Origin of the sequence: Nonomuraea terrae (assembly GCF_044465245.1) — a bacterium.
Lineage (GTDB): Bacteria > Actinomycetota > Actinomycetes > Streptosporangiales > Streptosporangiaceae > Nonomuraea > Nonomuraea terrae.
The window spans coordinates 994,452-1,051,156 of sequence record NZ_JBITLL010000004.1; the positions used below are offsets into that span (position 1 = coordinate 994,452).

50 protein-coding genes and 2 pseudogenes (2 of these 52 cut by a window edge) are annotated in these 56,705 nt (G+C 68.9%); 29 read left to right on the forward strand and 23 right to left on the reverse strand.

From position 1 onward, the window contains the following. Positions 1–471 carry the end of a gamma-glutamyltransferase family protein gene (locus tag ACIBP6_RS22860; RefSeq protein WP_397055385.1) on the forward strand. It extends 1,314 nt beyond the left edge of the window, so only the last 471 of its 1,785 coding nucleotides appear in the window; its start codon lies off the left edge, out of view; the stop codon is at positions 469–471. Positions 472–543: 72 nt separating this feature from the next. Here the strand turns inward: ACIBP6_RS22860 and ACIBP6_RS22865 are convergent, their stop codons facing one another. The 3 genes from ACIBP6_RS22865 to ACIBP6_RS22875 form a co-directional block, all read right to left on the reverse strand. Further along, entirely contained in the window at positions 544–1,629 is a 1,086-nt protein-coding gene (locus ACIBP6_RS22865; protein ID WP_132616297.1) for a carboxylate-amine ligase, read from the reverse strand. Positions 1,630–1,697: 68 nt separating this feature from the next. Then, positions 1,698–2,360: a M15 family metallopeptidase gene (locus tag ACIBP6_RS22870; protein WP_397055088.1), complete on the reverse strand. Its 663-nt coding sequence runs from the start codon at positions 2,358–2,360 to the stop codon at positions 1,698–1,700. A gap of 12 nt (positions 2,361–2,372) precedes the next feature. Continuing rightward, entirely contained in the window at positions 2,373–3,521 is a 1,149-nt protein-coding gene (locus ACIBP6_RS22875; RefSeq protein ID WP_397055090.1) for an ROK family transcriptional regulator, read from the reverse strand. Positions 3,522–3,657: 136 nt separating this feature from the next. Between ACIBP6_RS22875 and ACIBP6_RS22880 the strand changes: the two genes are divergently transcribed. The 4 genes from ACIBP6_RS22880 to ACIBP6_RS22895 are packed head-to-tail and all read left to right on the forward strand — an operon-like array spanning position 3,658 to position 8,311. After that, the gene (locus ACIBP6_RS22880; protein ID WP_132619191.1) at positions 3,658–4,974 is read left to right on the forward strand and encodes an extracellular solute-binding protein; all 1,317 of its coding nucleotides are present in this window, start codon (positions 3,658–3,660) and stop codon (positions 4,972–4,974) included. Positions 4,975–4,980: 6 nt separating this feature from the next. Continuing rightward, complete coding sequence (locus ACIBP6_RS22885; protein WP_397055092.1) at positions 4,981–5,985, forward strand: carbohydrate ABC transporter permease; 1,005 nt, start codon at positions 4,981–4,983, stop codon at positions 5,983–5,985. Beyond that, complete coding sequence (locus tag ACIBP6_RS22890) at positions 5,985–6,836, forward strand: carbohydrate ABC transporter permease (protein ID WP_397055094.1); 852 nt, start codon at positions 5,985–5,987, stop codon at positions 6,834–6,836. Before ACIBP6_RS22885 ends, ACIBP6_RS22890 begins: the two co-directional genes overlap by 1 nt. 35 nt (positions 6,837–6,871) lie before the next feature. Beyond that, positions 6,872–8,311: a glycoside hydrolase family 3 protein gene (locus ACIBP6_RS22895; protein WP_397055096.1), complete on the forward strand. Its 1,440-nt coding sequence runs from the start codon at positions 6,872–6,874 to the stop codon at positions 8,309–8,311. Positions 8,312–8,357: 46 nt separating this feature from the next. Here ACIBP6_RS22895 and ACIBP6_RS22900 read toward each other — a convergent pair whose 3' ends face one another. Then, a complete protein-coding gene (locus ACIBP6_RS22900; RefSeq protein ID WP_397055098.1) occupies positions 8,358–9,539 on the reverse strand; it encodes an ROK family transcriptional regulator in 1,182 nt (393 codons plus the stop codon). A 207-nt stretch (positions 9,540–9,746) separates the two neighbouring features. Between ACIBP6_RS22900 and ACIBP6_RS22905 the strand changes: the two genes are divergently transcribed. Next, on the forward strand, positions 9,747–10,196 hold the full coding sequence (locus ACIBP6_RS22905; RefSeq protein WP_111181941.1) for an RrF2 family transcriptional regulator: 450 nt from the start codon (positions 9,747–9,749) through the stop codon (positions 10,194–10,196). A 265-nt stretch (positions 10,197–10,461) separates the two neighbouring features. Here the strand turns inward: ACIBP6_RS22905 and ACIBP6_RS22910 are convergent, their stop codons facing one another. Beyond that, entirely contained in the window at positions 10,462–10,827 is a 366-nt protein-coding gene (locus ACIBP6_RS22910; protein WP_397055100.1) for a DoxX family protein, read from the reverse strand. 109 nt (positions 10,828–10,936) lie between these two features. Between ACIBP6_RS22910 and ACIBP6_RS22915 the strand changes: the two genes are divergently transcribed. Both ACIBP6_RS22915 and ACIBP6_RS22920 read left to right on the forward strand, forming a co-directional pair. Further along, positions 10,937–11,314, forward strand: coding sequence for a winged helix-turn-helix transcriptional regulator (locus ACIBP6_RS22915; RefSeq protein ID WP_397055102.1), 378 nt, complete (start codon positions 10,937–10,939; stop codon positions 11,312–11,314). An 84-nt stretch (positions 11,315–11,398) separates the two neighbouring features. Next, a complete protein-coding gene (locus ACIBP6_RS22920; protein WP_397055104.1) occupies positions 11,399–12,178 on the forward strand; it encodes a DNA-formamidopyrimidine glycosylase family protein in 780 nt (259 codons plus the stop codon). On the opposite strand, the gene ACIBP6_RS22925 is transcribed toward ACIBP6_RS22920, so the two are convergent. The 6 genes from ACIBP6_RS22925 to ACIBP6_RS22950 form a co-directional block, all read right to left on the reverse strand. Then, positions 12,175–12,528, reverse strand: coding sequence for a helix-turn-helix domain-containing protein (locus ACIBP6_RS22925; RefSeq protein ID WP_397055386.1), 354 nt, complete (start codon positions 12,526–12,528; stop codon positions 12,175–12,177). The two genes, ACIBP6_RS22920 and ACIBP6_RS22925, sit on opposite strands and share 4 nt — an antisense overlap. Positions 12,529–12,814: 286 nt before the next feature. Then, entirely contained in the window at positions 12,815–13,306 is a 492-nt protein-coding gene (locus ACIBP6_RS22930; RefSeq protein ID WP_132619207.1) for a CinA family protein, read from the reverse strand. A gap of 3 nt (positions 13,307–13,309) precedes the next feature. Further along, entirely contained in the window at positions 13,310–13,882 is a 573-nt protein-coding gene (gene pgsA, locus ACIBP6_RS22935) for a CDP-diacylglycerol--glycerol-3-phosphate 3-phosphatidyltransferase (protein ID WP_397055106.1), read from the reverse strand. Then, positions 13,879–15,288, reverse strand: a complete 1,410-nt coding sequence (gene rimO / locus ACIBP6_RS22940) for a 30S ribosomal protein S12 methylthiotransferase RimO (protein ID WP_397055108.1) — start codon at positions 15,286–15,288, stop codon at positions 13,879–13,881. Before rimO ends, pgsA begins: the two co-directional genes overlap by 4 nt. Positions 15,289–15,358: 70 nt before the next feature. Beyond that, the gene (locus ACIBP6_RS22945; protein WP_132619213.1) at positions 15,359–16,120 is read right to left on the reverse strand and encodes a helix-turn-helix domain-containing protein; all 762 of its coding nucleotides are present in this window, start codon (positions 16,118–16,120) and stop codon (positions 15,359–15,361) included. An 83-nt stretch (positions 16,121–16,203) separates the two neighbouring features. Further along, positions 16,204–18,711 carry a DNA translocase FtsK gene (locus tag ACIBP6_RS22950; protein ID WP_397055110.1) on the reverse strand — a complete coding sequence of 836 codons (2,508 nt, stop codon included), beginning with the start codon at positions 18,709–18,711 and terminating at the stop codon, positions 16,204–16,206. Between the two features lie 181 nt (positions 18,712–18,892). Here ACIBP6_RS22950 and ACIBP6_RS22955 point away from each other — a divergent pair, with 181 nt between their 5' ends. Then, the gene (locus ACIBP6_RS22955) at positions 18,893–21,337 is read left to right on the forward strand and encodes a SpoIIE family protein phosphatase (RefSeq protein ID WP_397055112.1); all 2,445 of its coding nucleotides are present in this window, start codon (positions 18,893–18,895) and stop codon (positions 21,335–21,337) included. Here the strand turns inward: ACIBP6_RS22955 and ACIBP6_RS22960 are convergent. The 3 genes from ACIBP6_RS22960 to ACIBP6_RS22970 form a co-directional block, all read right to left on the reverse strand. After that, the gene (locus ACIBP6_RS22960) at positions 21,330–22,262 is read right to left on the reverse strand and encodes an aldose epimerase family protein (RefSeq protein WP_397055114.1); all 933 of its coding nucleotides are present in this window, start codon (positions 22,260–22,262) and stop codon (positions 21,330–21,332) included. The genes ACIBP6_RS22955 and ACIBP6_RS22960 overlap by 8 nt on opposite strands. Beyond that, the gene (locus tag ACIBP6_RS22965; RefSeq protein WP_397055116.1) at positions 22,259–23,221 is read right to left on the reverse strand and encodes a LacI family DNA-binding transcriptional regulator; all 963 of its coding nucleotides are present in this window, start codon (positions 23,219–23,221) and stop codon (positions 22,259–22,261) included. Before ACIBP6_RS22965 ends, ACIBP6_RS22960 begins: the two co-directional genes overlap by 4 nt. 84 nt (positions 23,222–23,305) lie before the next feature. Beyond that, positions 23,306–24,100 carry an NAD-dependent epimerase/dehydratase family protein gene (locus tag ACIBP6_RS22970; protein ID WP_397055118.1) on the reverse strand — a complete coding sequence of 265 codons (795 nt, stop codon included), beginning with the start codon at positions 24,098–24,100 and terminating at the stop codon, positions 23,306–23,308. A 136-nt stretch (positions 24,101–24,236) separates the two neighbouring features. Here ACIBP6_RS22970 and ACIBP6_RS22975 point away from each other — a divergent pair, with 136 nt between their 5' ends. The 4 genes from ACIBP6_RS22975 (at position 24,237) to ACIBP6_RS22990 (ending at position 28,162) form a co-directional block, all read left to right on the forward strand. Further along, positions 24,237–25,550: a sugar ABC transporter substrate-binding protein gene (locus tag ACIBP6_RS22975; RefSeq protein ID WP_397055119.1), complete on the forward strand. Its 1,314-nt coding sequence runs from the start codon at positions 24,237–24,239 to the stop codon at positions 25,548–25,550. Continuing rightward, complete coding sequence (locus ACIBP6_RS22980) at positions 25,547–26,461, forward strand: carbohydrate ABC transporter permease (protein ID WP_397055121.1); 915 nt, start codon at positions 25,547–25,549, stop codon at positions 26,459–26,461. Before ACIBP6_RS22975 ends, ACIBP6_RS22980 begins: the two co-directional genes overlap by 4 nt. Next, positions 26,458–27,318, forward strand: coding sequence for a carbohydrate ABC transporter permease (locus tag ACIBP6_RS22985; RefSeq protein WP_397055123.1), 861 nt, complete (start codon positions 26,458–26,460; stop codon positions 27,316–27,318). The genes ACIBP6_RS22980 and ACIBP6_RS22985 overlap by 4 nt, the downstream gene beginning before the upstream one ends. Positions 27,319–27,394: 76 nt before the next feature. Further along, positions 27,395–28,162, forward strand: coding sequence for an IclR family transcriptional regulator (locus ACIBP6_RS22990; RefSeq protein WP_397055125.1), 768 nt, complete (start codon positions 27,395–27,397; stop codon positions 28,160–28,162). Between the two features lie 1,691 nt (positions 28,163–29,853). Here ACIBP6_RS22990 and ACIBP6_RS22995 read toward each other — a convergent pair. Then, on the reverse strand, positions 29,854–31,323 hold the full coding sequence (locus ACIBP6_RS22995) for an aldehyde dehydrogenase (NADP(+)) (protein WP_397055127.1): 1,470 nt from the start codon (positions 31,321–31,323) through the stop codon (positions 29,854–29,856). A gap of 105 nt (positions 31,324–31,428) precedes the next feature. Here ACIBP6_RS22995 and ACIBP6_RS23000 point away from each other — a divergent pair, with 105 nt between their 5' ends. The 3 genes from ACIBP6_RS23000 (at position 31,429) to ACIBP6_RS23010 (ending at position 35,033) form a co-directional block, all read left to right on the forward strand. Next, positions 31,429–32,667, forward strand: a complete 1,239-nt coding sequence (locus tag ACIBP6_RS23000; protein WP_397055129.1) for a glucarate dehydratase family protein — start codon at positions 31,429–31,431, stop codon at positions 32,665–32,667. After that, the gene (locus ACIBP6_RS23005) at positions 32,664–33,860 is read left to right on the forward strand and encodes a hypothetical protein (RefSeq protein ID WP_397055131.1); all 1,197 of its coding nucleotides are present in this window, start codon (positions 32,664–32,666) and stop codon (positions 33,858–33,860) included. The genes ACIBP6_RS23000 and ACIBP6_RS23005 overlap by 4 nt, the downstream gene beginning before the upstream one ends. 645 nt (positions 33,861–34,505) lie before the next feature. Then, a complete protein-coding gene (locus tag ACIBP6_RS23010) occupies positions 34,506–35,033 on the forward strand; it encodes a DUF402 domain-containing protein (protein ID WP_397055133.1) in 528 nt (175 codons plus the stop codon). A 24-nt stretch (positions 35,034–35,057) separates the two neighbouring features. Here the strand turns inward: ACIBP6_RS23010 and ACIBP6_RS23015 are convergent, their stop codons facing one another. Beyond that, positions 35,058–35,699 (reverse strand): response regulator, encoded by a 642-nt coding sequence (locus tag ACIBP6_RS23015; RefSeq protein WP_397055135.1) that lies wholly within the window; start codon positions 35,697–35,699, stop codon positions 35,058–35,060. Continuing rightward, entirely contained in the window at positions 35,696–36,892 is a 1,197-nt protein-coding gene (locus tag ACIBP6_RS23020) for a sensor histidine kinase (protein ID WP_397055136.1), read from the reverse strand. Before ACIBP6_RS23020 ends, ACIBP6_RS23015 begins: the two co-directional genes overlap by 4 nt. A gap of 112 nt (positions 36,893–37,004) precedes the next feature. On the opposite strand from ACIBP6_RS23020, the pseudogene ACIBP6_RS23025 reads away from it, so the two are divergent. Then, a pseudogene (locus tag ACIBP6_RS23025) lies at positions 37,005–37,646 on the forward strand (ABC transporter ATP-binding protein); the annotation flags it as partial. 359 nt (positions 37,647–38,005) lie between these two features. On the opposite strand, the gene ACIBP6_RS23030 reads toward ACIBP6_RS23025, so the two are convergent. Continuing rightward, complete coding sequence (locus ACIBP6_RS23030) at positions 38,006–38,245, reverse strand: hypothetical protein (protein ID WP_397055396.1); 240 nt, start codon at positions 38,243–38,245, stop codon at positions 38,006–38,008. Here ACIBP6_RS23030 and ACIBP6_RS23035 point away from each other — a divergent pair. Together ACIBP6_RS23035 and ACIBP6_RS23040 are read left to right on the forward strand one after the other, a co-directional pair. Further along, positions 38,145–38,477, forward strand: coding sequence for a hypothetical protein (locus ACIBP6_RS23035; RefSeq protein ID WP_397055138.1), 333 nt, complete (start codon positions 38,145–38,147; stop codon positions 38,475–38,477). The genes ACIBP6_RS23030 and ACIBP6_RS23035 overlap by 101 nt on opposite strands. A gap of 109 nt (positions 38,478–38,586) precedes the next feature. Beyond that, entirely contained in the window at positions 38,587–39,453 is an 867-nt protein-coding gene (locus ACIBP6_RS23040) for an ABC transporter permease (protein WP_397055140.1), read from the forward strand. A gap of 125 nt (positions 39,454–39,578) precedes the next feature. Here ACIBP6_RS23040 and ACIBP6_RS23045 read toward each other — a convergent pair whose 3' ends face one another. Then, the gene (locus ACIBP6_RS23045) at positions 39,579–41,264 is read right to left on the reverse strand and encodes a ribonuclease J (RefSeq protein WP_397055142.1); all 1,686 of its coding nucleotides are present in this window, start codon (positions 41,262–41,264) and stop codon (positions 39,579–39,581) included. A 54-nt stretch (positions 41,265–41,318) separates the two neighbouring features. After that, positions 41,319–42,236, reverse strand: a complete 918-nt coding sequence (gene dapA, locus ACIBP6_RS23050; protein ID WP_397055143.1) for a 4-hydroxy-tetrahydrodipicolinate synthase — start codon at positions 42,234–42,236, stop codon at positions 41,319–41,321. A 938-nt stretch (positions 42,237–43,174) separates the two neighbouring features. Between dapA and ACIBP6_RS23055 the strand changes: the two genes are divergently transcribed. The 7 genes and pseudogenes from ACIBP6_RS23055 (at position 43,175) to ACIBP6_RS23085 (ending at position 51,544) form a co-directional block, all read left to right on the forward strand. Further along, positions 43,175–43,891: a GntR family transcriptional regulator gene (locus ACIBP6_RS23055; protein ID WP_397055145.1), complete on the forward strand. Its 717-nt coding sequence runs from the start codon at positions 43,175–43,177 to the stop codon at positions 43,889–43,891. A gap of 481 nt (positions 43,892–44,372) precedes the next feature. Continuing rightward, entirely contained in the window at positions 44,373–45,146 is a 774-nt protein-coding gene (locus tag ACIBP6_RS23060; RefSeq protein ID WP_397055147.1) for an alpha/beta fold hydrolase, read from the forward strand. A 125-nt stretch (positions 45,147–45,271) separates the two neighbouring features. Further along, positions 45,272–46,093, forward strand: a pseudogene (locus ACIBP6_RS23065) (transposase family protein); the annotation flags it as partial. Between the two features lie 434 nt (positions 46,094–46,527). After that, the gene (locus ACIBP6_RS23070; protein WP_397055148.1) at positions 46,528–47,343 is read left to right on the forward strand and encodes a RadC family protein; all 816 of its coding nucleotides are present in this window, start codon (positions 46,528–46,530) and stop codon (positions 47,341–47,343) included. 1,069 nt (positions 47,344–48,412) lie between these two features. After that, entirely contained in the window at positions 48,413–48,835 is a 423-nt protein-coding gene (locus ACIBP6_RS23075) for an NUDIX hydrolase (protein ID WP_397055149.1), read from the forward strand. 1,666 nt (positions 48,836–50,501) lie between these two features. Then, positions 50,502–50,678, forward strand: a complete 177-nt coding sequence (locus ACIBP6_RS23080) for a VOC family protein (protein ID WP_397055150.1) — start codon at positions 50,502–50,504, stop codon at positions 50,676–50,678. A gap of 362 nt (positions 50,679–51,040) precedes the next feature. Next, positions 51,041–51,544, forward strand: coding sequence for a GntR family transcriptional regulator (locus tag ACIBP6_RS23085; protein WP_397055152.1), 504 nt, complete (start codon positions 51,041–51,043; stop codon positions 51,542–51,544). Positions 51,545–52,097: 553 nt separating this feature from the next. Here ACIBP6_RS23085 and ACIBP6_RS23090 read toward each other — a convergent pair. From ACIBP6_RS23090 to ACIBP6_RS23100, 3 genes are read right to left on the reverse strand one after another with little or no spacing between them, the layout of a single operon-like run. After that, positions 52,098–52,478, reverse strand: a complete 381-nt coding sequence (locus ACIBP6_RS23090) for an ASCH domain-containing protein (RefSeq protein ID WP_397055154.1) — start codon at positions 52,476–52,478, stop codon at positions 52,098–52,100. A gap of 23 nt (positions 52,479–52,501) precedes the next feature. Then, positions 52,502–53,524, reverse strand: a complete 1,023-nt coding sequence (locus ACIBP6_RS23095; RefSeq protein WP_397055156.1) for a hypothetical protein — start codon at positions 53,522–53,524, stop codon at positions 52,502–52,504. Positions 53,525–53,569: 45 nt separating this feature from the next. Then, positions 53,570–54,415, reverse strand: a complete 846-nt coding sequence (locus tag ACIBP6_RS23100) for a DMT family transporter (RefSeq protein WP_397055158.1) — start codon at positions 54,413–54,415, stop codon at positions 53,570–53,572. 67 nt (positions 54,416–54,482) lie between these two features. Between ACIBP6_RS23100 and ACIBP6_RS23105 the strand changes: the two genes are divergently transcribed. The 3 genes in view from ACIBP6_RS23105 to ACIBP6_RS23115 are tightly spaced (at most 44 nt apart) and all read left to right on the forward strand, a layout consistent with a single transcriptional unit that may run on beyond the window. Beyond that, complete coding sequence (locus ACIBP6_RS23105; RefSeq protein WP_397055160.1) at positions 54,483–55,889, forward strand: PLP-dependent aminotransferase family protein; 1,407 nt, start codon at positions 54,483–54,485, stop codon at positions 55,887–55,889. 28 nt (positions 55,890–55,917) lie between these two features. Then, a complete protein-coding gene (locus ACIBP6_RS23110; protein ID WP_397055162.1) occupies positions 55,918–56,433 on the forward strand; it encodes a CGNR zinc finger domain-containing protein in 516 nt (171 codons plus the stop codon). A 44-nt stretch (positions 56,434–56,477) separates the two neighbouring features. After that, positions 56,478–56,705, forward strand: the 5' portion of a protein-coding gene (locus ACIBP6_RS23115; protein ID WP_165969904.1) for a GNAT family N-acetyltransferase. It continues 381 nt past the right edge of the window; the window shows 228 of its 609 coding nt (coding positions 1–228); the start codon lies at positions 56,478–56,480; its stop codon lies beyond the right edge, outside the window.

Consider the following 56,705-nt stretch of genomic DNA (forward strand, 5'->3'; position numbering starts at 1 on the left):
TGCCTCGGCACGCGGGCGCAGATGTTCTGGCTGCAGGAGGGCCTGCCCGCCTCCCTGCGGCCCGGCGCGCGCCCGCGCACCACGCTGTCGCCGTCGTTCGCGCTCAGGGACGGCAGGCCGTGGCTGGCGTTCGGCACACCGGGCGGCGACCAGCAGGACCAGTGGAGCGTGAACTTCTTCCTCGCGGTCGTCCACGGCAAGACGAACCTGCAGGAGGCCATCGACGCCCCCATGTTCCACACCGAGCACTTCCCCAGCTCGTTCTACCCGCGCGGCTCCCGTCCCGGCGTGCTGCACGTCGAGGACCGCGTGGACGCGGGCGTCGTCGCGGAGCTGCGCCGGCGCGGGCACGAGGTCGAGATCCAGGACTCGTGGTCACTCGGCAGGCTCAGCGCGGTGGCCCGTGACGGCGACCTGCTCAAGGCCGCCGCCAACCCACGCGGCGCTCAGGGCTACGCCGTCGGCCGATGACGGCCGCTGCCCTCTCTGATGCCGAAGGTGCCGCGCGGCGCCGTCGCGTTCGCCCTCGCCCTGCGCTGAACGTCAGGCGACGGTGGCCTCGATGAGGTCGTCCACCACCTCGGCGAGGTCGTGGTCCCTGGCGTAGGCCCGGCGCTGGCGTACGGCACCCGACCCTTCGCGCAGCAGCCGCTCGAGCCCCTCCTGGATGTACGTCAGGTCGCCCGCCTCCGACAGCGCCGGCCGTACGTGCTCCAGGAGGCGGCCGGCCATCACCGCGGCCGGCACGAGCGTCCCGTCGCGCAGGTCCAGGCTGTCCCCCCGGAGGCCGTCGCGGGCGGCCCGCCAGTAGGCCGCGCGCACCACCTCCGTCGGGACGGGCAGCCCCCGGTCACCGCGCGCGACGGCCCGCAGCGCCGTCATCACCAGAGCCCGGGTGAGCCCGATCAGGGTGAGGCTGTCGGCCACGTCGAGCGGCACGTCGGCCACCCTGACCTCCACCGTCGGCAGGCTGGACGACGGGCGGGAGTCCCAGTAGACGCTCTTGGGGTCGAGCAGCACGCCCGACTCCGCCAGCGACCGTAACGCCAGCTCGTAGGTCTCGTACGACGGGAAGTACGGAGGCGCGCCGGAGACGGGCCAGCGCCCCCAGCTCATCACCCGCCAGGACGCGTAGCCGGTGTCGCGGCCGGCGAAGAACGGCGAGTTGGCGGCGAGGGCGATCAGCGTCGGCAACCACGGCCGCAGATGGTTGCCGACGTAGACGGCCTGCTCGGGGTCGGGCACGTCGACGTGCACGTGCAGCGCGCAGATCGTGAGCTCGTCCTGCAGCCCGCGGTAGAGCACCCGGCCCCGCAGGTAGCGGTCGTCGTCGGTGAGCGGCGGCGGCATGACGTCGCCCAGGACGGGCATGCCGCAGGCGACGACGGCCAGCCCGCACGACCGGGCCGCGCCCGACACCTCCTTGCGCACGTCACGCAGCTGCGAGCCCAGCTCGCTGAGGTCGGCGGAGGGCAGTGTACGGGCCTCCACCTGGAATCTGGTGATCTCGTGGACCACGTCCAACATGCCCGTCGCCGCCGCCAGCACGTCGGCCGCCCGTGGTGTCACGTGGCGAGTGCGGGGATCGACGACGAGGTATTCCTCCTCGATCCCGATGAGCGGAACCATGCCCACCTCGCAGGGGAGTCCTCTTCGTACGGAGGTTTGTGCCCGTGCGGCGCGGCGGGGGAACCTGGTCAGGTGGTGAGGTCCACGGGCCCGTAGACGGCGTGCGCGGTCCGCGTGACCATGGCCCAGTAGCGGTCGCCGTAGGACCAGTGCCACCACTCGGTCGGGTAGTTGACCAGGCCGGCCGGCTCCAGGGCGGCGGCGAGGAGCTTGCGGTGGGCGCGGGCGTCGTCGGAGATGTCGGGGGCGGCGGTGTAGCAGGCGCCGCCGCTCTGCTCCGGGTTGTCGTTGACCTGGGTGCCCATGTCGTACTCGACGCCGTCGGGCGAGCAGAGCGTCAGGTCGACCGCGGCGCCCGCGGTGTGCGGGGCGACCTCGACCGGGGAGACGTAGCGGCTGGCCGCGATGTGCGACTCCTCCTCCGACATCTCGGCGAAGGTCGCGCGCAGCTCGGCGCGGTACCCCTCGAAGATGCGCCGCTGGGTGGCGACCGGGCGGTAGCCCTCGACGATCAGCAGGTGGTAGCCGCTCGGCAGCAGGCTCTCGGCGTGCTCCAGCCGGCGCAGCAGACCGGCCCGCAGGTGCGCGTACGCCCCGGCGTCGTCGGCCATCCGCGTGTCCACGCGCAGCCGGCCGCGCACGTCCTCCAGGGGTTCGCCGCACTCCTGCACCGGGATCGAGGTCACACGGGGGTCGGAGATGAGCACGACATCGTTCGGGGACTGCCACATGGGCAAGAATTCTCACACAGTGTCGGAGAAGACCTGCTCCCGGGCCTGCTCCAACGCCGCCACCAGGGCCCCGCGCAGCACCGGGTCGCCGTCGACCCTGGTCGTGACCACGGCAGGGCTGCTCGGGCAGACCCGCGCCACGGCCTGTTGCACCTTCGCGGCGAGCCGCTCGCCGCCGGCCCGGCCGACGTCGCCGCTGAGCACGATGAGCCCGGGGTCGAGCACGACGGTCACCGCCGCCGCACCCACGGCCAGCCGGGCCGCCACCTCGTCCAGGTACGCCTCGTCGCCGTCCCGCACCAGGTCGGGCACGTGGTCGCCGCTCATGCTGTGCCGCTCGGCCAGCCCCCGCAGCGCGGCGGGCCCCACCAGGCGCTGGAACGAGCCCGACTGCGGCTCCGACACGTCGGTCGGCAGCGGCTCCCCGGGGACGGGCAGCCAGCCGATCTCGCCCGCGCCGCCGGAGATGCCGCGGTGCAGCCTGCCGCCCAGCATGACGCCGAGGCCCTGGCCGACGCCCGCCCACAACACCGCGAAGTCGTCGTAGCCGACGGCGGCGCCGTACGCGTGCTCGGCGAGGGCCACCAGGTTGACGTCGTTCTCGATCGTCACGGGGACGCCGAGGGTCTCACGCAGGCTGGCCAGCACGCCGACGTGCCAGGAGGGCAGGTCGTACGACCAGCGCACGTCGCCGGTCGCCGGATCGACCACGCCCCGGGTGCCGATGACGAAGGCGCGCAGGCGTGACAGGCTGACGTTCGCCGTGTCGCAGGCCCGCCGTACCGCGTCGTGCACGGCGCCCACGGGGTCGCTCACGTCGGAGGGGTTGACGGTGATCTCGACCACGGTCCTGCCGGTGATGTCGGCCACGCCGACGCGTAGGCTGTCGGGCAGCACCTCAAGCCCGGCGACGTACGCGCTGGAGGGGACGACCGCGTAGAGCGCGGCGTGGGGGCCCCGGCCACCCGCCCGCTCCCCGGCCACCTCGACCAGCCCCCGCTCCTCCAGGCGGGCGAGCAGCTGACCTGCGGTCACCTTCGACAGCCCGGTCCGTTCGCCGAGCTCGGCCCGGGTGAGGGGGCCGTCCCCGAGGAGCAGCTCCAGCGCCGCGCGATCGTTCAGCCGGCGGAGCAGCCGGGGGGTTCCCGGGTCTCGACTCATCAGCGCACCTTCTCGTCACGATCGGCTAACGGACGTTTCTTTTAAGAAAGTTTCTTGTTAGTTTAGCAGGCATCGTTCGGCATTGACGATCAGCCTGGTGCGGACCGTAGGCCAGCACCCGGGAAGGGAGAACCCTGTGAGGATCGCGAAGATCACAGCCACTGCGGTCGCCACGGCCACGCTGGCCTTGGGCCTGGCCGCCTGTGGGTCGAGTGACACACCCCCCACGTCCTCACCCGCTGCCGCCGGCGGCCCCAAGTTCGCCGGCAAGACCCTGACGATGTGGCGCCTGGGAGACAGCAACCCCGACGCCAAGAAGTACAACGAAGAGCTGATCGCCGAGTTCCAGAAGCAGACCGGCGCCAAGGTGAACGTCGAGTGGATCCCGTGGGCGCAGGTGAACGACAAGTTCGCCGCCGCCGCGGCGGGCGGCGCGGGCCCCGACGTGACGGAGATCGGCAACGACCAGGTGCCGCTCTGGCACAGCCAGGAGGCCCTGGAGCCGGTCACCGACATCGTCTCCTCGGGCGACCAGGCCCAGATCCCGAAGAACCTCATGGGGCTGGAGACCATCGACGGCGAGACGTACGCCATCCCGTGGGGCGGCGGCAGCCGGGCGGTGCTCTACCGCGCCGACTGGTTCAAGGAACTCGGCATCGAGGTCCCCAAGACGTGGGACGAGCTCGTGGCCGCGGCCAAGAAGATCCAGGAGGAGAAGGGCTCCGACGTCGACGGCTTCGCCTTCAACGGCGGCTCCGACGCCAACCACCTCCTCGGCGCCCTCGCCTGGACCGCCGGCGGCGAGTACGCCGTCAAGGAAGGCGACCGGTGGGTCGGCAAGCTCACCGAGCCGAGCTTCAAGGAGGGCTTCGCCCAGTACACCGGTCTGGTCACCGACGGCCTGTCCAGCAAGTCGCGGCTCAGCCAGAACACCACCGAGATCCGTACGCGCTTCTCCAACGGCAAGGTCGGCATGTACCTCACCGCCGCGTGGGACCTGGCCACCATCGAGGAGGAGAGCAACGGCGAGCTGAAGGGCGACAAGCTGGCCTTCTTCCCGCTCCCGGCCAAGGATGGCGGCGAGGCTCAGTCGTTCCTCGGCGGCAACGACATCGCCGTCTGGGCCCTGGCCAAGGAGATCGACGCGGCCAAGGAGTTCGTGAAGCTGGCCACCAACAAGCAGTGGGGCGTCCGGTACGCCACCGAGGGCGGCCTCCTGCCGGTCTACTCCGACGCCCTGTCGGCGCTGGCCAGTGACCCGGTGCAGGCGCCGTTCGCGGCCGCGTTCGCCAAGGCCAAGGCCTTCCCCGCCGACCCGCAGTGGACCGAGGCCAACGAGACCAAGGCGGTGCTGCAGAACGCCGCGCGCCAGGTCATCGAGGGCGACGCGACCGCGGACGAGGCGTTGGCCGCGGCCAACAAGGAACTCGAAGACATCCTCAACGCGTCCTGAAGCCCCATGACGAAGACCTCAACGCTCCCCCGGGGTGAACGGAACTCCGCCACCCCGGGGCGGCGCCGCGCGCATCCCCCTCGGAAGGCCAGCGGACTGCCCGTCTGGTCGATCCCCTACGTCCTGCTGATCCCGGGCCTGGTGGTCATCGCCGCCCTGCTGCTGTACCCGCTGGTCCAGATGGTGACCATCTCGTTCCAGAAGGTGGGCCTGGTCCAGATCTCCGGCCGCCGGCCCGCCGAATGGCTCGGCTGGGAGAACTACACCGGCATCTTCGACAACGACATCTTCTGGTCCTCGCTCCGCAACACGGTGCTCTTCGCCGTGGTCGCGGTACCGCTGACGCTGATTCTCGGCACCGCCGTCGGCGTGCTGCTGCACCGGCTCGGCAGCAAGATGTCGCTGTTCGTGATCATCGGCATCATGTTCGCCTGGGCCGTCCCGCCGGTGGCGCAGGGCGTCATCTGGCGCTGGTTGTTCGACGCCGAGGCCGGCATCATCAACTGGGCGCTCAACCTGTTGCCCGACTGGCTCTCCAGCGCCCTGTTCGGCCGGGCCGACTGGACCGGCGAGCCCTGGCTCAACGACACCTGGTCCATCTACATGGTGCTGACCATCTGCGTCGTCTGGGCGGGCTTCCCGTTCATCGCGGTCTCCGTGCTGGCCGGCCTCAAGGGCATCCCCGCCGAGCTGTACGAGGCCGCCCGGGTCGACGGATCGACCCCGTGGCGGACGTTCAGGAAGATCACCTTCCCGCTGCTCAAGCCGGTGTTCGCGGTGCTGACCGTGCTGTCCATCATCTGGGACTTCAAGGTCTTCTCCCAGCTGTACGTGCTGGCCGGCACCAACAACCGGGAAGCGTTCAACCTGTCGATGTACGCGGTGACCGAGGCGTTCAGGGCCCCGCCGAAGATGGGCTCGGGCGCGGCCATCGCCGTCGTGCTGACCATCATCCTGCTCATCGTCACCGCCGCCTACATCCGCCAGATGTTCAAGCAGGAGGAGCTGTGATGAGCCCGCTGGCCCGCAGGCGGCTGACCAAGGCCGCGCTCAACACGACGGGTGTGCTGGTCTTCCTGATCGCGACCTTCCCCGTCTACTGGATGGTCTCCACGGCCTTCAAGACGAACGACCAGATCTTCACCACCGACTTCATCCCGTTCCCCACCCAGTTCACCTTCGAGCACATCTCGCGCGTGCTGACCGACGGTGTGGCCGGGCACTCGATCTGGGTCTACCTGCGCAACAGCGCCGTCGTCGCGCTGGGCACGGTGCTGATCGGCGCGGTGTTCGCGCTGCTGTCGGCCACGGCGGTGGCGCGGTTCCGGTTCAAGGGCCGGGTGCCCTTCCTGGCGCTGCTGCTGGTCGTGCAGATGATCCCGGCCGAGGCGCTGGTCATCCCGCTGTTCCTGAGCGTGCGCCGGCTCGGCCTCTACGACCAGCTGCTCGGCCTGATCGTCACGCAGGTGGCGTTGACGCTGCCGTTCGGCATCTGGATGTTGCGCACGTTCGTCGCGGCCGTGCCGAAGTCGCTGGAGGAGGCGGCCTGGATCGACGGCGCCAGCCGCTTCACCACCTTCTGGAAGGTGCTCTTCCCGCTCGTCGCGCCAGGGCTGGTGGCCACCAGCATCTTCTCGTTCATCACCGCGTGGAACGAGCTGATCATGGCCCTCTACCTGATCAGCGATCCCACGAAGTACACGATGCCCGTCGCCCTGCAGTACTTCTTCGGGCAGAAGGGCACCGACTGGGGCGCCATCATGGCCAGCTCCACGATGATGACCCTCCCGGTCGTCATCTTCTTCCTGTTCGTCCAACGCCGCATGGTCTCCGGCCTGGTCGCCGGCGCCGTGAAGGGCTGACATATCCGGTTATGCCGGACAACCGATGAGGAGCCATGAGTCAGAGTGATCGGGGGCTGCGCCGCCTGGCGGCCGGCACACTGCTCGTTTCCTTCCAGGGCACCACGGCGCCCGCATGGGTGCTGCGCGAGCTGGAGCAGGGCCTGGGAGGTGTCACGCTCTTCGGCTGGAACGTGGCAGACCCCGGCCAGGTGCTGGAGCTGACCACCGCGCTGCGGGGAGCCGGTGAGCCCGTCATCTCGCTCGACGAGGAGGGCGGCGACGTGACCCGGCTGGCCTACCACGCCGGGAGCCCGTACCCGGGGAACGCGGCGCTGGGGGCCGTGGACGACGTCGCCCTCACCCGCCGGATCTACCGGGCGATCGCCTCGGAGCTGGTCGCCTGCGGCGTCAACCTCGACATGGCGCCGAGCGCCGACGTCAACACCGAGGCCGACAACCCGGTGATCGGCACCCGGTCGTTCGGCGCCGACGCCGAGCTGGTGGCCCGCCACACGGTCGCGGCCGTCGAGGGCCTGCAGTCGCTGAACGTGGCCGCCTGCGTCAAGCACTTCCCCGGCCACGGCGCCACCCGCGTCGACTCCCACCTCGCCATCCCCGTCGTGGACGTCGGCCTGGACGTGCTGCGCGAGCGCGAGCTGGCGCCGTTCCGCGCGGCGATCGGGGCGGGAGCCAGGTCCGTGATGACCGCGCACGTGGCGGTGCCGGCGCTGACGGGCGAGACGCCCGCCACCTTGTCCGGCGCCGCGCTGGCCGGCCTCCTGCGCGGCGAGCTCGGTTACGACGGCGTGGTCGTCACCGACGCGCTCGACATGCACGCGATCACCAAGAGCGTGGGCCTGGCCGGCGGGGCGGTACGGACCCTCGCGGCCGGGTCCGACCTGCTGTGCCTGGGCCCGGTGCCGGGCTACGACGACGTCCTGGCGATCATCGCCGAGATCGTCGCTGCGGTGGGCGACGGGCGGCTGCCCGCGCAGCGGCTGGAGGAGGCCGCCGCGCGGGTCGCGGCGCTGCGGGAGTGGTTCGCCGCACCGCGGCCCGCCGCCGACGAGCCCGGCGCCGTGGGCCTGGACGCCGCCCGCCGCGCCGTACGGCTCACGGGGACCGCCGAGCCCCTCGTCGAACCGCTGGTGATCGAGGTGGACACCCCGCCGACGATCGCCGTGGGCGAGGTGCCCTGGGGCGTGGGGCCGTGGCTGCCCGAGGCCGAGATCCTCCGGATCGCGCCCGCGGCCGCGGACGTGCCCGGACTGCTCGCCAAGGCCGTGAACCGGTCGCTGGTCGTGGTCGTCAAGGACGCGCACCGCCATCCGGCCGGCCGCGAGATGGTCTCGGCGCTGCTCGCCGAACGCCCCGACACGACGGTGATCGAGATGGGCCTGCCCGTCTGGCGGCCCGCCGGCGCCGCCTACATCGCCACGTACGGCGCCGCCCGCCCCAACGCCCAAGCCGCCATCGAACTCCTCACCGCCTGAGCCACTCGCGCCGCGAGCTGCCCACCGCCTGGACTTCCCCACCGCTCTAGGAGACGAGCAGTTCCTCGCGGGCCTGTTCGAGAGCGGCCAGCACGGCGCCGCGCAGCACCGGGTTGCGGTCGGTCACCGTCGTGGTGACCACCTGGGGGCGGACCGGGCAGATGCGGGCCACCGCCTCCTCCACCCGGGACGTCAGCGCGGCGCCGCCCGCATGCCCGACCTCGCCGGCCAGCACCACCAGCCCAGGGTCGAGGATCACGCACACCGCCGCCACCCCGAGGGCCAGCCGCTGGGCGATCTCGTCGAGCAGCGGCTCACCCTCGGCCCCGGCGGCCACGGCCACCTCGACGCACTCGCCGGCGCTGCCCGCCGCGAACCCGTACCCCCGGGCCAGCTCGGTCACCGCCTCGGCGCTGACCAGCGACTGCAGACCGCCCGCCAGCGACGGCAGCCGCCCGGGCGAGGTGCGGATGTCCTCCGGCAACGGCACGCCGGGCACCGGCAGGTAGCCGATCTCGCCCGCGCTGCCCGACCTCCCGCGGTGGAGCCTGCCGCCGAGCATGACCGCCAGGCCCAGCCCGCGGCTGGCCCACAACAGCACGAAGTCGCCGACCCCCTTGGCGGCCCCGTCGGCGTGCTCGGCGATGGCGGCGAGGTTGACGTCGTTCTCGATCGTCACCTCGCGCCGCAGATGGCCCGCCAACGCCTCGTGGACGCCTTCGTGCCAGCCGGGCAGGTCGAAGGAGAAGCGGATGTCGCCGCTGCGCGGATCGACCACGCCAGGGGTGCCGATCACCACGCCCCGGAGCTTGGAAACGCTGACCCGGGCGCCGCGGCAGGCCTTGACGATGGCGCCGTGCACGACCGAGACCGGGTCGTCGTCGCCGTCGGGCTCGACCGACACCTCGCCGATCGTGTGGCCGTGGATGTCGGCGACCACCGCCGAGACCAGGTCGGGCCCGACCTCCAGGCCCGCGACGTACGCGCTGGAGGGGATGACGGAGTAGAGGGCCGCGTTCGGCCCGCGCCCGCCGGCCTGGGCGCCGACCACCTCGACCAGGCCGCGCTCCTCCAGCCGGGCGAGCGTCTGCGAGGCCGTGACCTTGGACAGGCCCGTCAGGTCGCCGATCTGCCCCCGCGTCATCGGCCCGGTGGCCAGCAGCAGCTCCAGCGCGGCCCGGTCGTTGATCTCCCTGAGCAATCTGGGCACACCAGGGCGTCGCTCCACGCTGTATCCCACCGTCACATCGAAAAGGTTGTTGGAAGTTTAGCGCTCCGGCACTTGCGCGCCGCTGCGAGCGGACAAGAGGATGCCTGACGCGGACGGTTGATCCTGCAGGAGGGTGCCGTCACGGCGCGTACGGAATGTGAATCTCCTGCATGTTCTGGCGGCCTTGCGGCTAACCAGTGATGACCAGGAGGGATAATCAAGAACATGCGCCTATCCGCTCGTGTCGACTACGCCCTCCGCGCCGCCGCCGAACTCGCCGCGGCCGGCGCCGGCCCGACCACCGTGGGCGAGCTCGCCAAGGAGCAGGACATGCCCCCCAAATACCTGGAGAACATCCTGCTCCAGATGCGCCGCGCCGGCCTCGTCCGCGGCCAGCGCGGCCCCGAGGGCGGTTATGTGCTGGCCAGGCCGGCGTCCGACATCTCGCTGGCCGACGTGATCAGGGCCGTCGACGGCCCGCTGGCCAACGTCCGGGGCGAGCGGCCCGAGCACGTCGGCTACCGCGGCCCGGCGGAGTCGCTGCAGCAGGTGTGGATCGCGCTGCGCGCCACCGAGCGCTCGATCCTCGAAGAGGTCACGCTGGAGCACGTCTCGTCGGGCTCCCTGCCCGACCGCATCCGCCAGCTCGCCGCCGACCCCGCCGCCTGGGACTGACGAGACCACCACCCTCATCCCGGCCACCGGTCCATCGGCGAGCCCGCGAGCGTCCCGCCGTCCATCGTCACCGAGCTCGCGGTCCTCACCGCCGCACCACTTGGCCGGTCAACGGCACGCGCGTCACGGCGGGCACCCCGTGCGGGTCAGCGGCCGTATTCCTGGAGGCCCTCAGCCCCGGTCGGCGGGTGGCGGCCTGCTTGGCCCCGCCGTAACAGAGACACTGTTTCCGCAACGGAGCCGACCGCGAACATCGCCGGCCGGTTCAGATCCAGGTGGTGCCCAGCCAGGCGGTCGCGGCCGCGGCGGCCAGGAGGGCGATGTTGAGTCCGATCAGCCGGGCCTCGCCACGGGAGAGGTGGACCGCGATACCGCCGACCTGGATCACGACGAGGCCGATCGCCGCGGCGATGGCGAGCCAGGGCGCGATTCCGGTCAGCGGCGGCAGGACGAGGCCGACGGCGCCGAGAATCTCCAGCACGCCGATGAGCCGGACGAGCGGCATGGGAACGCGGTCGACCCAGCCCATCATCGGCAGGAGCCGTTCCTGGCTCTGGATGGCCTTCTTACCTCCGGCGTAGAGGTAGAACACGGCCAGCAGCGCGGCGACAATCCAGTAAGTGACGCTCATGTGGGGGCTCCGAGACTGATGGTTACTGTTCGTAAGTTGCCCCATCATGCGTCACTATTGAGACCCTTACAAAAGGCACAGGCGTGTGCCTTAGGCACAAGGGGCTGTCATGTCGCAGTACGAGCACACCTGCATGATCCGCGGAGACGGCGGCCGGACGATCCGCACGATCCTCGACCGGATCTGCGACAAATGGACCCTCCTGGTCGTGGCAACCCTTGATCAGGAACGGCTGCGCTTCACCGACCTGCATCGCCAGATCCCGGGCATCTCCCAGCGCATGCTGACCCTGACCCTCCGGAACCTGGAACGCGACGGCCTCGTCTCCCGGACGGTGTACGCCGAGGTGCCCCCGAGAGTCGAATACGCGCTGACCCCGACCGGGCGCAGTCTCATCTCGCCCGCGCTGGCGCTGGCAAGCTGGGCCATCGACCACATCGCCGACATCGAGGCCAGCAGAACCGCCTACGAGACCCGAAACGCCTGATCCTGCCCCCCGACGCCCGAATCCGGGACCAGAGCATCCGCAGCGCCGCGAACCACCGAGGGGCGCGGTTCCTAGACTGGAGGGATGCCGGAAGGGGACGCCGTCTATCGGGCCGCCGCGCGCCTGAGGGGTGCGCTGGACGGCCGCGTACTCACGCGATCGGATTTCCGCGTCCCCCGGCACGCCACCGCCGATCTCACCGGCCGCGCGGTCGTCACCACGATCTCCCGCGGCAAACACCTGCTGACCCGCGTCGAGGGCGCTCTCACCGTCCACACCCACCTGCGCATGGACGGAAGCTGGCGCATCACCCCCGCAGGCCGGCGCACCGCCCCCGGCGACCAGGTACGCCTGATCCTGGCCAACGACGAATGGCAGGCGATCGGCGTCAAGCTGGGAATGGTCGATCTCGTCAGAACGGACGACGAGGCACGCCTGGTGGGCCACCTGGGGCCCGATCTGCTGGGCCCTGACTGGGACCCGGAGGAGGCCACGCGCAGGCTGCGAGCGGCGCCCGGCAGGACCATCGGGGAGGCGCTGCTCGATCAGCGCAACTTGGCGGGGATCGGCACGATCTATCGCGCCGAGACCCTCTTCCTGCGGGGGGTCTGGCCGTGGCGGAAGGTCGGGGAGATCGACGATCTCGAAGGGCTCGTGTCGCTGGCCCAGCGGCTGCTGGCGGCCAACAAGGGGCACGCGGGCACGGTGACCACAGGTGATCGCCGACCGGCGAACCAGACCTGGGTCTATGGCAGGGCGGGGAGGCCCTGTCGCCGATGCGGCACCCGCATCAGCCGTGCGGAGATGGGGGCGCAGCCACAGGAACGGCTGATCCTGTGGTGTGCGGGCTGCCAGCCGCGTTAGGCAGCCACCATGTCCTTGACCTCAGGGAACACCGAATCGGACATCGGCCCAGGGACCGTCTCCGAAAGCAGGCGCTCGTGCTCGGGCACCTCGGCCAACACAGGGGCAGCCTGGAGCTCCGCCAGCGCGAACTGGTCGGACACCTCACGCAACACCTGCGACAGCGGCACTCCAAGCGCGCCGCAAATGGACGCGAGCAGCTCCGACGAGGCCTCCTTCTGGCCGCGTTCGACCTCGGACAGGTAGCCGAGCGAAACACGCGCCAGCGTGGACACCTCTCTCAGCGTCCGCCCCTGCCGCACCCGCAACCGCCTCAGCACGTCGCCGAGCAGCTGACGCAGCAGAATCATCTGTCGCTCCCTCCCCGGCGCGGATGTCTTCACCACGCCCCGCGCGATCGGATCGTGCCGCACATTGGTCTTCTTCGCTTCGTACATACTCCTCGCCGTCATCGTGGGGCGACGCGGCCCCTGGACCGCCACTCGTGGCTCGTTGCGCGACTCATCAGGCCCGCCTGCCGGGCGCTCGGTGCTTGCAGTTGGCTCACGGACCTCACTCACAGCTCCACCGTACCCGTATCCACCGACACCGCGTCAGACCGCGCATCGCATGTTCGCTCGGGACGTAACACGGTAATCATCCGGAATGTTCCCCTACGTTAGCCTTCAGCACACTTGAAAGGAGATCGACTACCTCGTCCACCGTCCCTACCCTGATACGTTCGCGCGACCCGTCCAGTTTCAACTCCCGGGACCAGATCTTCCCTCCGGGCCCCGCAACGGCCGCGTACACGGTGCCGACGGGCTTGCCGTCCTGCGGCTCCGGGCCGGCCACCCCGGTCACCGCCACCCCGTACGTCGCCTCGCACAGCCGCGCCGCCCCCGCGGCCATCGCCGCCGCCACCTCGGGGTGCACCGCCCCTTCACGGCGCAGCAGCTCCCCCGGCACGCCCAGCACGTCACGCTTGACCTCGGTCGCGTACGAGATCACCCCGCCCCGGAACGCCTTCGACGCCCCCGCGACCGAGGTGATCGTCGCCCCGATGAGCCCTCCGGTCAGCGACTCGGCCACCGCCACCGTGGCCCCCTGGCCGACCAGCAGCGCCAGCATGCCCGCCACATCCGCCATCGTTCACTCCCCTCGTGCCCGCCTGGCCACGCTACGCAGTTTCACCGCCCTGACGATGTAGTCGACGCCGGTGCCCACGGTGATCAGCACCGCCGCCCCCATCACCACCCACCGGACGGGGTCGGGCACGAAAGGCAGCAGATAGAGCACGATGGCCGTGATCTGCAGCACGGTCTTGACCTTGCCGCCGTAGCTGGCCGGGATGACCGCGTGCCGCAGCAGCAAGAAGCGCAGCGCCGTGATGCCCAGCTCTCTGACGAGGATCACGATCGTGACCCACCACGGCAGCTCGCCGAGGATCGACAGGCACACCAGGGCCGCCCCAGTCAGCGCCTTGTCGGCGATCGGGTCGGCGATCTTGCCGAAATCGGTGATCAGGCCGTATCGCCTGGCCAGCTCGCCATCGAGGTGGTCGGTGAGGGAGGCCACCGCGAAAAGCGCGAGCGCGGCCACCCGCCACCCGGTGCCCGGCAGGAAAAGACAGAAGACGAAGAAGGGGACGAGCGCCAACCGGAGGACCGTGAGGACGTTGGCGATGTTCCACGGGCTTACCACGCGGCGCTCGTCCCTCGTCATGGACCGGCCTTGATGCGCGCGATCAGGTCGACCCCCTCGGCGTCGACCACCACCGCGCGCACGATCTGCCCCTGGACCAGGCCGATGCCCTGGACCGTCACCGAGCCGTCGACCTCGGGCCCCTGGTGGGCGGCCCTGCCCTCGTAGCCGCCGTCGCCCAGGTCGTCGTCGATCAGCACGTCGACCTCCGTCCCGATGCGCTCCTCCGCGCGCTGGGCGGTCAGCTCCTCGGCCAGCTCGGTGAGCACGCGGACGCGCTCGTCGACGACCTCCTGCTCCAGCTTGCCCGGCAACCGCGCGGCCTCCGTGCCGTCCTCGTCGGAGTAGCCGAACACGCCGATCACGTCGAGCCTGGCCCGCTCCAGGAACCCGACCAGCTCGCCGAACTCCTCCTCGGTCTCGCCGGGGAAGCCCACGATGAAGTTGGACCGCACGCCCGCCTCGGGGGCGCGCTCACGAATGGTGTCGAGCAGCCCGAGGAACCGCTCGGGGTCGCCGAAGCGGCGCATCCGCCGCAGCACGCCGTTGCTGGCGTGCTGGAAGGACAGGTCGAAATAGGGCGCCACACCCTCGGTGCCGGTGATCACGTCGATCAGCCCCGGGCGCAGCTCGGCCGGCTGCAGGTAGCTGACCCGCACCCGCTCGATGCCTTCGACGGCGGCGAGCTGGGGCAGCAGCTGCTCCAGCGCCCGCAGGTCGCCCAGGTCCTTGCCGTAGGAGGTGGAGTTCTCGCTGACCAGGACGAGCTCGCGCACGCCCCGGTGGGCCAGCCAGTCGGCCTCGGCCAGCAGCTCCTCGGGCCTGCGGGAGACGTAGGAGCCGCGGAAGGCCGGGATGGCGCAGAACGTGCAGCGCCGGTCGCAGCCGGAGGCCAGCTTGAGCGAGGCCACCGGGCTCTCGTCGAGCCGTCTGCGCAGCACGCGCGGCCCGCTGGCCGGCGCCACGCCTTCCGGCAGGTCGCCGTGGCCCGGGATGTGGGACTTGGCGGCGCTCGCGCGGTCGACCGGGGAGATGGGCAGCAGGGTGCGCCGGTCGCGCGGCGTGTGGGGCGTCAGCGGCCGGCCGGCGAGCACGTCGTCGAGGCGCCCGCCGATGTCGGCGTAGTCGTCGAACGAGATGACCGCGCTCGCCTCGGGCAGGGCCTCGGCGAGCTCCTTGCCGTAGCGCTCGGCCATGCAGCCCGCGGCCACCACCTTCGCGCCCGAGTCGGCGGCGGCGAGGAGCGTGTCGATGGAGTCTTTCTTGGCCGAGTCGATGAAGCCACACGTGTTGACGACGACGACGTCGGGGGCGTCCTCGCCCAGCTGCCAACCGGCAGCCTCGAGTCGCGCGGCCAGCTCCTCGGAGTCGACCTCGTTACGTGCGCAGCCCAGAGTGATCAGCGATGCGGTTCGGCGGGATGACATGGTGAACACTACGGTATCGGGAGTTGGCCACCACCCGATGCACGGGTTCCCCAGCTGATCTCCAGGTGATCTACCTCGACTGCGGTTTCGGCGGCAGGAACGATCTCCGCACGACCTCTCCCGTACCGCCCAGCTCCCTGACCCGCTTGCCGTTGACGTGCACCGTCACGGCTCCGGCGTCGGCGATCAGCACGTCGACCCGGTCGGCCGCGCGCCAAGTGGACGTCTTTCCCGCCTTGAGCCTCCCGGCGAACAACTTGCGTCCCTTGGCGTCGTGCACATTCACGTACGACGACCGCTTGGCCTTCATCCGCACGGTCACCATGTTCTTGCCGGCCGTCTTCGACGGCTTGGGCCGCGGCGTCTCGGTGATCGGGGTGTTCGGCGGGACGCTCGGCCGCGCCGAGGCCGCCTGCATGTCCCCCGTACGCACGTGGTCGCTGGCGCCGCCCAGCACCCGCAGCGTCCCGAAGATCACCGCGACGGCCAGCGCCACCCCGAGCGCCATCGTCCAGTTGGGCCCGCGCCGCTCCGGCAGATGGATCTTGCGGTCGGCCTGGAACACGGCCGACGCCGGCATCGGCTTGGGCGCCCCGCCGTGCTGCTGGTCGAACAGGTGGACCGTGGCGTCGGGGTCGAGCCCCACGGCCTTGGCCACCGCTCTGACGTGGCCCCTCGCGTAGAAGGCGCCTCCGCCCTGCTCGACGTCGTCCTGTTCCAGAGCCTGAATGATCGACTCACGAACTCTCGTGGCCGCGCTGACCTGCGCGACCGTAAGCCCAGCCGCCTGCCTGGCCGCCGCCAGCATGGCCCCGATGCTCTGCTCCTGCACAGCGAACCGCCCCCCACCACAGGTACTACTCTTCGTGGTGAGACATATTCAATCAGTTATCGCCGTGCAAGCACGCATTGGGGTCATTCGCCACGCAGATCGGCCAGCAAACCCGGCAGATCGTCGGGCTTCACGAGCACCTCACGCGCCTTGGAGCCCTCGCTCGGACCGACCACGTTCCGGCTTTCGAGCAGGTCCATCAGGCGTCCCGCCTTGGCGAAGCCGACCCGGAGCTTGCGCTGCAGCATCGATGTCGAGCCGAACTGTGTGGTCACGATCAGCTCGGCCGCCTGGATCAGCAGGTCGAGGTCGTCGCCGATGTCGCCGTCGATCTCCCGCTTGACCGGCGCGGCGGCCACGTCGTCGCGGTATTCGGCCTGCATCTGCGTCTTGCAGTGCGTGACGATCTCGGCGATCTCCTTCTCCGAGACGAACGCGTTCTGGATGCGGATCGGCTTGCTCGCGCCCATCGGCAGGAACAGCGCGTCACCCTGGCCGACCAGCTTGTCGGCGCCCGGCTGGTCGAGGATGACCCGCGAGTCGGTGAGCGACGACACCGCGAACGCCAGCCTGGACGGCACGTTGGCCTTGATCAGGCCGGTGACCACGTCGACCGAAGGCCGCTGGGTGGCGATCACGAGGTGGATGCCGGCCGCGCGGGCGAGCTGGGTGATGCGCACGATCGAGTCCTCGACGTCGCGCGGCGCCACCATCATGAGGTCGGCCAGCTCGTCCACGATCACCAGCAGGTACGGGTACGGCTGGTAGACGCGCTCGCTGCCGGGCGGCGGCTGCAGCTTGCCCGCGCGTACGGCCTTGTTGAACTCGTCGACGTGCCGGAACCCGGAGGCGGCCAGGTCGTCGTAGCGCCGGTCCATCTCGCCCACGACCCATTCGAGGGCTTCGGCGGCCTTCTTCGGGTTCGTGATGATGGGAGTGATGAGGTGAGGGATGCCCTCGTACACGCTGAGCTCGACACGCTTGGGGTCGACCAGCACCATGCGCACCTCGTCGGGCGTGGCGCGCATGAGGATGCTGGTGATCAGCCCGTTGACGCAGACGGACTTACCGGCGCCGGTCGCGCCCGCGATGAGCAGGTGAGGCATCTTGGCGAGGTTCGCCACGATCGTCCGGCCCTCGACGTCTTTGCCCAGTCCGACGATCATCGGGTGGTGGTCGGCCTGCGCCACCTGGGAGCGCAGCACGTCGCCGAGCGCCACGAGATCCTTGTCGGCGTTCGGGATCTCGACCCCGATGGCCGACTTCCCCGGAATCGGCGACAAAATCCGGACATCGGCTGACTTGACGGCATACGCGATGTTCTTGGTGAGGGCGGTGACCTTCTCCACCTTGACCGCGGGCCCCAGCTCGATCTCGTAGCGGGTCACCGTCGGGCCCCGGGTGAACCCGATCACCTGCGCGTCGATGGCGAACTGCTCCAGCACGCTGGTCAGCGCGTTCACCACGGTCGTGTTGGCCTTGGTCTGCGGCTTGGGCGCCGTGCCGGGCTTGAGGAACTGCAGGTCGGGCACCGCGTACGGCCCCGCCTGCGGCGACAGCACGAGCTGCTCCACCTTGCGCGGCGCGGGCGTCGGCAGCGGCGGCTCCTGCCTGCGCTCGGTCTCGGGCGCGGGGGTCTCCTCCTCCTCGGTGAGCCCGGGCACGATCTCGGGCGAGTGGTCGCGCCGCTCCTTCTCGGACAACACCGGGGTGTCGTACGGCTTGACGATCTCGACGCCGTCGCCGTCGACGGGCTTCTTCGCCTTGGCCCGCCTCTTGGCCGGCGTCTTCTGCTGGCCGGTCTCCGACTGCCGCTCGAACAGCATGTGGCGCAGCTCGGCCAGCCGCTCAGGGATGCGATGGACCGGCGTCGCCGTGATGACCAGCACGCCGAACCCGGACAGGAGCAGCAACAGCGGAATCGTCACCCACGACGGCAGGATGCTCATGGGGGGCGCCGACACGAGGAAACCGATCATGCCGCCGGCCGCCGACACCTTGTCCATGCCCTGGCCCTGGCCCGCCGGGTAAGGGGTGCCGTTCGTCACGTGGATGACGCCGAGCACGCCGACGACCAGCGCCGCCCAGCCGATCACCATGCGGCCGGTGTCGGCGTTCTGGTCGGGGTGGCGCAGGTAGCGCCAGGCCAGCAGCCCGAGCAGCAGCGGCAGCGCCCACGCCAGCGACCCGAACACGCCCCGCACGGTCACGTTGACCACTCCGGCCACCGCGCCGTCGGAGTTGCGCCAGGTCATGGCCGCGAGCACGATCGCCGCGGCGAGCACCGTCAGCCCCACCCCGTCGCGCCGGAGCGCCGGATCGAGCTCGCGGGCGTTCTTGCCGAGCGCCCGCGTGGCGCTGCCGATGCCGTTGGCGAGCAACATCCACAGCCCGACGATCAGCTTGCCGATCATGGTGAAGACCCAGCTGATCGGGTCCTGGTGGGTCGTCGAGGGCTTGCGACCGGAGGCGGCTCCCTTCGCCCGAGGACGTCCCGCCGACGTGGACCCGCGCTTGGCGGGGGTCGAGCGTGACGAGGTCGACCGCTTCGCCGGCCCCTTCGATGCGCTTTTCGGCGTACGGGTGGCCATGATGCCAAAGGTACGTCGGAGACACCGTCGTACGCGCGTAGGCTCGCCGGTGTCCTGACATGTGAGCAACCGAAACCTGATCACGTGGCGGCCTTCTTGACAACTGGACATGCCGACGGCCCCCGGTCTGTCACCCTGGAGTGACCGAACTGCCACATCGAGTGATGTTCTAGGACGCAGAGTGGACACGACCCGGGTGTCGAGCACGGCCTTCGAGGGCACTCCCCATGCCCCGGCGCACGCGCGCAAGTTCGTCCGCCAGGTGCTCGGCGAATGGCGCCTGAGCCACCTGGCCGAGGACGCCGTGCTGCTGACCAGCGAGCTCGTCACGAACGCCGTCGTGCACGCGGGCACCGGCGTCGAGCTGACCTGCCGCCTCGACGTCGACGCCGTACCGGCCAGGCTGGAGATCCAGGTCGACGACCACCACCCCGCGCGGACGGTCCCGGAGAATCCCGGTGAGTCCCCCGGCGGGCTGCCCACGTCGGGGCGCGGGCTCGCGCTCGCCACGCTGCTGGCCGACGCCTGGGGCGTCACCTACACCAAGACGGCCAAACGGGTCTGGGTGCGCATGGAGCTCGGCGAGGGGGGCGATCCCCGCGAGGCCGCGCTCGCCGCCGTGCCGGCCGGCCCGCTGGAGGCGCTGCACGTCGGGGTGGTGGTCGCCGACCGCGACGGCGTGGTGGAGTCGTGGAACCCGGAGGCGGAAAGGCTTCTCGGCTGGTCGGCGGAGCAGGCCGTCGGCCGGTCGCTGAAGGAGCTGGTGGCCTGGCGCGGCCACGGCCCGTACGCGCTGTCGCTGGCCGACACGCTCGGGCTGGGCCGCTGGCGGGGCGAGGTGCGCATGCGCCACCTCGACGGCCGGCTGATCCCCGTGTACGTCTCCCACCTGCTCAGCCAGGGCCATGCCGGCGAGCGCCGGGCCATCTGGATGGTGGTGGCCCGCGAGCACCGCTACGTCCTGACGCCGCCGCCCGCGCCGATGCGCAGGGAGGCGGGCCGGCGCATCAAGGAGCTGCTCGACCGCGACATGCCGTTCACCGAGCTGCTGGACACGATCGCCCAGGTCGTACAGGTGTCGAGCGGCGGCGACGCGGCGTACGTGCTGCTGGCCGCCGAGGACGGCGGCCGGTTCGGCGTGGCCGCGGGCGCGGGCGCGACGGCGGGGCTGGTGGGGGTGCTGGCCACCGGCGTGCTCGGCGCCGACCGCAGGACGCCCGCGCTGGTCGCCGACCTGCTGGCGGGCGACGTCGAGCTGGCCGAGCAGCTGCGTGCGCGCTCTCTGGCGTGCGCGCCGCTGCTGGTGACCGGCGAGGTGATCGGGTTCCTCGTGGTGACCGCCGCCCAGCCGGGCCGCTTCGACGAGGAGCTGACGGTCAGCCTGCAGCACATCGCCGACCAGGTGGCCGTTCCGCTGCAGCGTGAGCGGCTGGCCGAGCAGGACCGCGCGCACCGGGGGCGGCTGTCGTTCCTGGCCGAGGCGGGCGAGCTGCTGGCGGGCGTGCACGACGAGGAGCTGATCGCGGCGCTCACCGCGCAGCTCGTGGTGCCCAAGATCGCCAGGTGGGCGGCGGTCTATCTGACCGACCTGACCGGGATGACCAGGCTCGCCCATGTCTGGCACAGCGAGGAGGGCCACAACGCCGAGCTGCGCACGTCGCTGCCCGCCATCCCGCGCAGCGCCCTCAGCGACGTGAGCTGGCCGGTCGGCCCGGAGACCGTGCTGGCCTTCCCGCTGTTCTCCCAGGGCAGGTCGCACGGCGCGCTGGTGATCGGCCGCGCCGAGCCGACGCTGCCGCTGGAGGTCGCCGACCTGCTGGCCGACCTGTGCCGCCTGGTGGCGCTCAACCTGCACACGGCCATGCTGTACGCGCGCCAGGCCACCCGCTCGCGCGTGCTGCAGCGCAGCCTCCTGCCGATGCGTGTGGCGCCCATGCCCGGCCTGGAGTCGGCGGTCGTGTACGAGCCGGCCGAGGAGGGCGCCGACGTCGGCGGCGACTTCTACGACCTGTTCACCGTCGGCGACCACTGGTGCTTCGCGCTGGGCGACGTGTGCGGCAGCGGCCCCGAGGCGGCCGGCGTGACGGGTCTGGCCCGCCACGCCGTGCGCCTGCTGGCCAAGGAGAACTACACGGTGGCCGACATCCTCGACCGGCTCAACCAGGCGCTGCTGGAGGAGGGCGACGACGACCGGTTCCTCAGCCTGCTGTGCGGGGAGCTGACGCCGCTGCCCCAGGGCGGCGCGCTGTGCACGGTGGCCTCGGCCGGGCATCCGCCGCCCCTGCTGCTGCGGGCCGACGGCCGGATCGAGACCGTGGCGACGCCGCAGCTGCTGCTCGGCATCGAAACCGGCGCCCGGTTCTACGTCGAGAGGTTCGAGATGGCGCCGGAGGACGTGCTGCTGTGCGTCACCGACGGGGTGACCGAGCGGCGCGACGGCGACCGGCTGCTCGACGACGGCGACGGGCTGGCGCGGCTGCTGTCCGGCTGCGGGGGGCTGAGCGCCCACGCGGTGGCCGAACGGGTGCGGCTCGCGGTCGAGACGTTCGCCACCGAGCCGTCGCAGGACGACGTGGCCCTGCTGGTGATCAAGGCCTCCGCCGTCCTGCGCCAGCCGGTCAGATGAACCGGTACGACGTCGTGGAGGTGCGCCGCTCGCCCGGCCGCAGCACGGTCGAGGGGAAGCGCGGCTGGTTGGGCGAGTCGGGGAAGTGCTGGGTCTCCAGGCACAGCCCGGCGAACGGCCCGTACGGCGTGGCGGTGCCGTCGAGCATGGCGCCGGTGTAGAACTGCACGCCCGGCTCGGTGGTGGTGACCTCCATGGTCAGGCCGCCGCCCGTCACCGTGATGCCGCCGTCGAGCACGAAGCAGTGGTCGTAGGCGCCGTCGTTGCGCTCCCCCACCGCGTGCGGTTCGGTGAAGTCGAACGGCGTGCCCTTGACCGGCGCGAGCTCGCCCGTGGGGATCTTGTCGTCGTCCACCGGCAGGTAGTGCGCCGCCTCCATGCGGACGACGTGGTCGAGCACGTCGCCGCCGCCCTTGAGGTTGAAGTAGGAGTGGTTGGTCAGGTTGACCACGGTGGGCGCGTCCGTCTCGGCGGCGTAGTCGATGCGCAGCGCGTCGTCGGCGAGCGTGTACGTCACCGAGACGGTCAGCGTGCCCGGGTAGCCCTGGTCGCCGTCGGGGCTGGTGAGCGTCAGGGTGACCGAGTCGTCGGTCCTGGCGGCGATGGTCCACACCTTGCTGTCGAAGCCTTCGGTGCCGCCGTGCAGGCTGCTGGGGCCGTTGTTGACGGGCAGGCGGTGTTCGACGCCGTCGAGGGTGAAGCGGGCGCCGGCGATGCGGTTGCCGTAGCGGCCGACCACGGCGCCGAAGTAGCGGCTGCGGGTGAGGTAGTCCTCCAGCGTGTCGAGTCCGAGTACGACGTTGACCCCGGACACCTCCAGCCTGCGGACGACGGCGCCGTAGGTGAGCACCTCGGCGCGCAGCCGTCCCGACGACAGCTCCACGCACTCGACCTGCCGGCCGGACGGCAGCGTTCCGAAGATCATGTTCTGGCCCTTCCCGTGGACTCGCGGACGATGAGGGCGGTGTCGAGGGTCACCGTGGCGCCCTCGCCCCCCGACTGCAGCAGCAGGTCGACGGCCATCCTCCCCGCGGCGGCCGCCGGCATGGCCACGGTGGTCAGCTTGGGCCGGTTGAGGCGTCCGGGCAGGATGTCGTCGAACCCGATCACACTAATCTGCTCTGGAACCTTGATCCCCATCGCCGCCAGCCCTTCGACGAGGCCGAGGGCGAGCAGGTCGTTGTAGGCCAGCACCGCGGTCGCGCCGCAGGCGGCCACCTCCGCCGCCATGGCCAGGCCGCCGCCCTCCGTGGGCTGGTTGGGGCCGAAGGAGACCAGGTCGAGCCCCTGCGAGCGGGCGGCCACGGCCTGCATCTCGTTGCTGGTCCACGAGCCGGATGGGCCGCAGACGAGCGCGATCCTGCGGTGGCCGAGGCCGGCCAGGTGGTCGAGGGCGAGAGCGGCGCCCCGGGCGACGTTCATGAGCACCGACGGCATGCCGCCGATCCGGCGGTTGACCACGACGAACGGCACGTCCTCGGCCAGGCGCTCGATCACCTTGTTCGACAGGCGGGGGCTGCACAGCAGGACGCCGTCCACCTGCTTGGTGAGCGTCCTGATCAGCTCCTCCTCCACCCGCGGGTCCTCGTCGGTGTCGGCCACGAACACGTGGTGGTCACGGCCGCGGGCCTGCGCCTGGGCGGCCTTGATGAGCGGCGGGAAGAACGGGTTGGAGATGTCGGCGACGATCAGGCCCAGGTTGAACGTGCGCCCCGTGGTCAGCGCCCGGGCGGCCCGGTTGGGCCGGTAGCCGAGGTCGTCGGCGGCGGCGAGCACACGGCTCCTGGTGGCGGGGTTGACCAGATGGGGCGCGGAGAAGGCGCGCGACACCGTGGACACGTGCACGCCGCTGACGCGGGCCACGTCCTTGATCGTCGCCGCCATCGCCGCCCTCCCTTGCAAACGGTTGCCAGAGCAAGCCTCGACCTATGCCGGTGGCGGCGTCAAGCTCACTGCAACCGATTGCCATCACCAGGAGCCGCCCAGCTCCTTCAGCGTGAACACGCCGCCGGCGCGGTGGTGGACCGGGTCCGCGAGATCGGGCTCACCGTGCTCGGCGATGAGCGCGGCCGCCTGAGACTCGGAGGAGTCGTGGGAGACGTACCCGATGGATGTCGCCTCCTCCAGCGACCACCAGCGGCGGGCGTTGTCGGAGACGCCCCAGACGACGTGGTAGCCGGGCGCGGTCAGCGCGGCCTCGACGAGGCGGGCGAGGTCGTCGGGCGAGATCCAGGTGGCCAGGCCGCGCGTGTCGGGCGAGCGATCGTTGCAGGTGCCGAGCCTGATGACGGTCACGTTCATGCCGAACCGGTCGTGGAAGAGGCTGCCGAGGGCCTCCATGACGACCTTGCTCACGCCGTAGTACGTGTCGGGGCGCGGAAAGGCGTAGTCGGGCAGGTCCTCGCCGGACTCCGGCCGGGTGTGGAAGCCCGCCGCGTGGTGGCTGCCCATGAGGACGACGTGCTGGACCCCCTCGTTGTACGCCGCCTCCATCAACACCTGCGTGCCCTCGATGTTGGCCCGCACGATGTCGGCCCAGGGACGCTCGCGACTCTGACCCCCGAGGTGCAGCACGGCGTCGACACCCTTCATGGCCTCGGCCATGTCGGCGGGATCGGCCAGGTCGGCCGTCACCCACTCCTCCCCCGGGTCCGGCTCGACCGGCTGGACGTCGGAAAGCCGCAGCGTACGGCCCGCACGGGCGAGCCGCGGCCGAAGCAGCGTCGCGACTTTCCCCGCGGCCCCTGTCATGAGAATGCGCATGCATCCATGGTGTACACGATTCTGACCCGAATTCACATCCTTGAATATTGACCGTGCGCCATGTCACTAGTTACGTTCACAGGCACACATCCAAGTGCGCGACTCATGTCCACATATGTGAACAGGAGGCGGTCTTATGTCACGTCGTCTGCTGGGAGTCGCTCTAGCAGCGGCCTTAGCCACAGGGCTGACAGGCTGCGGTTCCGACGGATCGACAGCGTCGGACAACAACACATTAGAGATCTGGATCAGGCAGGCGCCCGATTCGGAATCCGCCAAGACGGCGAAGAGGCTCGCCGACGCATTTACCAAGGCCAGTGGGGTTCAGACGAATGTCGTCGCCATTTTCGACGATTTCGAAACCAAACTGAACCAGCAGGCCGCGCAGCGCCAACTCCCCGACATCGTCATCAACGACACCGCCCAGCTCGGCGCCATGCAGTCGCAGGGCTGGCTCCAAGAAGTCGACAAGGCGGCGCTGGCCGGCGGCGACCAGCTGTCCGACCTGGCATGGACGGCCGCGACCGGCAGCGACGGCAAGACCTACGGCGCCCCCTTCTCCGCCCAGTCGTTCGCGCTGATCGTGCGCAAGGACTGGCGTGAGAAGGTCGGCATGGAGGCGCCCGAGAGCTGGGAGGATCTGACCGCGCTGGCCAAGGCCTTCACCGAGCGGGACCCCGACGGCAACGGCACCGCCGACACCGCCGGCTTCGTCATCCCCGCCGGCACCAAGCGCGGCTACGCCTCCTGGTACGCCTCCTCACTCATCTACGCCAACGGCGGCGACTTCCTCAAGACCAACGGCCCCGGCAAGTACGTCGCCACGGCCAACGATCCCAAGGCCGTCGAAGCCGTCCAGTACCTGCAGGACCAGTTCTGCGACAACAAGACGGTCAACCCCGGCGCGGTCAGCAACGACACGACCGTCACGCACGAGGTCTTCGAGAAGGGCCAGGGCGGCATCTACCTGGTGGGGCCGTACGTGCTGGCCCGGTTCGTGGAGAGCATCGGCACCGACAAGATCGAGGTGCTGCCCGTGCCCAAGGGCCCGTCCGGCGGCCCCGGCACCCTCGGCGAGGGCGAGAACGTCTACATGATGGCCGGCTCACAGATGCAGGACGCGCAGAAGAAGTTCGCCGAGTTCGCGATCTCCCCCGAGGGCCAGCGGATCGGCATGAACAAGGACGCCAACGGCGCGATCGTCCGTCTGCCCGTCAACACACAGGTCGACATGGCCGCCGAACGCCAGGACCCGCGCTGGCAGGTGTTCCAGGAGTCGTACGCGAACGCGGTCTACGCGCCACCCGTGCCCAACTGGGCGCCGATCCGCCAGGACTCCGCCGACACCATCAACGCCGTCTGGGCCGACTGCTCCGCCGACGTCAAGACCGCGATGGACGAGCTCAACACCAAGCTCACCCAGGAACTGCAGAGCCAGAACGCGTCATGACGTCCATCCCCACCCCGGCGCACCCCCGCCGCCGCCCCGATCCGGTGCGGTGGCGGGGCACGCTGATCGCCTGGCTGTTCCTCGCGCCCGCGCTGCTGCTCTTCCTGTACTTCAAGTTCATCCCGATGTTCGTCGGCCTGTGGAAGAGCTTCTTCAAGGTGCAGACCTTTCTCGGCGACGAGTGGGTCGGCCTGGAGAACTACCGGACGATCCTCACCGACGACGAGTTCGCCGCGGCCATCTGGCACAGCGTCGTGCTGGCGCTCGGCACCACGATCGGGTCCATCGTGCTCGGCCTGGGGTTCGCGTTGCTCATCGAGGGCCCCGCGCGCTACCTGTGGTTCGTCAGGACCGCGGCCTTCCTCCCCGTCGTCACGACGATGGCGGCGGTGGCCGAAGTCTGGCGGATCATGTTCCACCCGGCCGACAGCGGCATGCTCAACGTCGTCCTCGGCTGGGGCGGCATCGACCCGCAGCCGTGGCTGGCCAGCGAGGACACCTCGCTGTGGTCGATCATGCTGATGAGCATCTGGCGCGGGACGCCGTACGACATGATGATCTTCCTGGCCGGGCTGGTCGGCGTGGATCGCACCCTGTACGAGGCGGCGGCCGTGGACGGCGCCTCCACCTGGCGGCGGCTGGTGCACATCACGCTGCCGGCGCTGCGGCCGGTGTTCTGGATCCTGTTCACGCTGGCGGCCATCCGCGGGCTGCGGGTCTTCGTCGAGGTGTACGTCCTGACGAACGGCGGGCCGAACGGGTCCTCCGAGGTGCTGATGACCTTGATCTACAAGCTCGGGTTCCAGTCGAACGAGCTGGGGGTCGCCTCGGCGGGCGGGATCGTGCTGTTCCTGGCCACGCTGGTGCTCACCCTGGTCGTGCAGATGTTGCGCAGGAGGCAGGCGGCATGAGGTTCGACAGCGCGCTGGGGCTGGAGTCGCGTCGGGGCCCGCTGGCAGTCTTCGGAAAGATCCTGATTTATGGCCTTATGGTGGTCATTTTCACCGGGCCGCTGGTGGGGCTGCTGATGAGCGCGTTCAGCAAGACCCTCGACCCCACCTCGTTCTCCCTCTGGCCGGACGAATTCACCCTCGAGAACTTCCTCCAGGCCGGAGAGAAGAATGTCTACCTGTACTTGTTCAACTCGTTCGTGGTGGTGGGCTTCGGGCTGCTGCTGCAGATGCTGGTGAGCGTCTTCGCCGCGTATTCGCTGGCCCGCAAGAAGTTTCGCGGCATGACATTCGTGATGCTGCTCATGCTCGCCACGATGATGTTGCCCGAGGAGATCATCGCGATCCCGCTGTCACTCGTCCTGTCCGACCTGCCCATCCTGAACGTCAACCTCATCGGCACGTACGCCGGCATGATCCTGCCGGTCGGCGCCTGGGGCTTCTCCATCCTGGTCATGACGGAGTTCATGAAGGAGGTGCCGGTCGAGCTGGAGGAGGCCGCGCGCATCGACGGCGCCGGCGAGCTGCGGATCTTCGCCACGATCATCGTGCCGTTGTGCCGTCCCGCGCTCGGCGTGATCGGCGTCTTCGGCTTCACGATGATCTGGGACCAGTACCTGCTGCCGCTGATCGTCGCGCCCGCGTCGGACATGTGGACGCTGCCCATCGCCCTGCGCTCGCTCCGCTCGGACGAGGAGGTCGGCATCGGCGTGCTGCTGGCGGCCTCGCTGCTGGCGCTGCTGCCGTCGATCATCGCGTTCCTGGCGTTCCAGCGGCAGTTCATGCGCGGCCTGACCAGTGGAGCCGTCAAGGGTTAGCCGTCACCCGCTTGGCGTCCACGTATCTGGACGCCATCCAATATCCTGGATCACGCGGCAGAGGATACGAGATGGGATGAGCATGCAGCCCCAGCTGGTCAAGTCAGCGGAACGGACCGTACGCATCCTTGAAGCGCTCGCCGAGTCGCACGACCATCTCACGCTGTCGGAGCTCCAGCAGCGCACCGGGTTCCCGCGCAGCAGCCTGCACGCCCTCATGCGAACGCTGGTCGAGCTCAACTGGGTGGAGACCGACACCTCGCGGTCGGCGTTCGGCATCGGGCCCCACGCGCTGCTGACCGGCACGGCGTACCTCGACAAGGACCCGGCGCTGCCGTTCGCCCAGGAGACCCTGGAGGACCTGCGCGACGAGATCGGCCAGACGGTACATTTCGCCCGCCGCGACGGCGCGCACGTCCTCTACCTGGCGACCCGGGAGGCGCGAGACGCCGCCCACGTGATCCCCCGGGTGGGACGACGGCTGCCCGCCCACCTCACGGCGCTCGGGCAGGTGCTGCTCGCCCAGCTCACCGACGACGAGGTCGTGGCGCTGCTACCCGAACCGCTGACGGGGCTGACCGACCACACCATCACCGACCTGGCCAAACTGACCGGGGAACTCGACCAGGTACGCACCCGCGGCTGGTCGTACGAATGCGAACAGGGCACCCCCGGGGTGGCCTGCGTGGCCGTGGCGGTCGACTACCGCATCCCGGCCACGGACGCGATCAGCTGCTCGATGCCCGCCACCCTCACCCCTGCCGAGGTGGAACCCATCACCGAAGCCATGATCCGCCACACCCGCAAACTGGCCGCCACCCTCCGCCGAGAAGGCATCCGCTGAACCGCGGAAACCCCCACCCCACCTGACCTGCACCGCCACGGCCGCACGACCCCGACCGCACCGCCGCGCCGCACGACCCGGTTGCGTCCACCGAAGTGGTGTACGAGTTCGGCCTGGGCACAAGCGTGGCGTCATGAAATGAAGACGGCCACCGAGTGATCCTTCGAGCAGCGAGATCGAGATCGAAGGAGAACCAGACGATGGCCGCAGACAACAGTGTGACGCCCGCGCAGTGGCTGGCGAAGCAGATCGAGACCGACGACCCGGATCTGTTGCGATCCATGGTGACCATGAGCGGCACCGCACAGGCTGTTGGCCTCGGCCGACATCAACGTCTCGGCCATGGTCTTCAGCGCAGCGACGAGCGGACCAACTCCGGCAACGGCTACTGCCGGCGCGAGTGGGACACCCGCGCCGGCCTGCCTCGCCGCAAAACCAAACTTCCGCCGCCGCAGCCGCTGAGCCCAATGCCACCACACCGCCGCAAGACCGACCTTGCATCCCTACCGCCCGCACCACCCCACCAGCGCCCCCGCAACCGGGCACCCATCGCACCAGACCGCCGCACAGCCCAACTGGCGCCCCCACCGGCCGCACAAGCGATTCGCGCCGCCGCAGCCGCGCAACCGAACCGCACCCCACCGCATGACCCAATTTGCGTCCGCCGGCACCACCCCAACCGGCGCCGTCCAAACGCACCGCCGCAGAACCCGCCCCATCGGCCACAACCCAACTAGGACCGCCCCAGCCGCTGAGCCCAATGCCACCACACCGCCGCAAGACCGACCTTGCATCCCTACCGCCCGCACCACCCCACCAGCGCCCCCGCAACCGGGCACCCATCGCACCAGACCGCCGCACAGCCCAACTGGCGCCCCCACCGGCCGCACAACCGATTCGCGCCGCCGCAGCCGCAGCCGCGCAACCGAACCGCACCCCACCGCATAACCCAATTTGCGTCCGCCGGCACCACCCCAACCGGCGCCGTCCAAACGCGCCGCCGCAGGACCCGCCCCATCGGCCACAACCCAACTAGGACCGCCGCAGCCGCTGAGCCCAATGCCACCGCATCGCCGCAAGGCCGAACTGCGTCCCTACCGCCCGCACCACCCAACTAGCGCCGCCGCAGCCGCTGGGCCCAATGACACCGCACCGCCGCAAGGCCGAACTTGCGTCCCTACCGGCCGCACCACCCGACCGGCGCCGCCGCAACCGCGCAGCCCAAAACACCCACAGCGCGACATGACCGAACTTGCGTCCCTAACGGCCGCACCACCCAACCAGCGCCGCCACAACCGCTCACCCCACCGGACCACACCGCCGCACGACCCAACCAGCGCCGCCACAACCGCGCACCCCACCGGACCAAACGCCGCACGACCCAAATGGCGCCGCCCCAGCCGCGCACCCCGACCGGCCTCCAACGGCCGCGCCGTTGCCCGGCCAGACATGCGTGCCTGTGCCGCCCACAAGCCGACGCACGCGCAGCTCAGACCGGGCGCACCGGAGCCACACCATCCCGCCACGGCAACCACCGGGATCAAGGACCACCGGAACCGCAAGGGTTTCCGGTGGCCCACGACCCCGGTGACCGGGGTCACTGCCAGGCCGGTCCTCATGTCACCGACCGCCCTTATGGATCAGGCTTCAGACGACCCCGCTTAGACGACCTGACTCCAGACGACCTGGATTCAGAGGACCAGGCGACCGTCGACCCTGCGCGGGATCGACAGCGGGTTGCCTTCCTTCAGCTCGTCCGGCAGCAGTGCGTCCGGCCAGTCCTGGTAGGCCGTGGGCGCGAGCCAGCGGTCGATGGCCGTGGCTCCGACGGAGGTGAAGGTCGTGGTCGAGGACGGCCAGGGACCACCGTGGTGCATGGCCCAGCACACGGCGACACCGGTCGGCCAGCCGTTCCAGATGACCCGCCCGGCCTTCTTGGTCAGCACCTCCGCGACGCCGGCGGCCTCGTCCGGCTGGGTGCTGTGGACGGTCGCGGTCAGCGAACCCTCCAGCCGTTCCAGCACAGAAGGCAGCTCCGAGACGTCGCGATAGGTCACCACGATCGACGCCGGCCCGAAGCACTCATCGGCGATGTGCGGCAGCTTCTCCGCGAACGTACCGAGATCGGCGGTGAAGACCTTGGGCGTGACCGCCCAGTGCCCCTCGCCCGGCTTGCCCTCGGCCAGCAACTGCAGCTCGCCCAGCCGCTCCACACCGCCGACATAGCCGTCCCGGATCCGCTCGGCGAGCATGGGACCGCCGGTCGTGCCCTCGACGGCCTCCACGATCGCCTTGCGCAGTTCGTCGTCCTCGGGCACGAACATGAGCCCGGGATTCGTGCAGAACTGTCCCACTCCAAGCGTCAGCGATCCGGCGAACCCCGAGGCGATCTCCTTGACCGGCGCCGACGGAAGCACGACCACCGGGTTGACGCTTCCGAGCTCACCGAAGAACGGGATCGGCACTTCGCGGTCGTCGATCAGCTTCTGGATCGCCTTGCCCCCGGCCACGGACCCGGTGAAACCGGCCGCGACCACCGCGGGGTGCTGCACCAGATCAGCACCGGCCTGCATGCCCTGTACGAGGCCCAGAAGTTCCGGGTACGGCAGCGCCTCCTGCACGATCTTGGCCACCCGCTCGGACGTGTTCGGGTGTCCAGGATGCGCCTTCACGACCACCGGGCACCCCGCGGCGAGTGCGGAGGCGGTGTCGCCCCCGGCCACCGAGAACGCGAACGGGAAGTTGCTCGCCGCGAAGACGGCCACGACACCCTGCAGCGGACGCTTCATCCGCCGTACGTCGGGCCGGGGCGGCGCCAGGGAAGCGTCCGCGTGATCGATGATCGCCTCGAGATAGCCGCCGTCTCTGATCACCTCGGCGAAGAGCCGGAACTGTCCAGCCGCACGCGCCACCTCACCGCGCAGCCGCCCTTCCCCGAGGGCGGTCTCCTGATCGGCGAGCTGCCACAGTTCGTCCACGTGCGCGGTCAGCGCGTCGGCGACGGCCTCGAGCGCGACGGCCCGCTCGGCCGCCGGCATCGCGCGCCAGGCCGTCCCGGCGGTGGCTGCGGCGGAAACGATCGAGTCGACCCCGGCACTGTCGGTCTCGGGCTGGCCTGCGCCCACGGTCGCGCCGGTCCTGGGGTCGTGTCCGTAGATCATCGAATGGCCCTTCGGAGTCTTGACACTTCTTCAACCTGATTCTTACAGTTGCGGCAACTTGTCCACAAATCTGGCCACTGTTCACATATATGGACGGCGATCGCGTTGATCATTCAGCAGGTCCACGTCACGCCAGTAGCTTTCCGGGATCCGCCCCTTTTGAACGCCTCCGGCGTCCACGAACCCTGGGCCCTCCGGACCATTGTCGAGATCGTCACGGACGATGGATTGACCGGATTGGGCGAGACCTACGGCGATCTCCACCATCTGAACCGAGTCAGGGAATGCGCGAAGGCGCTGATCGGCCTCGACGTCCACGCTCTCCATACGATGTACGCCCGGATCGACGCCATCGTGGGCACCGGTCGGCAGAGCGGCGCCACCAAGGAGAAGAGCGTCGACCGAGTCTTCTCCCCTTTCGAGGTGGCCTGCCTGGACATCCGCGGCAAGGCGACCGGCGTGCCGGTCTTTGAGCTGTTGGGCGGCAAGGTTCGCGACACCGTCCCCTACAGCGCGTATCTCTTCTACAAGTGGGCCGGCCACCCCGGCGACGAGCCTGACCGATTCGGCGCCGCCCTGGACGAAGCGGGCATCGTCGCACAGGCCCGGCTCCTCATCGAGGAGTACGGATTCACCTCCATCAAGCTCAAGGGCGGCGTCTTTCCGCCTGACGTGGAGATCGCCGCCATTCGCGCCTTTCACGAGGCGTTCCCCGAGGTGCCGCTGCGCCTCGATCCCAACGCGGCCTGGACCGTGGAGACCTCGATCAGGGTGGGTCGCGAACTCGACGGCGTCCTGCAGTATCTGGAGGACCCGACCGCCGGCATCGCGGGCATGGCCGAGGTGGCCGCGGCCGTCCCGATGCCCCTGGCCACGAACATGTGCGTGGTCGCGCCCGAGCACTTCCCACCGGCGATGACGTCCCATGCGATCGGCGTGCTCCTCCTGGACCACCATTACTGGGGCGGACTCGTCCGCTCTTCGCACATCGCCGCCATGTGCGACGCCTTCGGCCTGGCCATGTCGATGCACTCCAACTCGCATCTGGGGATCAGCCTGGCCGCAATGACGCATCTGGCCGCGGCCACGCCGAACCTCACGTTCGCCTGTGACACCCACACGCCGTGGCAGGACGGCCAGGACGTGGTCCTGCCGGGTGCCCTCCGGTTCGTGGACGGCGCCGTGCCGGTGCCCGCCGGCCCCGGTCTCGGCGTGGAGCTCGACCGGGATGCGCTGGCCGTCATGAACGAGCAGTACGAGAAGTGCGGAATCACGGCCCGCGACGACACGTCCTACATGCAACGCTTCGATCCCTCCTTCACGGCTAGGAGACCCCGCTGGTGAACATCGCCTACCTCTATCCCTGGGACGTGGTCGGCGACCCCACTGCCCCGGCCCGCCTGGCCGATCTGGGTGTGCGAGCGGTCGCGCTGGCGGCGAGCTACCACTCGACCCGGACGGCGACTCCGTACCACCCTGCCCACCGCGTGCTGGACGTCCCATATCCGGCCTTCTACCTTCCGATTCGCCCATCTTCGTGGGGGCGGCTGGTGCCCGTCGCGCCGACGTGGACACCCGCCGACGCCTACCTTCAGGCCCGCGACGCCCTGAAGGCCGTGGGCCTCGAGGTGCGCGCCTGGACCGTCCTCACCCACAACTCGCACCTCGGCGCCGCCAATCCCGACCTCGTCGTGCGCAACGCCTTCGGCGACCCGTACCCGTACGCCCTGTGCCCGGCGCACGAGGACGTCATCGAGTACTGCGAACGCCTGGTAACGGAAGTCCTGGAACTGGCCGAGCCCGACGGCCTGATCCTGGAGGCCTGCGGCCCCATGGGCTTCGCCCACCAGAGCGTCCACGAGAAGACCTCTGGAGCTGACTGGACTCCGACGGACGCCGACCTCCTCTCCCTGTGCTTCTGCGACGCCTGCGCTCCCCGCTATCCGGATGCGACAAGAGCCCAGGTCAAAGCCGCCATAGACCGCACCCCACCTCCCGCGACGGCACCCGCCACGCATACGACCGCCACCCCGACGAACGACGCCGCCTCGTCCGCCGGCACCCTCGAAGAGGCCCTGGGCTTCTTGACGGACGAGGTACGCGCCATCCGTGTCGGCCTGTCGGACACACTCCGCCAACGCCTCATCGCCGCCGCCAGAAGCACGGCCCCGAACGTCCCTATCACCCTGCACGCCAATCCCGACCCCTGGGCCGCCGGCGCCTTCGCCCCGCTGCCCGCGGGCGAGCCCGGAGCCGACGTGCTGGTGGCCAACTGCTGGGGCGACCCCGCCGTGGACGCCACTCGCCTGGCCGGGCTCAAGGACCTGGCGACTCCGGAGCAGCGGATAGGCGCCTACGTTCTGGCCCTGCCGCCTCGTCCCGCCGACGCCGTCACCCTCGCCGACCACCTCGGGACGTACGCCAAAGCAGGCGCAACCGAGTTCCACCTCTACCACGCCGGCCTGGCCTCCCCCCAACGCCTGGCAGCCGTCTCCGAAGCTCTCCACCTCCACGCCAGAAGAACCATGGCGCCCTGATCAGAATCAAACAGTCCTGACCGGCGGAAATACCGGCCTCTGCGCGAGGTATCCGATCACACTGTCGAGAACGTTCCAGCCACGAGTTCTCCCGCCACCTTCGCGCAAGATTTCAAACTCCGCCACCACGTCATCCTCATCTCCACCACGTCCCGCAAACTACTACTACTATTTTCCAACCCACTCTGCGACCACTGCCATATTCAACGCACCCTACGAACCACTGCTACTCCCACACGCCCCTGAGACTGTTGCTATTCCAACAAAAACTCAGACCATCGCTATATCGGGGACAGCCTGCAAACCACCGCACCCCGGACCACCGCGCCCCGGACCACCGCACCCCGGACCACGGCACCCCCGACCACCGGCACCCCGCACCCATCACCCAGCAACAATCGCCGCGAACCCACAGGCCGAATTTACTGACTTGCACAAAACCAGCGCCGCGATGAGCTGCCGTCAACTCTGGACTTCAACACCCACCCACATCGCATAAAGCTTCCACGCCTGACAAAGCGCCTCAAAAACCAGGTCCTAGTCACACATGTGCGCCCCTGCCATCCCGCGGATCTTTCGCACACCGGGCCATCAACGCTCAACCGGCACCTTCTGCGTACAGGCCGGATATGAAAGATTCTCCTTATGACTGATGTGCGAATCGTCTTCCGTAAGTACGGCGGCGCATTGCACTGGCATCATCCGGGCCGCCTGCTCGGGGAGGACGCGCACGGCGTCTGGGTGGAAGTGCCGGGCGGAACGGTAGCCCGCAAAGGCAACGACGGCCCGCCCACCACCTGGGAGACAACAACGATCACGCTGTTTCCTCGCAACGCCTGGTGGACTGCTTCGTTCAACACACCGCCCGACAGGAGCGAGATCTACGTCGACGTCACCACCATTCCGGAGTGGAGGGACGACGAGGTGACCATGCTCGACCTCGACCTGGACGTGATCCGCATGAGAGACGGACGACTGATACTCGACGACGAAGACGAATTCGCGCTCCATCAAGTGCTGCTGAATTATCCACCCGATTTGATCATGCAAGCTCAGAGAGCCGCGCACTGGCTGATGAATGCAGTGGGACACGGGAAAAGCCCATTCGGCGGCGCGCACTTGGCATGGCTGTCGAAAGCAACAGGAAAAGTTCAACACGGGAACGGAGAGTGACGGAGCTCCGCCGAAAACCTTACCTCACCCAGCAGCCGAGACCAATCCACTCTCATAAGCCGCAATAACGAGCTGCGCCCGGTCCCGGGCCTCCAACTTGGCCAGCAAGCGAGTGATGTGCGTCTTCACCGTGGCAAGGCTCAGCTGCAGCTCCGCCGCTATCTCCCCGTTCGACAAGCCACGAGCGATGAGCACCAGCACTTCCCGCTCCCGTTCGGTAACCCCGTCCAAGCCTTTCAGTCGGGGTTGCGCGGGAGTGCGGGCGAACTCCTCAATTAGCCGGCGCGTCACCGTAGGAGCCAGCAATGCCTCTCCACTCGCGACCACCCGAATGGCGGCGAGCAGCTCAGCAGGCGGCGTATCTTTCAGCAAGAACCCACTGGCGCCGGCCCGAAGTGCATCGTAAACGTACGCATCGAGGTCGAACATCGTCACCACAAGGACCCGCGCGACATCCTTGATACGACGAGTAGCCTCAATACCATCCATTTCCGGCATTCGTACGTCCATAAGCACCACGTCCGGCCGCTGCTCCAACACCACCGCAACGGCCTCGACGCCAGTCGCCGCCTCACCCACCACCTCCAGGTCGGGCTCGGAGTCGACCAGCACTGTGAAGCTCCCCCTCAGCAACGCCTGATCGTCGGCCACCACCACCCGAATCACGACACCTCCTGATAGGGCAACGTCGCGAAGACCCGGAATCCCCGCCCGCGAAGACTCCCGGCTTCGAACACGCCGCCGTACATCATGACTCGCTCCCGCATCCCGATCAGACCATGCCCGGCACCTTCAGCGGCCGGCGAACACCTCCCCCGCCCGTCATCGACGACCTCGATCCGGACCTGTTTCCCGTCGGCCACCACCGACACCCGGCAGTGCGCCGGCAGGGCGTGCTTGACCACGTTGGTGAGCGCCTCCTGCACGATGCGATAGACCGACAGCCCCAAGCCGTCGGGCAGCCCGTCCCACTCCCCGCTCTCGCACTGGCCCGCACGGTGACGGGCTTCGACGTGGAGCTCGAGCTCCACCTCGACCCCCGCCTGCCTGGCCCGCTCCACCAATTGCTGAATCCCCGCCGGGCCGGGCGCGGGCACAAGGTCAGGAGCCGCCGTGGATCTGAGCACGCCGAGCAGATGACGCATCTCGACCAGGGCACTCCGGCTTGCGGTCTCGATGACGCGCAGGGCGTCGTGGGCCTCCTCTGGTTTGGTGGCCATGACGTGATTGGCGACCCCGGCCTTGACGGCGATCAGCCCCACGCTGTGCGTGACCACGTCGTGCAACTCGCGGGCGATGCGTAGCCGCTCGTCGGTCACCGCCTGCGCCGCCATCCGTTCGGCCTCACGGGCGGCGTAGAACCTGCGTTCCCGCACGGCCCGACCGATCGTCCAGGCTCCGCCCAGCGCCGCGATGCCGAGAAGCGGCTGGTCGATGTGGAGCAGCCAGTCGGGAGCGGTGTCTCGGGGCGTGCCCGCCACCGTCAGGGCCAGGACGGTGCTCAGGCTCACCACACCGATGGCGGACGTCGGGACCGCGGGGCCGAGCCTGTCGGACAGCGCGACGATGTAAAGGGCGTACGCGGGCGCGATGTAGGCGAAACCCACGGCGCCGATCACCGCGGCGAAGACGGCGAACACGAGCGTCAAGCAGAAGACAGGCAGCGGCCACAGGCGGCGCGCGGCCAGGGGCAGGCCCAGCCCGAGCGGAAGGGCGAGCCGCGCCCACGGCGGCAGTGCGGTGGCGTGGACGGTCACGGTGAGGAACACGAACGCCAAGCACATCCCGGCCACCGTGTCCAGCGTGACGAGCTGGCGACGGCTCAGGGGCCTGGCGAAGAAGGGATACGTGTCGGCCACGCGTTGAACCGTAGCGCCGAAGCGGAGCTCGCACGTCAACCCAGGGTTTGACCTTGAAGTTCCAACCGTGGTCCGACGCTCCGGCGGCCCGCCACCCGGCATCCTCTACGGCGTGATCGAACTCCACCACCTCACGAAGCGCTATGGCAGCACCCTCGCGGTGGACGACCTGTCCTTCACGGTCCAGCCCGGCCACGTGACCGGCTTCCTCGGGCCCAACGGCGCGGGCAAGTCCACGACGTTGCGACTGATCCTCGGCCTCGATGCGCCGACCTCCGGCCAGGCGCTCGTCAGCGGGCGCCGATACGCCTCGCTCCGCAGGCCGATGCGTGAGGTGGGCGCGCTCCTCGACGCGAGCGCCGTTCACGGCGGGCGCAATGCCTACGACCATCTGCTCTGCCTGGCCCGCACCAACGACATCGGGTCGAGACGCGTGACCGAGGTGCTCGACCAGGTGGGGCTGGGCGGCGTGGCGCGCAAGCGCGTGAGTGGGTTCTCCCTCGGCATGAAACAGCGGCTCGGCATCGCCGCCGCGTTGCTGGGCGATCCCGGTGTGCTGATGTTCGATGAGCCGGTCAACGGCCTCGATCCCGACGGTGTGCGGTGGATCCGTGAGCTGATGCGCTCACTCGCCGCGCAGGGCCGGACGATCCTGCTCTCCAGCCATCTCATGAGCGAGATGGCTCTCACCGCCGACCGCATCGTCATCGTCGGCCGCGGCAGGCTCGTCGCAGAGGCCACGGTGACGGAGCTGACGGCCCGCCATCGCTCGCTCGAAGACGCCTACCTGGCGCTGACCGCCGGCAGCGTCCAGTACGGAGGCGCCCGATGACGGCGGTCTTCTCCTCCGAATGGCTCAAGTTGCGCTCGGTGGCGTCCACCTATCACGCGATGGCGACCGCTGCTCTGCCCATAGTCCTCGGCATCGTGTGGACGCTTTACGCGACCGGCCTCGCCGACGAGCGCGGCAGCGTGCGCGCCGGCGCTCCGGAGCAGGGATTCCTCCCTCTCCTCCAGATGAGCCTCGCCGTGCTCGGAGTGCTCACCATCACGTCCGAGTACGCCACGGGCGCCATCCGCACGAGCCTGGTCGCCGTGCCGAAACGCGGGGCCTTACTCCTGGCCAAGAGCGGCGACGTCGGTCTGACCACGTTCCTGGCGGCCCACGTGCTCCTCTTCGTCACCCATGCGACCAGCCGTCCGATGGCGGGCGATCGCTCCCTGGGCTTCAACGAGCGTCGACGAGTTGCCGATGTTGCTCGCCTCGGGTCTGTCAGCGGCCGCGCTGGCGTTGGTGGGGCTCGGCCTCGGCGCTGTGATCAGGTCGACGGCAGGAGCGATCGTGTCGGTCATCGCGCTGCTCTTCGTGTTGCCCGGCATCGCCGTCTACCTGCCGCCGCCCTGGAACACACGCGTCTCGACGCTTCTCCTGCCCAACCTCGTGCCGCAGATCGCGGACGAATGGCTCTTGTCCCGTCTGGGCGACGGGTCCCTGCCGCCATGGGCCGCACTGGCAGTGCTGTTCGCCTACCCCGTCGTCACCCTCGCCATCGGCTCTTACGCCCTCAAGCGGAGAGACGCATGACCTCGCCCGCCGACACCCACGCCAAGCTGCCCGAAAACCCTCTCACCTTCGCCCCGGCGCATCGACAGGGAGTGCAGGCGTCAGTGAGTCGGAGCAGAAGCTCCACGCCGTGGCGCCCGGCGATGAGCGCAGATGTTGTTCTTCTCACGCCTCGGGCCAATGCATGGGCGATGTCCCTCTACGCCGAACGGATATCCGCATGAGCGTTCTCACCTCCGAATGGCTGAAAATCCGCTCGGTCCGCTCGACCGTGCTGATCCTCGGCCTCGGTCTTGGCACCGTCCTGCTGGGCTTCGCACTCGCGGTGATGGCCGCCGGCATGTACGACGCCGCTCCCTCCGAGAAGCAGCCGGGCGCCCGGATCGCGGATCTGGAGGAAGTGCTCGTCATCGTGCCCCAGCTCTGCCTGGGCATCCTCGGCACGCTGGCGATCACGTCGGAATACGCGACCGGACTGATCAGGACGAGCGCCACGATGGTCCCCCGTCGCTGGCCGATCGTGGCAGCCAAAGCGGCGATCGTGGGCGCGCTGGGCCTGGCCGTCGGCCTGCTGACGACGTTCGGCACCTACGTCGTGAGCCGAGGGGTGCTCGGCGACCGCTTCTCCGGCGCGTACGCCGGCGCTTTCTCCGACCGGCTACCGCTCCTGATCGCGCTCAGCCTCACCGTGCCGGCGTTCGCGCTGCTCGGCCTGGGGCTCGGCACACTGCTGCGCTCCACCGCCGGGGCGATCGCCATCATCGTCGGTCTCGTCTACGTAATCCCCATGGTCATCGGCAACATTCCGGAGCCCTGGAGCGAACGTCTCGGCTCCGTGATGATCGGCGCGCTCCCCCGCCAGCTCATCGGCGGCAGCAACGCTTCTTCGGTGTACGGCTCGCTCCTGCCACCGGCGCTGGCGGCCGTGTGCCTGGTCGCCTACGCAGCCGTCCCCCTGCTTGCCGCCATGTGGCTGATCCGCCGAAAGGACATGTGACCGACGTGCGCACACGACAGCCCAGCAGGGAAGGACAGGCCGGCCCCACGGGCAACGGGGGCCGTTGGATGTCCGGCCTTCCTCGGGTACGGCAGGCCGAGCCGCCTGCCGTACCCGTCGGGAGGTCAGACCTCGAGTATCACCGGGATGATCATGGGTCGGCGGCGGTAGGTGTCGCTGACCCAGCGGCCCACCGTACGGCGCACCACCCGGCGGATCTCCTGCATGTCCACCACGCCGTCCGCGGCCTTCTCTTCAAGGGCTCGCTGGATCTGCGGGATGAACTCATCGAACTGCTGGGGGTCGATGCCCGATCCACGCGCGTGGATCTCGGGTCCGGCGGTGAGCTTGCCGGTGCTGGAGTCGACGACGACGACCACGGAGATGAACCCCTCGTCGCCGAGGATCCTGCGGTCCTTCAGCGAGGTGTCGGTGATCTCGCCCACCGACGAGCCGTCCACGTAGACGTATCCGGCGTGCACGGCACCGACGATCTTCGCCCTGCCGTCGACCAGGTCCACCACGACGCCGTCTTCAGCGATCACGATGTGGTCGTCGGGCACGCCGGTGAGCGCTGCGAGCTTGGCGTGCGCGCGCAGGTGGCGCCACTCGCCGTGCACCGGCATGAAGTTCGAGGGCCGGGTCAGGTTCAGGACGTACAGGAGCTCACCCGCGGCCGCGTGACCGGAGACGTGCACCTTGGCGTTGCCCTTGTGCACGACCCGGGCGCCCCACCTGGTGAGCCCGTTGATGACCTTGTTGACCGCGGTCTCGTTCCCGGGCACCAGCGACGATGCCATCAGCACGGTGTCGCCTTCGGCGATGCGGATCGGATGGTCACGGTTGGCCATCCTCGACAGCGCCGCCATCGGCTCGCCTTGCGAACCTGTGCAGACGAGCACCACGTCCTTCGGCGGCCATTCCTCGATGTCGCGCGCGTCGACGATCAGGTCCGGCGGCACCTTTAGATATCCGAGGTCCCGGGCCACGCCCATGTTGCGCACCATGGAACGCCCGACCAGAGCCACCTTGCGCTTATGCCGGGCGGCAGCATCCATGACCTGCTGGATGCGGTGTACGTGCGAGGCGAAGCTGGCCACGATGACCCGCTGCTCGGAGGTGCGGATCACCTCGTCGATGACCGGAGCGATCTCCCGCTCACTGGTGACGAAGCCCGGCACCTCGGCGTTGGTGGAGTCGGACATCAGCAGATCGACGCCCTCTGTACCGAGCCGGGCGAAACCGCCCAGGTCGGTGAGACGGCCGTCGCTCGGCAACTGGTCCATCCGGAAGTCGCCGGTGTGCAGCACGATGCCCGCCGGGGTCCTGATGGCCACGGCGAGCGCGTCGGGGATCGAGTGGTTGACGGCGAGGAACTCGCAGTCGAACGGCCCGAAGCGGTGCCGCTCCCCCTCGACGACCTCGTGTTTGGTCGGCTGGATCCTGTGCTCGGTGAGCTTGGCCTCGATCAGGGCAAGCGTGAGCCTGGAGCCGATGAGCGGAATGTTGCGCCGCTCACGCAGAAGGTACGGCACCGCCCCGATGTGGTCCTCGTGGGCGTGCGTGAGGACTACGGCTTCGATGTCGTCGAGCCGGTCCCTGATGTATTCGAAGTCGGGCAGGATGAGGTCGACGCCCGGCTGGTCGGGCTCGGGGAACAACACCCCGCAATCGACGATCAGCAGGCGACCCTCATATTCGAAGACGGCCATGTTCCTGCCGATCTCCCCCAACCCGCCGAGCGCAACGATGCGCAGGCCGCCTTCAGGCAGCGCGGGTGGGGGGCCAAGCTCAGGATGCGGATGGCTCATGCCTGGCCCTCACGGTCAGATCGTGTTCTCAAAACTTCTGGTTCCTCCCCATTCCTATGCGTCTGTCAATTTCACCCCGCCGGCCACCAGGCAAGCACGCAGCTCGGCGATTTGCTTTTCCGTTGCTTCCACCAGCGGCAGCCGTACCGGACCGACCGGCATCCCCACCATGCCCAGAGCGGCCTTCGCCATGATCGCGCCGCCCGCACGGAGCATGATGCCGTCGACCACGGGAGCCAGCTGGCTGTTGATCGCCCGCGCCTCCTCGACATCGCCACTCTGGAACAGGCGGATCATGCGCGCCAGCTCGGCGCCCACCACGTGTCCGACGACGCTGACGAACCCGGCGGCGCCCAGCGACAGCCAGGCCAGGTTGAGCAGGTCGTCGCCGGAGTAGAAGGCGAGATCGGTCGAGATCATCACCTGGCTGGCGCCGAACAGGTCACCCTTCGCGTCCTTGACAGCCACGATGCGATCGTGCTGCGCCAGGCGGATCAACGTTTCCGTCTTGATCGGTACGCCGCTCCGCCCCGGGATGTCGTAAAGCATCACAGGAAGGCCGGTTGCATCGGCGACAGCGCTGAAGTGCCGATACAGACCCTCTTGCGGCGGCTTGTTGTAGTAAGGCGTCACCACCAGCAGGCCGTGCGCATCGGCACGTGCCGCCTGTTTCGCGAGCTCGACGCTGTGGCGGGTGTCGTTGGTGCCCGCGCCCGCCACAACGGTCGCGCGATCGCCGACCGCCTCGACAACGGCGCTGACGATGCGCTGCTTCTCGTCGTCCGAGGTGGTGGGCGACTCACCGGTCGTCCCGTTGACGATCAAACCGTCGTTACGCTGCTCATCCACCAGATAGGTGGCAAGACGTCGCACAGCCGCATAATCGACCTCACCGTTGGGCGTGAACGGCGTGACCATCGCAGTCAGCATACGGCCGAAGGGTGCGTCGGTGGTTCCTGTAGGCGATGCCATAGTGGGAACGGTACCCGGATTCGGAAATCCATTGGACGCCGCCACCCCGCTTTGCCTGCCTCGCACCGGTTTTTGCTCCCTTTTCCCTGCATCCAGACGGCCCACGTTCCGGTCGCCGGAGAGTCACAGGAGACCCGTCACACCACAGCGCTCACAGAGATCTCGGCAAGGTCATCGATGACACGGCTCTCCTACGAGCCTGCCGATCCGTACCCGGCGGGCTACCTGGGCTTCAAGCGAATACGAGTTGCATATGCGCGATGTGCCGCGCCACCGCGCTCAGCCACGGAGAAGTACCCTCCCATGAGCTCGAGCTGCTTCGGAGGAAGCCCTGGGAACTCCGTCCAAGCCAAGCACTGGGTCTTTGGCCCTGGCTGCCGCTCGAATCGTAGGTGGCCAGCCCACCACCTCTGAGCCCCCATGCCCACGAAGGACGATCAACGTGGTGGGCGTCTGACAACACAACGGCGGGTGCTTTCGCCATGTCAGGTGCGAATGAACCGTTTCAAGACGGCAGTTGCAGCCCGATTAAGAAGGGAGACGTCAGGGCCAGAGCAGATCGACGTGAGCTTGGGAGACAGCACACGGGTATGCGGCCATCACGTTGCCCGAGCGTGGCATGAGGCCGACGGTCTATCGTGACTGTATCGCCACACAGCGTCACGGTGGCCCGCCGCCAGACGCCGACCAAGGTGTTGCCCTGTGCTGCTCGTGGCCGCAGCAGGCATGGGAAGAGGCCGCCGATATGTGCTCGGGGGTACACACATCGACGACCTCTACCGAAGAATCGCTGCACCTTACGTCTGCGTTACAGAGTTTCTCCGATAATTTTCCGCCATTGCAAAGTTGGGGCTCCAGCCGTCATCGATGACGGTCGGTTACCTGCCGAATACGGCAACATGGGGCAACGCCTCACACGAACCCCCAGGGATGGACTAGTGGCCACCTCAGATCCGGTCTACCTGCGCGTCGTCGAAGACATCCGGCGACAGATCACCGACGGCACCCTTCCCCCCGGTGCGCCCATTCCCTCGCGGGCGCAGCTGACTCGCAAGTATCAGGTCGGCGAGACCGCAGCTCGTCACGCGCTACGCGTACTCGCGGGCGAAGGCCTCATCATCGGCCGGGTGGGCTCGGGCCATTACGTCAGGCAACGCCCAGACCTGACACCACTCCACCGCTGGCGATTCCTCGATCACCCTGCCCCGTTCGCCGCCGACCTGCAGTCTCAGGGCAGACGTGTGACATGGGACTGGCACAGCGAACCTGTCGAAGCGGGTCCTGTCGTCGCCAAGCGGCTACGCCTGCCGGAGTCGACCATGCTGACCAGAACCCGCTACGTCTACCGCGGCGACGGCAAGCCGCTCCAACTTGCCACCTCGTACGAGCCGCGGGAGTTCGCCCCCCACTCGGACGACGAACGACGAAGTGTCGTCGCGAGGCTGTACGCACACGGCATAAAGATCACTGAAGTCGTCGAAAGCGTACACACCCGTGTTCCTCGCCCGGCGGAGAGCGATGCGCTTGATCTGGCGGCCGGCGTGCACGTTCTGCACGTCGAACGTACCCACTGGGCCGGCGATCGCCCCGTGGAGACGAGCGACATCGTCGTTCCAGGTGACCGATTCCGGGTCACGTACAGCATGCCCGTCTGAGCGTTAAGGGCTCCGGGCGGGCGCCTCCTCGCCCGGAGCGCTCACCCTGCCCTCACCACCTGTGCGCCCCTGCACTGGCGACCCCGTCCTCGACTGCCGTCGCCCCTGGCCGGCCGAACGGTCGCCGTCCATGTCGCCACTCGCTCAACGTGCCCGTTCCACACCCGGGGCCCACGCCGGGCAACTCAGCTCTCCAGCGGAAGCCGTTGCGGCCCGCGTCTGGAAGCAGACACCGATCACCCCTGCCGGCCCGCCCAACGCAGGCCCTCGCGCGCGAACCGCCCAGCGGCCGTCGTTGCGACCGGGCTCACAACGAACGCCGTTCCGCCCTCCCGGACCACCCCAGCGCGCCCCTGCTTACCAGCGGAGACTGTGGCGGCCTCGGCCGCACAATGAACGAGCCTTCCCGCGTACCCGGCTGTCACGTCATCTGGAGTTGGCCGTCGAGGTGGAGCAGCACGTGTGTGGTCGAATCGCTCCTATGACGATCGAGTACATCCCCGTCTCCGGTGACGGCCGCCGGTGGGCCGAGAAATCCGGCAACGGAGCACCCATGGTCCTGCTTCACGGCTCCATGCATGACAGTGGCCTGTGGGACGGAGTTTTCCCTGAACTGGCACGCCACCGCACCGCGATCCGGTACGACGCGCGAGGCCTGGGTCGTTCGACGCTGCCGACCGCGCCGTTCCGCTATGAGGACGACCTGCTCGCGGTCCTCGACCATTTTCGCATCGAGCGCGCCGCACTGGTTGGGCTGAGCATGGGCGGCGAGGTCGCGCTCGATTTCACGTTGGAGCATCCGGAGCGGGTGCGATCGCTGGTCCTCGTCGCGGCGTCGGCCAGTGGCCACGACTGGCCGCAGTCTCCCGAGATGGACGCCTACACGGCGGTGAACCGCGGGAACGATGCCGACCGCCTGGCCGAGATGGAGCTCGCAATATGGGCCTCGCTGGGCGATCGGGCGCCGGGATACGCGGCGATCGCTGGCATGGTCACCGAGAACGCCAAGATCCGGGCGGCCGCCGAGAAGGGCCACGTCCGCTTCTCGGAGGTAGGCGCCGTTGAGCTCCTTGACCGCGTCACGGTGCCTACTACCGTCGTCGTCGGCGATCACGATCACTCGGAGATCGGCGTGATCGCTCGCCGACTCGCCGAGGGCATTCCCGGTGCTCACCTGGAAGTCGTGACTGCGGCTGATCACTATCTGCCGCTGCGGGCGCCGGAACGGCTCATGGAAATCATCGTCCGCCGCTGAAGCCGTCGCGCGCGTGTGGCTGTAGCGGCCGGCAGAGTATCTACGGATCCTGTCGTGAAACGGCGTGAAGCCCCTGGTAGAAGGAGGCCCTGTCCAAGGATCACCTTCATGCCGCGCGGCTTCACGTGGACTCCATCGAGCCATACACCGCCGTGCTGAACGTCCGGGAAGAGACGGTGTTCTTTCTGTCCCGCCTACTGATGCCGCGCCGGGCAAAGGGGCACCCGGCAGAGACGTCGGTCTCTGGGCTGTCACCGGCAGGCGGCGCTGATCCGCTGGTTCCTGGACGGCAACCAGATGACGCAACTTGCGGCCGACAACGGTGATCGGAAGTCCACTGCCTATGACTACCTGCACGAGGGGATCCACGCCGTGGCCAGGTGCGCTCCGGACCTGCCCGAGGCGATCACCGCGGCCGAGGCAGCAGGCCACGGACATCTGAATCTGGACGGCACCGTGGTACCCACTGACCGATGCGCCCACTCCGGAACGACCCCGACCTGTGGCGGCCCGGGAAGCACAAGCACCACGGCGGGAAACATCCAGGTGCTGTCGGACCCGACCGGCCGGCCGGTCTGGTCTCCGACGTCCGCCCTGGCGAGGAACACGACCCGACGTGCGCGAAGGCCGCCGTCGGGCTGATGGCCGCGCTTGAGCAAACCGCCGCCGTGGCATGCCGACCCTGACCGGCCTGGGCTATGAGGGGCTGGCCGGACCCGCGCTGCGCATGCCGGTCAAAAGCTGCGAATGCCGGTCAAAAAAGGAGAAGGCATCGCGTTCTCCGAGGCCGCCAAGCAGTACAGCCTGATCATCCCCGGCGTCCACGGCGCTGAGCAGCGAACTCCCCGTTGAAGACCACCTTCACGGCCCTGCGACGCATCAGCGTCTGCCCCCGGCGAATCGGCGCGATCGCCGAAGCCGCCCTGGGCTCGCTCCACCTCGAACACGGCCATCCCCTACCAGCCCGTCACGCAACGCGATACCCGGATACGTGGAGAGGCTCAACACCCTTCCGGACCACCCAACTCTCGCCGTTCGCCGTTCCGGCTCGGGTGGCGTGGGAAGATCACGTCTGCTGCGCCAACGCCACCCTGAGCCAGTCTCCAGAGGCTTTCCACCCCGCACCGATCCCAGGCAAGGCTGTGCCTCAAGGCCCGCAGCGAATGTCAGTCCATGAATGACTCGCCGTAGATCACGTTGACTGAGCGCCCTGCCCATGGTGGTGGTCGTGCACGGAGCCTCCAGTTCGGCCGTAGACACGTCGGACGCACTCGCTGCCCGCTGCCGCCAAGGGGACCTTGGCGAACCTCGCGCTTCCTGACGCCTCATGGGACGCCGGCCATGCCCCCGTACGCACGAGCCGCGTCCACATGGTCCGTCGATGTACCGCGTCTTCGCGGAGGCGCGTTCGTCAGCGACATCTCCGCCGTGGTCGCGGACGGTAATCGGCAGTCCACGAGACCACTGTGGCGCATTTGCCGCGAATGCGCAGGTCAAAGATTGTCGGTGGCCGTTGATAGAACAGGTGCGGAGGTTGTCGATGCGAGTCAAAGACCTGTCAAAGAGTGACCGGCCGCGCGAACGGCTCATGTCCAGCGGCGCCGCCGCGCTGGCGGATCGTGAGCTGCTGGCCGTGCTGCTCGGCTCGGGATTCCGCGGGGTGAGCGCGCTCGACCTGGCCAGTCAGGTGATCGAGCACTGCGGAGATCTCGATGCGCTGAGCCGTTCCGACCCGCATCGGTTACTGGCACTGCCCGGCATCGGGCCGGCCAAGGCCGCCCGCGTGACGGCGGCTTTCCATCTCGTACGCCGAGCGCAGGAAAGCCCCGAGCGAGAACGGATCACGAGCACCTCGGACCTGGCTCACGTGTGCGCCCCGCTGCTGCGTCACCGGGCTCACGAGCGCCTCGTCCTGGTGGTGTGCGACACGGGTGGGCGGGTGCTCAAGCGTACGGTCCTGACGGAAGGCAGCAGTGATCACACGGCCATGCCGATACGACAGGTCATCACCGAGGTGCTCACCTCAGGGGGAGCCGTGTTCGGCCTCGCCCACAACCATCCCGGCGGGTCGCTGGAGCCGAGCCTTGAAGACCTCGAGGCAACCATCAGGATCGCCGAGGCCGCGGACACGGTCGGGCTGCGACTCGTCGACCACGTCATCATCACGGATGGTGCCTGGAGGCGGATTCCCGCCTAAATCAAATCCACCACGGATGATCAACCCACCAACGGCAAAGGCCATGATCGTATGTATAGCTCCGAACGGCAGTCTTCCAAGAGACGCCCATGAGAACCTGATGGCGCGGGTAGGCCGCTAGGAACGTCAGCCGGCCATTACCCGTGACGTGAATTCATGCGCCTTTCCTGGAGGCCTGGATCACACGTCCGCGGATTCACGCTGCGCTCAGGGGCGATCCATTTTCCTCATATCGGGGATTTGGGTTGGCGCGTCGCCCCGGGGACAACGTGAAGATGCAGGGTGGGACAGCGACGGCGGCAGAAGTGCGGTCGTCAAAAGTGTCCGGTTCATCCATGCGGCGACAAAGGACGAGCCGGACACTCCACCTCACCCATGTCGCCGGGCGGGCTGCAGCCCCGTCCGGAGACAAGACGGCACCCGAAGCCCTCCATAGGGTGCCGTTGCAGGAAATCGGAGTCACCGGCCAATCCCCTCCAGTGGCCGGCGGTTCGGGCGGCACACTGCGGTGAACGGCCATCGCGGACCATGGTTTTCCTGAACTGCGATTTTCAGGAGTCCGCGATGGCCGTCACCCGTGCCTTTCTCCGTGCTTGTAGGCAAAGGCATGATCGACACCAACGCTGCGCGTCAGCATCAACTCTTCCCAGCGGCCCGCGACAACGAGTGCGGCAACCGACCCAAGCCATGAGGGAACCTTGTCACGTCGATCGCCTTGGCACAGGCCACACGCCTCAGGACCGAGGGCGCGATGGGTCGAGCCCGAGGCGGCAGATCCGGCGTAGCGCATACGCGCCTGTGGCAGCGACGTGCTCTCCCCCGGGCACGACGGAGAGGCCGACCACGCGCCATCGACCAGCCCGGTTCGGATTTCCAGCAAGTGAGCCATTTCCAGCCTGACCTGGCTGCTTGGGATGGGCAATGGGGCACCTGGCCGTCGGGAAAGGCTCCCAGCAAGACGGCAGTCGCCCAGGAGGAATAACGAAATGTGCGCATCTTGGGCGTTGGGATAGCGTGCGGCGATGAGCTTCCGACTGGCGGCGTACGCCGGTGCATCGAGGACGGGCGGGTGCTGCTGGCCCATTACGTAGGGCCGAGGGGCGAGCGGCACTGGACTCTCCCTGGCGGAAAGGTCGAGCACGGAGAGGATCCATTCGACGCCGTCATCCGGGAGGTTGCTGAGGAGACCGGCTGTGACGGGGTGGTTGAACGCTTGCTAGGGGTGGATTCGCGGGTGATTCCCGCAGCTGACCGCATGCCCGGCCTGCCTGAGCATCAGAATGTCGGCATCTTCTACCAGGTGGAAATCACCGGTGGCCAGCTCAGGCCTGAGCCGAACGGCGAAACCGCCGAGTCGGTCTGGACCCCGATTCCCGACGTTGTACGCCTCCGCCGATCATCGTTGGTCGATGTCGGCCTCGCTCTGGCACAGACCCTTCCGGCAACCGGCCATGTCAATCCCGTCCCGATCGGCGGCTTGATCCAGCACTGAGCGTTCATATCCCGAGCGGCGGCCGTCTTCCACGGCTTACCGGACGAGGATCGCCAGGACCATCCCGGTCACGCGGTGAGGGCAGCAGCGCAGGCCGTGCCGGCAGTTGGGTAGACGAATCGCGCGATCGTTCGATCATGGTTGGCCCGCACCCGTCGAGCAGGCGGTCGGCGAGGTGGCCGCGCTCATCCGCGGGCGGCTCACCGTCGGCATGATGGTCGGCTGCACGGTGACGCCGCTGTTCAAGACACGCTCACCGCCTTCTACACCGCCCACCCGGTGCGTGCCCGGAGGTGCTGACGACCCTGCCGTCACGGTCGCGGAGGATGGCGCCGCCGCCGCTCACCTGCAGCTTTCCTGTCTTGGGTGTGGCCACGGCCCGTTGACCGATGACCCGAATGCGGGCGCAGGCGCGGTTGACCGACTTCTGGTTGCGCGACGGGCGTGGACGATGCGATGCCGCTCGCGGAGTGGCTGCCGCCGGCGCCTTGATATTTCCCTGTCAGCGAAGGTCTTGGTCGCGGCTTCGGTCAGAGCGTCGATGAGGCCCGTCGTCCGGGCTGCGTGAATGGCTTCGAGCAGGGCAGGTGAGCGCGCACGAGCCTGCCGACGCGCTCGGATCCGTACGCCATGCCGATGACGTTTGCCCGAGTGGTGCGGCTTTCATCGGCCAGTCGGTCAGACGGCGATGAGCGTGCCGTCCAGGATTGCGTACGCCGGCCGGACGGCGCTCGATGGCGGCCGGCACGTCGTCGGCGAGTACGAGCAGGCGTGGGACGGGTTCGCGGACGTAGCGCCAGGCGGTGGTGGCGATGCCAAAGCCGCCGGCCAGCCGGGCACAGGTGCCCGTTACGCAGATGGGCCATCGCCAGTAAGGCCTGACGGGCGGGGAGCCGGCCCCCGCAGCGGGATCCTCGTGCGGCACGACCATCCCAAACAGGTTGACGCCCGGTAGGACAGTGTGCGAGCGGACAGCGGAATGACCCTAGGGTAAGTCAGCACACGGCTCCTGTTCTGGGCATCGGATCGTGGCCTTACGGGTGTTTTCCGCCATCTCGACTAATCGGTCCATTCCTGTCTCGGCAGAGCCGAATGGGAAAAGCACTCGGGTGCGTGGACGTGCCGAAGAGCATCGAGATCAGGCTGCGTCAGTATCGACTCTGGAGATCAACGACCTCACGGGATGCTGCAATTATAACATAAAGCCGATGCTACGCTTTACTCCTGCTTGACCTGCTGCATGATGCCTTACTAGTGAGAAAAGTAAGCGTTGCGGCGGAACCTGTCTCGGAGGAGAGAAAACAATATCCGCCCAACGTGTTGGATTGCCTGCGGTAATCGCAGGAAAGGCGGCACACTAGTCCCTGCGGCCACCGCCATTCCCCTTCGCCCATGAGTCGTTGCTGTCGAAGGCCCACGCGGTGGCCGCCTCCGTGTCCGACAGCAGGTTCCGCTGAAGCGAGTGGAATGCCTTACGTCCGGAATCACTGGTAAGAGACGTCATCGAACGTCCCGCACTCACGACTGCGCGCGCAACGGCAACGCGACCGTCACCCCTTAGTCCACGGCAGGCGTCGCATTCGTTAACCGGCCGGCGTATCCGATGGATGGTGTGGCGACTGGGGTTACAGCGCACAAATATGGACAAGGTTGATAAGATTGCGACATGCCCCTTGACCTGTACGCAGGTATTCCGGTCACCGACTATGCGGCAGCACTGAAGTGGTACGAACGACTGCTGGGCACCCCGCCGACGTTCGTGGCAAGCGACACGGAGGCCGTGTGGGAGCTCGCGGTCCGGAGAGGCGCCTACGGCATCGCGGGGAAACGACGCGGCGAGTGACGCACAAGCTGCGCGAGCAGGCACGACGTACGTGATCCACGGCGAGGGCATTTCGGCGGACTCCCGAAACACCGCTGTAGCCGCAAAGGCGCGGATTCATCAGAAACAGGCCGAAGAGGTTGCCGAACACATACAGCTCGGCGAGACCCTGCCCACCTGGTCATTCCAGGAGAGAAACATTTTGCGGCACCATTACGTCGCAAAGGCCACCACACGCGAGTACGTTGCACATCTCCAGGAACATGGACGGGTCTAGACAGGACCCTAACAAGAGACATATGTGACCGAGCCTAAGAAATGGCCCATAAAGCTGGGTTTCTAATCGGCCTTCCTATGTCTGGGCCGTTGGATATTCTTTTGCCGTGCTGAATCGCGAGGGCGACACCCATCTCTATCTCCAGATCAGCGAGGTCCTCAGGTCACGCATCATCGCCGAGCTTTCCCCCGGAGATCTCGTGATCAGTGAGGCGGGAATCCAGCGGGAGTTCAACGTCGCGCGCACGACCGCGCGCCGGGCGATCGACGTCCTACGCACCCAAGGACTGGTGCACACACGACAGGGCGAGGGGACGTTCGTCAACGCTCCCGGGCAAACCGGCCCACCGGCGCGGCAGACACCGATCTATCGACACATCGCAGGAGAGATCCGGGAGAAGATCCAAAACGGCGAGCTGCAGCCGCGCCATCCGCTTCCCAGCGAGACCGCTCTCGTACGCCAATACGGCGTCGCCCGCGAGACCGTACGCCGGGCGATCGCTCTGCTCCGCGAGCAGGGCTGGGTCTACAGCGTCCCGCATCGCGGAAGTTACGTCCACCAGCGGGAGCATTGGCCCTCTGACGTCCCGAATGAGACACATTCCGCATGAGACACGCCTCAGACCAGGCATTATCGGACCAAGCCCATCTCACCAGGTTCTCGAACAGCACGTCGCTGTCGTAGCCGCCCATCCGCTCGAAGAAGGAACACCGGATGCGAACGTCCGCGGGTAGTCGAGTGCGCAGTTGAGCAGCGCGCGAGCGGTGTCCCAACGAGCGGGCCAGAGCAGCGCGCGAGCGGTGTCCCAACGAGCGTGGCAGAGCAGCGCACGAGCGGTGTCCCGACGAGCGAGCCAGTGCAGCGGGCTGAAATGGTTCTGCGAGCTGACCAGGGCGGCACGGCAGAACAGCCGGTCAACCACCGCGACGAGAGAAAGCACGTACAGGCCGGACATACTCCAGACAAGCGTGCCCGCGGCCGAGACGCCTCCCCCACAACGACACGTTCCGGACAACCACCCCCCGAACGACGGCACGGACGAGCCACACGCCGCCAACAAAGGAGGGCTGCGCGGAGGAGATACGTCCCGGAGAAGCGTGCCCTGGACGAGACGCGTACCGGATGAAGAGCGACGATGGCAGATGCCGTCCGATCAGCAGTCGTCACACGAGACGGAACCAGAGGCAGACGATCGTGGTGTCGTCGCCCACCTCGCCGCCCTGCCCCTCCCAGTACCGCCGGTGCGACTCCCGCCAGTGCCCCACAGAGGTGTACCCCTCGCCCTCCGCCCGGGCGAACTCCCAGCTCACCTCCCCGAACGGCACCAGCTCCACCCGCGTGACCTCGACCTCACCCGCCCGCATCCCCGAGTCGTCCACGAGGACGAGACGCTCGCCCACGTGCTCAACCGCCTCCCCCTCGGCGTCGTAGTCGAGCGCCGGCAACCCGGCCGTGGCCGTCTTGGCGCCCGACAACGTCAGCTCGGTCAGCTCGGTGCGAAGCTCACCGGGGGTCCCCAGTTCGAGGACCCTGAGCCCATCCATACGCGGCCACATGGTGCCCAAGCCTAGAAGACGGGGATGATGTCCTCGGGATCGATGAAGTCGACCTCCACCCCTTCCAGGTCCAGCTCGGGAATGGCGGGGAAGGCGATCCCCCACCGTTCCACGATCGCGCGGATGCGCGCCATGGCCACCCGCCAGTTCTCCGCCTGCTCGTCGTACGACAGCACGCCGAGGCCCGCGTCGCGCGCGTGGTCCATGAGGACGCGGTGGTTGTGCAGGAAGTACGGCGGCAGCTCCCAGAAGCCCTCCGGCGGCTCCCAGAGGATCATGCTGAGGAAGACGAACCCGGCCCGCAGCTGACGGGTGATGAGGCCGCGGGTCTCGTCGGTGAGGCCCGGCCACTCGTTGTCCAGGATGGTCATGCAGATCTGCAGGTGGCGGGATTCGTCGCGGCCGATGCGCTGGAACATCTCGCTGAAGACCGGGTGCTGAGTGCCCGACGCCATGCCCCTGAAGAGGGTGGAGGCGGCCATCTCGCCCATCATGAAGCTGGTGAACAACACCGGCAGGCTGTATTTCCCGACGGCCGAGTTGTAGCCGTTCCAGTAGCGGCCGCCGTTGTGGTAGAGCCAGCCGATGTTGTTGTGGGCGGCCGCTTCGAGGTCGTCGGACGGGGTCCAGTCGAGGGGGCCGCCCGGCCAGAGCTTGGCGATGGTGCGCTGGCAGCACTCCTCGTGGTTCATCTCGTCACGGGTGATGGAGAAGAAGCACTTCCTGACCGGGTCCTCTTCGTGCTTCTCGAACGCGTGGATCGTGGCGCGGGCGAACACCGCCGGCCCCGACGCGTCGAAGTTCGCCAGCACCGCGAACCAGTACATGATGCCGAGGCGCTGCTCCCTCGTGAAGTCGTCGGGGTTCAGGCCGTCCCAGGGCAGGTCGGCCGGGTTCCAGACCATGCGCTTCGACTTCTCGTAGATGGCGGCGAGCTTCTCCGTCTCGACGCGCCATTCCATGGGATAGATGTTGGGCTGCGGGATCTCCGGCGCGGGCCAGAAGCCGCCCTCTGGGATCGTGAGGTCCGCCATGTTGTGACACCTCCTCTCCCATCCTGCGGGCCGGCGTCACGGCTTTCAAGTACGGGCGCGCTGGGTGATGGCCACGCAGACGAGTACGGCCAGCGCCGCCGCCACCGTCGCGGGGCCGAACCGCTCCCCCATCAGGAACCAGGCCCACACGAGGGTCAGGAGCGGCTGGGTGAGCTGGGTCTGTCCGGCGCGGGCGATGCCGCCCCTGGCCAGGCCCGCGTACCAGGGGAAGAAGCCGAGGAACATCGAGATGGTCGCCGCGTACGCGAACCCGGCCACGGCGTCGAACGTGAAGGTGACGGGGGTGGTCAGGGCCAGGACGGCCGTCACCGGGAGGGTGACGGGGAGGGAGAGCACGAGGGCCTGGGAGATGACCTGCCAGCCGGGGGTGTGCCGCGCCAGGCGTCCGCCTTCGGTGTAGCCGACGGCCGCCGACAGCAGGGCGCCCATGAGGAGGAGGTCGGGCCAGGCCGCCTCGCCCTGCTGCCGGGTGAGGGTGAAGACGGTGATGGCGAGGGCGCCGGCCGTACAGGCTGCCCAGAACAGGGGACGGGGGCGCTCGCCCGCCCGGAGAACGGCGCAGGCGGCCGTGGCGGCGGGCAGCAGTCCCGTGACGACGGCGGCGTGGGACGTGCTCGCGCCCAGGTCCAGGGCCAGACCGCTGAAGAGGGGGAAGCCGAAGACGACGCCGGCGGAGATCAGCGCGTAGGCGGTCCGCCGGCCCTTCGGCGGGAGAAGGGGCCGGCGGGCGGCTGTCAGGCAGATCAGGGCGAGCGCTCCGGCCACGGCCGCCCGGCCCACCGCCACCAGCCACGGGTCGAAGCCTCGCATCGCGTAGACGGTGGCCGGGAACGACCCGGAGAACGCCAGCACCCCGACGAACGCCAGCAACGTTCCCCGCCGTCGGTCGACCGGGACCGTTACTCCCCCGGAGACAGTAGCGCTATTCTCAACTCTCATGGAAAACGATAGCAGTATCGCTCATATCGCGGCCATCCTGCGCGAGGAGGCCGACCGGCTCGGGGCGGGGGCGCGGCTGCCGTCCAGCAGGGAGATCATGCGTCGACACAACGTCAGCCCCGTCACCGTGTCACGGGCGATCGGCCAGCTCGCCACCGAGGGCCGGGTGGTAACCAGGCCCGGCAGCGGCGTCTTCGTGACGCGGCGGCAGCGGTCCGAACGCGGCGGCGCCGACCTGTCGTGGCAGACGGTCGCGCTGGGCGACCGGGTGGTGGACGACGAGCCGGTCGCCACCCTGCTGCAGGCGGCGCCCGACGGGGTGGTGCCGCTCACCGGCGGCTACCTGCGTCCGGGGCTGCGGCCCGACCGGCAGCTCGCGGCCGCCGCGGCGCGGGCCGTGCGCCGTCCGGGAGCCTGGGCGATGCCGCCGCTGGCGGGGCTGCCGGAGTTGCGGCGGTGGTTCGCGGCGCAGGCAGGTGGCGACGTGACGGCGGCCGACGCGCTGATCGTGAGCGGCGGGCAGGCGGCACTGACGCACGCGTTCCGGGCGCTGGCGGCGCCGGGCACGCCGCTGCTGGTCGAGACGCCCACCTATCCGGGGGCGCTGGCGGCGGCCAGGGCGGCGGGGCTGCGGGCGACGGCCGTGCCGGTGGACCGCGACGGCGTACGTCCCGACCTGCTGGCCGAGGCGTTCGCCGTCACGGGGGCGCGGGTGTTCTTCTGCCAGCCCACGCTGCACAACCCCACGGGCGCCACGCTGCCGTTGGAGCGCCGCGAGCAGGTGCTGCAGGTCGCCAGGGCGGCGGGCGCGTTCGTGGTGGAGGACGACTACGCCCGCTACCTCACCGAGCAGCCGCCCCCTTCGCTGGCCTCCATGGACGCGCACGGCACCGTGGTGCACGTCGTCTCGCTGACCAAGATCCTGTCGCCGAGCATGCGGGTCGCGGCGATGATCGCCCGGGGGCCGGCCGCGCACCGGCTGCGGGCGAGCCAGCTCGTGGAGTCGTTCTTCGTGGCGCGGCCGTTGCAGGAGACGGCGCTGGAGTTCGTCGGCACGCCGGCGTGGCGGCGGCACCTGGCGGCCGTGCACGCCGAGATCCGCGCCCGCCGCGACGCGCTGGCCGCCGCGCTCGCCGAGCGCATCCCGCAGGCCGAGCCCCACCTGCTGCCCATCGGCGGCATGCATCTGTGGGTACGCCTGCCCGCCGAGGTCGAGGAGAACGCCCTGGTGGAGGCCGCACGGCGCAAGGGCGCCCTGGTGAGCCCGGGCAGGTTGTACTTCCCGTCGGAGCCTCCCGGCCCCCATCTGCGCATCACGCACATGGCCGCCGCGCACCTGGCCGAGCTGCACGAGGGCGTACGGCGGCTGGCCGAGGCCGTGACGGAGGCGACCGGCGATCACTGACGCGCGGCGGGCCCAGTAGAGTGACGGCATGCCGTTCCCCGCGGAGCTCGTACGAGACTTCGTGAACACCTTCGACGTCGAGGCGCAGGCGGACGAGCTGTCCTCCCCCGCCGAGCTGGCCATGTGGCTGCGCGAGCGAGACCTGATCGGGCCGCGCGACCGCGCCACCGACGACGACCTGACCACCGCCCACGCCCTGCGCGAAGGGCTCAGGGCCGCGCTCAGACGCGAGGCCGCCGACCTCCCGGCGCTGCCCCTGCGCGTCGCGGTGCGGGCCGGCGAGGCGCCCAGGCTGGTCCCCGCGTGCGAAGGTGTGCCGGGCGGGCTGGCCCGGATCGCCGCGGCGGCCGTGTCGGCGTCGTGGGACCGTCTCAAGGTGTGCGCGGACAGCACATGCCAGTGGGCGTTCATCGACTCGTCGAAGAACCGTTCCCGCTCGTGGTGTTCCATGCGGGTATGCGGCAACCGCACCAAGACACGGGCTTACCGGGCTAGGAAGCGGGGTTCGCGTCGTCTCGTAGGGTCAAACACCGATACGGTGTAACTCGTGCCTTGTGGCATGGACAGCAGGCGAAGGAGCGGGCCGAGATGGCAGACGTAGGCGTCCGGGCGGCCCGGCGCGAGGATGTACTTCAGGTGGCGAATTGTCAGATCCGCGCCTGGCGTTACGGCTACCGGGACTTCCTCCCCGAGGGCCCACTCGAGCAGATGACAGGCCCGGCGGCCGAGAAGATGTGGCTGCGCCAGTGGGACGAGGCGATCGTCGCCCCGCCCAGCCCCCGGCACCGGGTGCTGGTGGCGGTGGAGACCATCCTC

Excerpts from the sequence above, each read along its gene's own strand:
- ACIBP6_RS22865 (WP_132616297.1), bottom strand. The coding sequence starts at position 1,629 with ATGGTTCCGCTCATCGGGATCGAGGAGGAATACCTCGTCGTCGATCCC.
- ACIBP6_RS22870 (WP_397055088.1), bottom strand. The coding sequence starts at position 2,360 with ATGTGGCAGTCCCCGAACGATGTCGTGCTCATCTCCGACCCCCGTGTG.
- ACIBP6_RS22875 (WP_397055090.1), bottom strand. The coding sequence starts at position 3,521 with ATGAGTCGAGACCCGGGAACCCCCCGGCTGCTCCGCCGGCTGAACGAT.
- ACIBP6_RS22885 (WP_397055092.1), top strand. The coding sequence starts at position 4,981 with ATGACGAAGACCTCAACGCTCCCCCGGGGTGAACGGAACTCCGCCACC.
- ACIBP6_RS22890 (WP_397055094.1), top strand. The coding sequence starts at position 5,985 with ATGAGCCCGCTGGCCCGCAGGCGGCTGACCAAGGCCGCGCTCAACACG.
- ACIBP6_RS22895 (WP_397055096.1), top strand. The coding sequence starts at position 6,872 with ATGAGTCAGAGTGATCGGGGGCTGCGCCGCCTGGCGGCCGGCACACTG.
- ACIBP6_RS22905 (WP_111181941.1), top strand. The coding sequence starts at position 9,747 with ATGCGCCTATCCGCTCGTGTCGACTACGCCCTCCGCGCCGCCGCCGAA.
- ACIBP6_RS22910 (WP_397055100.1), bottom strand. The coding sequence starts at position 10,827 with ATGAGCGTCACTTACTGGATTGTCGCCGCGCTGCTGGCCGTGTTCTAC.
- ACIBP6_RS22915 (WP_397055102.1), top strand. The coding sequence starts at position 10,937 with ATGTCGCAGTACGAGCACACCTGCATGATCCGCGGAGACGGCGGCCGG.
- ACIBP6_RS22920 (WP_397055104.1), top strand. The coding sequence starts at position 11,399 with ATGCCGGAAGGGGACGCCGTCTATCGGGCCGCCGCGCGCCTGAGGGGT.
- ACIBP6_RS22925 (WP_397055386.1), bottom strand. The coding sequence starts at position 12,528 with ATGATTCTGCTGCGTCAGCTGCTCGGCGACGTGCTGAGGCGGTTGCGG.
- ACIBP6_RS22930 (WP_132619207.1), bottom strand. The coding sequence starts at position 13,306 with ATGGCGGATGTGGCGGGCATGCTGGCGCTGCTGGTCGGCCAGGGGGCC.
- pgsA (WP_397055106.1), bottom strand. The coding sequence starts at position 13,882 with ATGACGAGGGACGAGCGCCGCGTGGTAAGCCCGTGGAACATCGCCAAC.
- rimO (WP_397055108.1), bottom strand. The coding sequence starts at position 15,288 with ATGTCATCCCGCCGAACCGCATCGCTGATCACTCTGGGCTGCGCACGT.
- ACIBP6_RS22950 (WP_397055110.1), bottom strand. The coding sequence starts at position 18,711 with ATGGCCACCCGTACGCCGAAAAGCGCATCGAAGGGGCCGGCGAAGCGG.
- ACIBP6_RS22960 (WP_397055114.1), bottom strand. The coding sequence starts at position 22,262 with ATGATCTTCGGAACGCTGCCGTCCGGCCGGCAGGTCGAGTGCGTGGAG.
- ACIBP6_RS22965 (WP_397055116.1), bottom strand. The coding sequence starts at position 23,221 with ATGGCGGCGACGATCAAGGACGTGGCCCGCGTCAGCGGCGTGCACGTG.
- ACIBP6_RS22970 (WP_397055118.1), bottom strand. The coding sequence starts at position 24,100 with ATGCGCATTCTCATGACAGGGGCCGCGGGGAAAGTCGCGACGCTGCTT.
- ACIBP6_RS22975 (WP_397055119.1), top strand. The coding sequence starts at position 24,237 with ATGTCACGTCGTCTGCTGGGAGTCGCTCTAGCAGCGGCCTTAGCCACA.
- ACIBP6_RS22980 (WP_397055121.1), top strand. The coding sequence starts at position 25,547 with ATGACGTCCATCCCCACCCCGGCGCACCCCCGCCGCCGCCCCGATCCG.
- ACIBP6_RS22985 (WP_397055123.1), top strand. The coding sequence starts at position 26,458 with ATGAGGTTCGACAGCGCGCTGGGGCTGGAGTCGCGTCGGGGCCCGCTG.
- ACIBP6_RS22990 (WP_397055125.1), top strand. The coding sequence starts at position 27,395 with ATGAGCATGCAGCCCCAGCTGGTCAAGTCAGCGGAACGGACCGTACGC.
- ACIBP6_RS22995 (WP_397055127.1), bottom strand. The coding sequence starts at position 31,323 with ATGATCTACGGACACGACCCCAGGACCGGCGCGACCGTGGGCGCAGGC.
- ACIBP6_RS23010 (WP_397055133.1), top strand. The coding sequence starts at position 34,506 with ATGACTGATGTGCGAATCGTCTTCCGTAAGTACGGCGGCGCATTGCAC.
- ACIBP6_RS23035 (WP_397055138.1), top strand. The coding sequence starts at position 38,145 with ATGTTGCTCGCCTCGGGTCTGTCAGCGGCCGCGCTGGCGTTGGTGGGG.
- ACIBP6_RS23030 (WP_397055396.1), bottom strand. The coding sequence starts at position 38,245 with ATGACCGACACGATCGCTCCTGCCGTCGACCTGATCACAGCGCCGAGG.
- ACIBP6_RS23045 (WP_397055142.1), bottom strand. The coding sequence starts at position 41,264 with ATGAGCCATCCGCATCCTGAGCTTGGCCCCCCACCCGCGCTGCCTGAA.
- dapA (WP_397055143.1), bottom strand. The coding sequence starts at position 42,236 with ATGGCATCGCCTACAGGAACCACCGACGCACCCTTCGGCCGTATGCTG.
- ACIBP6_RS23060 (WP_397055147.1), top strand. The coding sequence starts at position 44,373 with ATGACGATCGAGTACATCCCCGTCTCCGGTGACGGCCGCCGGTGGGCC.
- ACIBP6_RS23070 (WP_397055148.1), top strand. The coding sequence starts at position 46,528 with ATGTACCGCGTCTTCGCGGAGGCGCGTTCGTCAGCGACATCTCCGCCG.
- ACIBP6_RS23080 (WP_397055150.1), top strand. The coding sequence starts at position 50,502 with ATGCCCCTTGACCTGTACGCAGGTATTCCGGTCACCGACTATGCGGCA.
- ACIBP6_RS23090 (WP_397055154.1), bottom strand. The coding sequence starts at position 52,478 with ATGGATGGGCTCAGGGTCCTCGAACTGGGGACCCCCGGTGAGCTTCGC.
- ACIBP6_RS23095 (WP_397055156.1), bottom strand. The coding sequence starts at position 53,524 with ATGGCGGACCTCACGATCCCAGAGGGCGGCTTCTGGCCCGCGCCGGAG.
- ACIBP6_RS23105 (WP_397055160.1), top strand. The coding sequence starts at position 54,483 with ATGGAAAACGATAGCAGTATCGCTCATATCGCGGCCATCCTGCGCGAG.
- ACIBP6_RS23110 (WP_397055162.1), top strand. The coding sequence starts at position 55,918 with ATGCCGTTCCCCGCGGAGCTCGTACGAGACTTCGTGAACACCTTCGAC.